This is a genomic window from Pedobacter sp. KBW06, from assembly GCF_003852525.1.
Lineage (GTDB): Bacteria > Bacteroidota > Bacteroidia > Sphingobacteriales > Sphingobacteriaceae > Pedobacter.
In genome coordinates, this window is the sequence record NZ_QAJL01000002.1 from 180,409 (window position 1) to 238,079 (window position 57,671).

Here is a 57,671-nt window from a genome sequence, read left to right on the forward strand (position 1 = left end):
ATAACGGGGATTTTTGTTTATGAGCTGCTTATTCTAATAAGCTCTCTGGTTGTTTCCTTCTTTCCAGTTTACAAAAGCTTTGATCACAACTTTGTTTCCACCCGGGGTTGGGTAATTTCCTGAAAAATACCAGTCACCGGTATGATCCGGACAAGCCACATGTAAATTATCTAAAGTCTGGTAGATCACCTCTACTTCTGCATTAATGTTTGCAGGAGTAATGATTTTGGTAATCTGAGCAGAGATCTCTTCCTGAGTAAAAGGTCTGTAAATGTCCTTCACGTGATTTACAATCTGTTCTTTAGGCAACAACAGGGAAGCTTTACATTTCTGGTAAACCTCTTCAATGATGTGCTCCATTCCGCGTTCCTTTAACAACTGAATGGCGGCTTCAAAAGCAACAAACTGTCCCATTTTAGACATATCAATACCATAGCAATCCGGATAACGGATCTGAGGAGCAGAAGAAACGATAATGATCTTCTTAGGATGTAACCTGTCGATGATCTTAATGATACTTTGCTTTAAAGTTGTTCCCCTTACAATAGAATCATCTATCGCCACTAAGGTATCTGTATTGTTCTTGATGATGCCATAAGTCGTGTCATAAACATGCGCTACCATATCCTGCCTGTCGGCATCCTGGGTAATGAATGTTCTTAATTTCACATCTTTAATGGCCAGCTTTTCTACCCTTGGGTTCATAGAAAGCAATTCATCCAGTTCCTGATCGTTCAGTTCTTCTTTACGGTTCAGCAAGGTATCTTTTTGAACCCCTCTGATATAACTGTGTAATCCTTCTACCATTCCGTAGAAAGATACTTCAGCAGTATTCGGGATAAAAGAGAATACAGTATTTTTCAGGTCTGCACTTACGGCTTTCAGGATCTGATCGCACAGCAAGGCGCCTAGTTGTTTTCTTTCTTTATAAATATCAGCATCACTTCCTCTGGAGAAGTAAATACGTTCAAATGAGCAAGCTCTTTTTTCCTGAGGATCTCTGAATACTTCCTGAGTAACTTTACCGCTTTTCTTAACGATTAAAGCATGTCCTGGTTCGATTTCTTTAACATCTTTAAATGGAATGTTGAAAGCAGTCTGAATCGCCGGTCTTTCTGAAGCAGCCACTACAATTTCATCATCAGCATAGTAAAATGCCGGACGTATTCCCGAAGGATCACGAAGGACGAAAGCATCACCATTACCAACAATTCCTGAAATCGCATATCCGCCATCCCAGTTTTTCGCAGAGCGACGCAAAATTTTAGCGATGTCTAAACCTTCAGAGATTTTATGGGTAATTTCTACATTATCCAGTCCTTCTTTCTTGTAAGCATCAAAAAGTTCCTGATTTTCATCGTCAAGGAAATGACCAATTTTTTCAAGAACGGTAACCGTATCCGCTTTTTCTTTTGGATGTTGTCCAAGCTCATACAATTGCTCCAGCAACTCTTCTACATTCGTCATGTTGAAGTTACCTGCAATCACAAGATTACGGGTCATCCAGTTGTTCTGACGCAAAAATGGGTGGCAGTTTTCAATGCTGTTCTGACCATGGGTACCATATCGAAGGTGGCCTAGTAAAACTTCCCCGATAAAACTAACATTAGATTTCAACCATTCGGCATCCTGCATTAATTCAGGTGTTTCATTCTGAATGTCTACAAATTTACTTTGTACATATCCAAAAATATCTGCAACTGCATTTTGTGCCATAGACCTGTACCTGCTGATGTAGCGGTGTCCTGGTTTAACATCAAGTTTAATGGTTGCAATACCGGCTCCATCTTGTCCGCGGTTGTGTTGCTTTTCCATTAAAAGATAAAGCTTATTCAGTCCCCAGAGTGCTGTACCGTATTTTTCCTGGTAGTATGAGAGAGGTTTTAAAAGGCGGATAAAGGCAATTCCGCATTCATGCTTGATCGAGTCGCTCATTCGTGTGTGGTTTGAGCCGCAAATTTACCGTTAATAATAATTAGAACCTAGAAAGAAATAGAATCTTTCATTAAGATTATAATCAAATGTTCAAACATCATTTAAACCGTTTAGCAGCATAAAAACCGATAATTTCCAATAAAAAAAACCGCACATCTGGATGAGCGGTTTCTTGCAGAAAGGATTTTTGTTCCCTCCTTAACGATGGCTTAGTGTCTTTTATAGTTTGGCAATTACGAAATCATTCAGATTTAATTTGGAAACATCATTTCTAACCAGATTATGTTCTGCTGATGAACCGCTCAATTTCAAATCTGACTGGTCTTTCATGTCGGTATAAAGGCTTCCTACTTTTGCATTTACATTTGCTTTAGCATCATCTTTTAAAAAGATCTGAAGAACGGCAAGGTCAAAATTACCACGGGTTTTTACCTCGGCTGTATTGGCAGCATCAATTCTTTGCAGGTCTTTTACAGAAATATAGATTGTTGCAGGGCTTTGCGCAGTAGAGTTGATGTACAAGGTATATCCTTTTTGTTGAACGGTAGTATTTGCAGTCAGCTCATCATTCGTAGTGATGCTTTCTGAATTAGACTGTACCAATACTACTTTAGCATTTCCGGTTACCACTACTTTATTGAACTTTACGTTAGCAGATGCGCTTACAGGTGTGGTGTCTTTAGCGAAAGTAGTGAAGGCTGAAGAAGTTAAAACGATAGCAGTTAAGGCGGAAGCGAATAAGGTTTTGATCGAAGTTTTCATGACTTTATATTTTAAGTTTTTTAATTATTTAATTGTTGTTTTGTAGATAAGACGCCATCTCAGGGAAAACGTTTCAGCGTTTTCTGGCGCATTAGACCATGCCGGGGTAGCAGTCGACCAACTGCCATTACTATTCGACCAACAGACAAAAAAATAATAGAGAAAAAAAAAGCCCCTGACAGGGGCTGGAAGTATTAGACTTGAAGATGCATCTGTTCAGATTCGATTTCCTCTCCAAAGAAGATGGAAGCATGCTGATCAAAGACCTGCCGGTCACCGGAGGTATAAAAATATTTTTCGCCCTTCTGCGCAATTTTTGCCGCGATCTCTGGATGTTTCTTTAAATAGGTATCCAGGCTATCGGCTACAATCTCGGCCTGGCCCAATAGCTCAATACCCTGAGGAAGTATCGCTTTGAGCTTTGGAATAAGTAATGGGTAATGGGTACACGCCAACAGAATACAATCAATATCGGCATCCTTTTCCAGCAGTTCTTTCAGGTATTTGTCTACAAAATAATCGGCCCCGGGATTCAGGTGCTCATTATTTTCAATCAGCGGTACCCACATCGGACAGCTTTGCTGCAACACCTTTAATTCAGGAAAAAACTTAGCAATCTCCATAGGGTAAGACAGGGAGTTCACCGTTCCCCTGGTGCCCATTACACCAATGGTTTTGTTCCTGCTAAAATCGCCTACTACTTCTGCAGTAGGTCTGATTACGCCCAGTACCCGATGGTTCGGATACTTTAGCGGAAGCACCTTCTGCTGGATGCTGCGTAAAGCTTTTGCAGACGCCGTATTGCAGGCAAGAATCACCAGGGGGCAACCCTGGGCAAAAAGCCATTCTACACAGTCCAGTGTATACTGATAAATGGTTTCGTAAGAATGATCTCCATAGGGAGAGCGGGCGTTATCACCCAGATAGATATAATTGTATTGAGGTAACTTTTCAGCAATGGATTTAAACACGGTTAAACCACCATAACCAGAATCAAAAACGCCAATAGATTGTGTAATATTCATTATAAAAAAAACGGGATTGAGTTTTATCACCCAATCCCGCAATTTAAATATTTTAATTCTAATTATTTCTTAGGAGCTGCAGTTGCAGTGATACCCAATTTAGTTTTAACAGCTGCAGTGATATCATCACCACCATCCCAATAAACCAAAGCCTGGTTTGCAGTATCAAATACATAAGCGAAACCTTTTTCTTTAGAAACGGCTTTGATTGCTGCATCAGCTTTCACCTGGATAGGGTTAAATAATTCAGCATTTTTAGCTTCCATTTCCTGTTGAGCTTTAGCTCTTGCATCTTCAATACGTTTTTGAAGATCTTGCAAGTCAGCACCCATAGCTTGTAACTCTTTACCTACAGTTTCTTTGTTTGCTTCACTCAACGACTTTTGTTTATCTTCTGCTGCTTTCAGTTTAACCTGGTACTCAGAGATCATTTTCTCAACATCAGCTTGTTTGGTTTTTCCAAAAGCTTCCAATGCTGTTCTTGCTGCTTTAACTTCCGGCATTGCTTCAATGATCACTGCTGAATTTAAATGTGCGAATTTTTGTTGTGCATTTGCAATGTTGGCAGTAAACAATAACCCCGCTGCTACAAAAAATGCGTTAATTGACTTTCTCATTTCTATTTATCTTAATAATTGTTTTTACTTATTTGTGTGTTATTTTAAAGTTGAGCCTGGTTTAAATCCAAGTAGCCTGATGACATCGTTACTTACGTCATAGTTACTGCTGGCATAAATCATCATCGTCGACTCGCTGCTTTTATCAAAGATGAAATCAAACAGTTTAGCTTTAGCAACCTCACTAATGGTCTTGGTTACTTTTTCCTGAATCGGGCTCAATAGTTTAGTACGCGATTTGAAAAGCTCTCCATCGGGTCCAAAGATATTCCGTTGAAAATCTTTCGCCGCTTTCTCTTTTTCTATGATGTCATTTTCTCTTCTTTTACGCATGTCTGCAGTTAACAAAACCTGATCAGCCTGATAGGCTTTATACATTTTGTCGATCTCTACAAAGTTTTGATCTACCTGTCCCTGCCATTGATTAGATAAGGCAGTCAGCTGAGTTAAAGCGGATTTATATTCCGGAAGGTGTTTCAAGATATATTCGGTATCCACATATGCGAATTTCTGAGCAAAGGCTCCCATGCAGGTAAAACTCAGGAAGCATATTAAAAGATATTTTTTCATTCGTCTGTTTTTATTAGTTAAATCCACCTAACTGCTGTGCAATACTGAAAGTAAAGTTCTGCTTTCCGCCATTCTCAACTCCAGGAATCTTATCAAAAGGAATCGCATAATCAATTCCCAATAATCCAAATATCGGTAAAAATATCTTTGCACCAAAACCTGCAGAGCGTCTAACGTTAAAAGGATTGTATTCAGAGAACTTGTTCCAGGTATTACCACCCTCTGCAAAAGCCACAAGGAAGGCTGTAGCCGACTGACTTGCAATAACCGGATATCTTAATTCCAACATATATTTCGTGAAAATCGGACTTCCTGATTGTTGTGCAATCCTTACGTTCGAACCATTAGGAATCACCGCACTGTTGGAGTAACCACGCATGGCAATCAGTTCAGATCCCTGAAGGAAATCAAACCCTTGCATACCGTCACCACCCAATTTGAAACGCTCAAATGCCGGATCTCCTACTGCTTTGTTATATGATCCAAGGAAACCAAACTGTGCCTGTGCTTTCACAACAAACTTACCGGCTAACCTGTGGAACCATTGAGATTCAAATTTCCATTTGTGGTATTCTGTGAATTTATAGAATTCTTTGTCTGATGCGGTAGCATAGTTCAACTTATTCAACAAGGAATATGGTGGCGTTGCCTGAATCGTAAATTTAAAGAAGGAACCTCCTGTAGGGAAGATTGGGGAATCTCTTGAATCCCTGCTTAACTCCTGTGCTAAACTGATGTTGTAAGAAGTACCTGTGCTGAACTTATATCCGGAGTAGTTATTCAGAACATATTGCTGGAAACTCAAAGCATGGCTCAACTGGAAATAGTTATCCGGGAAGTTTAACTTTCTACCCAAACTTACCGTTACCCCGTTTAAACGGATTCTTTGTTGTTGTCCGCGGCTGTCATTTTCTTTTAGTCCGTTAGACTGTAATGAGGTAAATGCACTCACTCCAAAACTAACCGGTTTTTTACCACCTAACCATGGCTCAGAGAAAGAGAAACTATAAGACTGGTAATATTTACCGTTTGTCTGTCCACGTAAGCTCAGCTTCTGTCCGTCACCTTTTGGCAATGGTTTATAAGCGCTTCCGTTAAACAGGTTTTTCAAAGAGAAGTTATTGAAAGTAAGACCTAAAGTACCAATGATGTTACCACCACCAAAACCACCTGACAATTCGATCTGATCTGAAGGTTTTTCTTCTACGGCATATTCAATATCCACAGTTCCATCTGCCGGATTCGGTTTAGGCGTAGGTACTGTTTTAGACTCGTCAAAGTTGCCCATTTGTCCGATCTCACGAACGGTACGGATTAATAGATCTTTAGAGAATTTATCTCCCGGTTTAGTACGTACATCACGCAATACAACTCTGTCATTTGTGATGGTATTTCCTTTAACTGTAATCCTGTTATTGGTATACTGAGGTCCCTCATAGATACGTACTTCCACATCAACTGTGTCGCTGTAGATTTTAGTCTGAACAGGATCTACGTTAAAAGTTAAATAACCGTCGTTCAGGTATAGACTGGAAACGTCATCACTGTTAGGACTGCCTCTTAATTTCTTTTCCAGTTTCTCCTCGCTGAATACTTCTCCTTTTTCAAGGCCTAGGATTCTTCCAAGGTCTTTTCCTGCATACTTTGCATTACCTGCAAAGGTGATATTTCCGAAATAATATTTAGGTCCTTCAAACAGGTCCAGCTTAATGCCTACTGCTTTATCGCTATACTGATATACACTGTCTTTCAGAATTACCGCATCACGGTAACCTTTATCCTGCATTTTGGCAATCAGTGTTTTTTTATCTTCTTCGTATTTCTCTTTATTGAATTTACCTGAACCAAATATTTTGTAGAATGCCTGTTGTTTGGTCTTTTTCAAAAACTTACGCAGTTTCGCATCAGAAAATGCCTGATTTCCGGTAAAGTTAATTTCATGAACTTTAACCTTACGGCCTTTTTCTACATTAACTTCCAGGATAACATGGTTTTCCTGATTGGGATCAACTTTGGTTTTATACGTTACCGCAGTAAAGAAATATCCCTTTTCCAATAAATACTTTTTGATGGTACTTGTGGTAGTATTGTACAGGTTATCATTGATGATCGTCTTGGTCGCTTTTGCATTCAGCTTCTCCAAAATATCTGTTCTTTGAGATTTACTNNCCCCTGAATATCAAAAGAGCTCAAACGCGGACGTTCCACCACTTCAATATCGAAGAAAACGGAATCGCCGTCAATTTTAACAATATCCAACTGAACATCATCAAATAAACCTTGTTCCCAAAGAATTTTAATGGCATTGGCAGTAGCCTCTCCAGGAAGAACAATACGCTCTCCTTTAATCAGTTTTGAAAGGGTAATGATAACATCTTTATCTAAAAACTTCGCTCCCGTAAGCGTCACATCTGCGATGGTATACTCTTTGGGGTTAAAATAATCCAGATCCAGGCCATTAACTTTTAATGTAGGAGTTGCAGGATTGGACTGAGGACGGATCTGTGCCATTGTTGGTAAACCAATCAATAACAACAATATGAGTTGATATATTCTTTTCATTTAAATCTAAAAATCGATGCTAAGTTAATTTAAACACATGTTAAAAAGTGTTAAAAGTAAAATTAGTTCAACTGTTCACTAATTTTACCGAAGCGGCGTTCGCGCTTTTGGTAGTCTACAATTGCTTCAAAAAGGTCTTCCCTTCTAAAGTCAGGCCACAAAGTATCGGTAAAATACAGTTCGGTATAAGCCATCTGCCACAATAGAAAATTGCTGATCCTATGTTCCCCGCTCGTCCTGATCATGAGTTCAGGATCTGGAATATCGGTAGTTGTCAGCTGGGCTGAAAAAGTATTTTCATTGATTTCATCAATATTAATTTCCTGGTCTTTAACTTTTTGAGCCAGTTTCTTTGCCGCTTCGATGATTTCCCATTTCGCACTATAACTCAAAGCAAGTGTGAGGGTACAACGCGTATTTTTTGCGGTGTTATCCATAGCACTTTTCAGGTCGTCAATACATTTTTGTGGAAGGGAAGAGATGTCCCCGATGGCGTTAAGTCTGATGTTATTCTTATTAAGCGTTGCGGTTTCCTGATTAATGGTTGAGATCAGCAGCTCCATTAAAGCATTCACTTCTTCTATGGGCCTATTCCAGTTTTCGGTAGAAAAAGCATATACAGTCAGGTATTTGATACCTATATCTGCGCAGCCTTCTACAATATCTTTTACAGATAACACCCCGCTTTCATGGCCAAAGTGCCTGAATTTGCCTTGATTTTTTGCCCATCTCCCATTTCCATCCATGATGATTGCGATGTGCTCAGGCAGGCGTGTAACGTCAATTTGTTCTTTAAATCCCATTTATAATTGCAAATATGCTTAAAATGTATAACATTTTTGGGACACAAAGGTATAAGATATGCCAATACCTACAAACATATAGGTATCTCTTTTTCTAAAATCGCCTCTTTGGGTCCCTGAAAGAGTTCTTGGGGGAGTGCCTGATACTAAGGGACCTCTGTTAGGATCTGAAAGCGTTAACCCTCTGTTTCCATCAGCAGGCGGATGATCAATACCTGGATATTTTCCACTTACATCATCCAGATAATCTGTGAATGCCGTTCGGTAACCAATTTGAGAAAACAGTCCCCAGTTTTCTTTTAACCTGGTTTTAAAACCGATCCCATAAGGAACCGTCAATGCGTAGTTTTTATAAGGTTCTGTCTGCCCTTCCGTCCTGTAAAATCTCAGGTTATACTCCTGGTCGCCCAACTCGGCTACATGCGGATAATATCCTTTAGGACTAAAGAAAACCCCTCCAATTCCTGTAAATATATAAGGAGTAAACCTTTTCGTTCCTCCACCGGCAAAATATTCTAAGAAGTTAAAATCAACCTGCAGGCTGATTTCATTCAGAGAAGTCTTAAAATTAAGACCTCTGTCTCTAAATTGAGCGTTATCAGAACTCAGGTCATTTGCTTTGATTTTACCGAAATTGTAATGGATACCAAGAGCCCAGTAAGGATCAAAATTCATCTTTACATAAGCTCCGGCAGACATTCCGCTAATTTTCAAAGGTTTTGTCTGGTTAAGGTCCCCCATATATCCTGCCCCTCCACCGACCAGGCCGAGCTCCATTGTTTGAGCAGCAGCGTTAAATCCAATGAAAGAGATCGCAAAAAAACAGAAAAGCCTTGTTCCGTATCGCATCTTAATAATTGCGGGTATCAATACCCCAAAGTAGTTTATTTCTTAACGTGGTCAGGTAACTTTCATTGTTCAGCCTGATCAGATTTACATGAAAGGCAGCTTTATTTAAGGTCAGTTTTACAGAGCGGTCTACCGTTTCTGTTCTTGAATCGCAGGAAACCAGGAATTTTGCACTTCTGGCTTCTACTTCAAATGTAAGTGAAACATCATCAGGAATAATGACAGGCCTTACATTCAGGTTATGTGGTGCAATTGGGGTGATCACAAAATTTTGCGAACTTGGATAGATGATTGGGCCACCGCAGCTTAAAGAATAGGCTGTTGAACCTGTAGGTGTGGCAATGATCAAACCATCCGCCCAGTAAGAATTCACAAATTCATTGTTCATATAGGCATGAATAATCATCATCGCTGATTTATCCCTTCTATGAATAGTGATGTCATTTAAGGCGAAGTTTTCCTCACCAAACAGATCAAATTTCGATTCCAGACTCAGTAAAGTCCGCTTATCCAGAGAGTACTCTTTATTGTGGAGTGCTTTGATCGCGATTCTGATCTCATCTTTATTGATACTCGCCAAAAATCCCAGTCGGCCGAAGTTAATTCCGATCACCGGAATCCCCGAATCGCGGATCAGCGACAGTGTATCGAGTAATGTTCCGTCCCCGCCCAGGCTAATCAGAACGTCCGCCTGACCGACCAATTCGGTATGATTACTAAAAATAATAATGCCCTCAGGCAGCTTGATTTTATCTTTTATGAAGTCTAGGTAATCTTTGGAAACAAGAATGGGCGCTTTTGATTCGCCCAGAACATTGAATACTTCCTGTACATATGGTAAAACGCTATTATTGAACTCTCTACCGTAAATTGCAGTTCTCATTTATGGGTTTTATACGTTTAAATAATTCATGAATGAATTATATCTGTCTTCGGTACCATTATCTGAAATGGTGCTGTTAAACACAGCTTTTACCTGGTAATTATACCGCTCAAAAGAGGAGATAATTCCCGACAATTCAGTTTTATTGATTTTTAGAGTGACTTCCAATTTTGTAGAATCGGGAAAAGACTGCACATAAGAAGAAAGGATCTGCGCATTATCGGCTTCCACAATCTGCGCCATGTGAGAAAGGGAATTGTTACGGTTGCTGATTTCCAGCACGATAATCCCTCCCGGTTCTTTTACCGCATAAATATCGGCAGTATAATCTAACAGGTTATTTATAGAAATTAGTCCTAAATAGTTTTTTTTATAATCCAGAACAGGAACTACCGATAAGTGTAGCTGATGAAAGAGTCTGATGATGTCGTAAATGTGCGCATCTTCATAAACAAAAGGGTTTAAAATAGACAAAGGCAAACTGCCGATTGCCTGTTCTGTATCCCTCACCTCAATCAACTCTTCCTCTGCCAGCAGTCCCAGAAACTGGGTCTCATTTACAATGGGTAAATGGTATAGCTTGAACTCAGTCATCCTCTCCAAAGCTTTCTGAACCGAGTCAGAGGTCTTTAGCGGGGGAATTGAATTAGATATGAGTTCAGATGCAAACATTATTTAAGTAATATTCTATTTAAAAATTTCTCCAGGTATTCATTAAATAATTCCGGACGCTCCATCATCGGTGCATGTCCGCATTTATCTACCCAATTCAATTCTGAATTAGGCAGTAGTTCGTGAAATTCTTCCGCAACCTCAGGAGGGGTTACCTTATCCTGTTTCCCCCAGATTAAAGAAACGGGGATCGTAATCCTGGACAAGTCTTTCGACATGTTGTGGCGGATAGCCGACTTGGCTAAGGCCAGAATCCGGATTACCCTGGAACGGTCATTCACACTTTTATAAACTTCATCTACCAACTCCTTGGTAGCAACTGCAGGGTCATAGAAAGTAAACTCTACCTTTTCCCTAATATAATCATAACTTTCTCTTCTTGGAAATGATCCGCCAAAAGCATTTTCATATAAGCCGGAGCTTCCTGTTAGTACCAGTGCTTTTACATTTTCCTGATGGGAAGTTGTAAATACAAGACCTACATGTCCGCCCAATGAATTGCCAATTAAAACAACCTGACTAAGTTTCTTATGTTTTAAAAATCTGTTAACATATTTTGATAAGCTCTTTACACCTAAAGTAAGTATAGGGAGCTCATAAATTGGTAAAATAGGTACCATAACATGGTAATTGCCTTTAAAATGATCAATTACCGGTTCCCAATTACTCAACTCTCCCATTAAACCATGAAGTAATACCAGGGGTTCTCCTTTTCCAGCCTCAATATATTTAAACCCGTCTTCGTCTATTACTTCGTATTTCATATTTTGTGTTAAGTAAGGTAATGCTACTAAGTTAGTAGAGTAAATTAAATTTAATGTAATTTAAAACATTAATTTTTCGAAAAAAGGTTTAAACACATAAATTTTCAAGCATATTTTATGCCAATTGCGCTTTCACGATCTCGGCGATCAGTTTTCCATCTGCTTTGCCCGCAAGTTCCTTATTTGCAAGGCCTATTACTTTACCCATTTCTTTCACTGAAGCAGCACCGGAATCTTTGATGATCTGAGCAATGATGCTTTCAATTTCTGCCTGCTCCAATTGCTTAGGCATAAAGCGGCTGATCACTTCGATTTCTTCTTCTTCAATGATGCTCAGGTCTTCACGACCTTGTTGCTTATAGATATCAGCAGATTCGCGACGTTGTTTTACCAGCTTTTGTAAGATCTTTGATTCCACTTCTTCTGTGATCTCTTCGCCTGATCCTTTTTCTGTTTTAGCCAGCAATAAAGCTGCCTTAATCGCTCTTAAACCTCGTAATTGCGCCTGATCTTTAGCCAGCATCGCTTTTTTAATCTCCTGATCTATTGTAGTTGATATCATATCTGTTTCGATTAATATTTTAATTTCTTTTAATGATGGCACCCGTAGCCTGAGCAGTAGGCATAATGAGCATGTCGTTGATGTTTACATGTGCGGGCCTGCTGACGGCGAACCAGATCGCCTCCGCAATATCATTGGCAACCAGTGGTTCCAAGCCATCATACACCTTCTTCGCCCGACCTTCATCTCCTTTAAAACGAACTTTAGAAAACTCTGTTTCTACCATCCCGGGATTGATGGCCGTTACTTTTATTCCATGAGGTAACAAATCTATGCGCATGCCTTTATTCAGGGCATCAACTGCATGTTTTGTCGCACAGTAAACATTTCCGTTAGGATATACTTCCTGTCCGGCGATAGAACCGATATTAATGATATGACCTGACTTTTGGCTGATCATCCAGTTCGAAACGATCTTAGTCACATAAAGCAATCCTTTAACATTGGTATCAATCATGGTATCCCAATCAGAAATACTTCCTTTATCAATAGGATCTAAGCCCTGACTTAGCCCGGCATTATTGATTAACACATCCACCTGTTTCCATTGCGCAGGTAAAGTTTCCAATGCATAAGATAAATCGTCGTGAATTCTTACATCGGCAACAAGGGTTTTTGTTTCAATGGCATATTCATCTTCCAGGCGTTTCGCCACCTCTTTCAATAAATTTTCTCTTCTTGCCACTAAAATTAAGTGATAGCCCTGTGCAGCAAATAAGTCTGCGCAGGCTTCTCCGATTCCTGAAGTTGCTCCTGTAATTAATGCAGTTTTCATCCGTGTATATTTATTTTTTATCGGTTACGAAACCATTATCAAACGGTGGTTTCATTGGTACTATGATTATTTTTTTTAGATGGGGTATTGTCTTAACAAAACTAAAACTTTTTTCTCAGCCACATCATTCAAAAAATAAACTGAATGTCACATGTCGCAACATGAGCTTATCAATCGGAGTGGAAAACACATTCAGCGCTTCGTTTTTCTTCACACTATCAAAAGAATAAGACAATTTGATCTCGGGTGACATCTTGAAATATTCAAAGTACAGGTCCATCCCTAGTCCTGCTTCATAAGAAAAGAAGTTACGACGGTTATTCACAAACTTCTCCATTGGATCAAGTACGGCATTGTTATCGGACTTTTTCTTGGAAGAAATATCTGCAGTATACTTAACCCCTCCCATCATATAGGCCCGGAAATTGTTTCTTCTGTTGGACTTGATCTTCAAACTCAAGGGAAAATCTACAAATGTCGTCTCCAGTTTTTTCTGCACATCTATAGGTGTTTGCCCTAAACCAGTCCCAGGTGGTTCTTCAAAACGGTAATTTAGAATCCTATCATTAAAAACCAATATCGGCGTTAAGCGGACATCTACATTATCGTGGATCTTCTGATTGATCACAAAGCCGATTCCAAACCCTGCAGATGGCTTTGAAGAAATAGAACTAAACCCTTTGGGAACATCACTATTAAGCTTCCATTCATCGACATCAACATCCTTCCAATCCAATTTCTTCAAAATCTTATATTCCGAAGAAACATATTGAAAAGTAAATCCAAAATGGAGGTTATTGTCATCGATCCCGCCACCCCAGTTCTGAGCCTTTACTGTCGTAACAGTTAGCAGGCACATTAAAGGAAGGAGCAGTTTCATGTTCATATAGATGATTGAGCGATTTCGCCCGTAATGTTAAATTTTATTTTGTTCCGGTATAAATCGCACAGATGCCAAAGGTCAACCTGATGTCTTTTGCGTTTTTAAAACCAACCTTTGTCAGCATCGCATTAAACGTATCTCCATCAGGAAACGCGGCAACCGACTCTGGTAAATAAGTATAGGCACTGGCATCTTTAGAGAATGCTCTTCCAAAGAACGGAGTCACATAATTAAAGTAAAAATTATACCCTTGTTTAACAGGGAATTTCCTTGGTTTTGAAAACTCAAGAATGACGATTTTACCACCTGGCTTAAGCACACGGTACATATCTTTGATTCCTTTTTCCAGGTTTTCGTAATTCCTGACTCCAAAGGCCACCGTTACGGCATCAAAATGATTGTCGTCGAAATGTAAACCTTCTGAATCGCCCATTTGAACAGAGAAAACAGGGTGTAAATTCCGCTCATTGATCTTTTTACGGGCCACTTCCAGCATTCCTTCAGAAATATCTACCCCGATTACTTTCTCAGGATTAAGAATTTTGATCGCCTCAAAAGCAAAATCTCCGGTTCCTGTTGCGACATCAAGCATCAAACGCGGTTTGATGGACTTGAGCTCAGCAATTGCCCTTTTACGCCATAGAATATCAATTCCGAGCGACATAAAGTGATTTAAAAAATCATAAGTTCCTGATATCTTATCAAACATTGAGGCTACTTGTTCCTTTTTAGGAGCCGTTGCAGAGTGGGAGGTGGAGATCTTTTCGTTCATAGTAAGGCGCAAAGATAAGTATTGTTGAAAACTAATTTTCTACCTTTGTCAAATGATTATAAAATCAGCAACATTTATTTGTAGTAATACAAAGGTTTCAGCTTTGCCTGTAGCCAATATGCCCGAATATGCATTCATCGGACGTTCCAACGTTGGAAAATCCTCTTTAATTAATATGCTGGTGAATCAGCATGGTTTAGCAAAAACATCTCAAAGACCGGGAAAAACCCAGTTGATCAATCATTTTCTCATCAACGAAAAATGGTACATTGTAGATTTACCCGGATATGGATATGCGAAAGTTTCTAAAAACAGCAGAGAAAACTGGGAGAAATTCATCCGCAACTACATCACAAAAAGAGAAAGCTTACAATGTGTTTTTGTCCTGATAGATAGCCGCTTAGAACCTCAAAAAATAGATCTTGAGTTTTGCTGCTGGATGGGAGAAATTCAGATTCCTTTCGTGTTGGCTTTCACAAAAGCAGATAAGCAGTCTACAGCAAAAACAAATCAAAACGTCGCTGCCTTCAAAAAAGCATTGGGCGGATGGTTTGAAGAGATTCCTCCATGCTTTGTAACTTCCTCAGAAAAAAATGTAGGAAGAGATGAAATCCTGAATTTTGTAGATCAGACAAACCTTGATTTTGCCATGCCTATTTTAACACCGGATACAGATTTTTAATATCCCTTTCATGAAGAAGTATTTTTCACTGGTGCTGTTTGCCCATTCCATCTTTGCACTTCCTTTCGCAATGATTGGCTTTTTCCTGGGGGTAACCACAACCGATAATCCTTTCAACTGGATGTTATTGGTGGCTGTCCTCTTGTGTATGGTCTTTGCCCGCAATGCTGCAATGGCATTTAACAGATATCTGGACAGAAATATTGATGCAAAGAATCCACGTACTCAAATGCGCGACATTCCGGCAGGAAAGGTTTCTGCAAACGAAGCCCTGATCTTTGTCATCATTAACTGCGTTCTATTTGTTGCGACTACTGCATTTATCAACACACTTTGTTTTTATTTGTCGCCTGTTGCCTTATTTGTGGTTTTATTCTATAGTTACACCAAAAGGTTTACGGCTTTGTGCCACCTCGTACTCGGCCTTGGTCTGTCTCTGGCTCCCATTGGTGCGTATATTGCCGTAACCGGAGCATTCAGTATCGTTCCTGTATTGTATTCCTTTGCCGTATTGTTTTGGGTGAGTGGTTTTGACATCATCTATGCCCTGCAGGATGAAGATTTTGACCGGGAAGAGAAGTTACACTCCATCCCCGCAGCTTTAGGAATTAAAAATGCATTGAGACTTTCTGTGGTATTACATGTTTTCTCCGCACTATGTGTGATTCTTCCGATTTTCTTTACGCCACATAATTTCAGTTGGTTCTACTATATAGGCGTCGCATTTTTCTGCTTTATGTTGATTTATCAGCATTTACTGGTAAAACCAAACGACATCAGTAAAGTAAACAAGGCCTTTGCAACAACCAATGGATTTGCTTCTGTGGTGTTTGCAGTCTGCTTTCTCGCAGATGTACTTTTCAGAACAATATTACATTAATATATCATCTAAGGAGGACATTTTCAACTNNAGTTGAAAATGTCCTCCTTATAGTTCCAATGGAAAACTATCGCTTTTTCCGGCATTAAAATCAATTGTGTTTTCCGATTGCTGACGACCTTGCCGTTCCTTATATTTGCTTTATCTTAATTTTTAAAAACCTATGATCAATCTCAATATACCTGTAAAACAAAGAGCTTATATCCCCCAAAACCTGGAAATGAAATGGGACAACCTGGAGCCTATTCTTAATGAATTACTCGCACGTCCCATAGCAGATGTTTCCGGTCTGGAGCAATGGCTGAAAGACAAGAGCGAGCTTGAAGCAGCACTTGAGGAGGATTTTGCATGGAGATACATCAAAATGAGCTGCGATACGGCAAATGAAGAACTGCTGCAATCTTTTCAATATTTCGCAACAGAGATTGAACCAAAGATCTCTCCTATTGCCAACCAGCTGAATCAAAAATTCAACGACAGTCCTTTTATTGATGAACTGGATCAGGATAAATATTTCGTTTACATCAGGGCCATCAGAAAAGCAATAGAAATCTATCGGGAAGAAAATGTAGAGCTATTGACCAGATTGCAAGTCACTCAGCAGAAATATCAGGGTGTTACAGGTGCGATGAGTGTAGAGATCGGCGGGCAGGAATATACCCTGGAACAAGCGGCAAATTTCATAAAAGATACCGACAGAAGTGTCAGACAACAGGCATGGGAAACCATTCAACAGCGTCGTTTGGTAGACAAAGACGATCTAAACATACTCTTTGATGAACTTCTTACCATGCGTCACCAGGTTGCTTTAAATGCAGGCTTTGAGAATTACAGAGATTATATGTTCCAGGCATTGGGCAGATTTGATTATACCCCTCAGGATTGTTATCATTTCCATGAAGCTATTGAAAAACAAGTCGTTCCAATCTTAAAGGAACAGGCACAAAAACGTGCAGACGCTTTAGGGATTGAAGTCCTTAAACCCTGGGATATGGAGGTGAGTACGACCGGAAAAGCTGCTTTAAAACCGTTCAAAAATGGTGCAGAACTAATCGATAAGAGTATTGAATGCTTTAATGCTATTGATCCGAAACTTGGGCAAATGCTAGCGACGATGAAGGCAAACAACCTGTTTGATGTGGAAAGCAGGAAAGGTAAAGCACCTGGTGGGTACAACTACCCGCTTGCAGAAACCGGAGCGCCTTTTATTTTCATGAACTCAGCCAATTCCCTGAGAGATTTAACGACGATGGTTCATGAAGGTGGTCATGCGATCCATACCTTCCTTACGGCTCATCTGGAACTGAACGATTTCAAACACTGTCCTTCAGAGGTTGCAGAACTTGCTTCAATGAGCATGGAGCTCATCTCTATGGACAACTGGAACATCTATTTTGACAATGAAGAAGATCTCCTTCGTGCAAAAAGAGAACAATTACAAGACGTCCTGAAAACCCTTCCATGGGTAGCAGTAATCGACCAGTTTCAACATTGGATCTATACCAACCCAAGTCATAACGCGGCCGATAGAGAAGAAACATTCAAGCAAATATACACCCGTTTCGGTGCCGGATTCTCTAATTGGGAAGGACAGGAAGCCGAATTTGGCAACCTTTGGCAAAAACAACTTCATCTTTTTGAAGTTCCTTTTTATTATATAGAATATGCGATCGCACAATTGGGTGCCATTGCAATCTGGAAAAACTACAAAGAGAATCCACAAAAGGCTATGGAACAATACCTGGCGGCACTTTCTCTGGGGTACACGAAACCTATCAATGAAATTTATGAGACTGCAGGAATTAAATTTGACTTCAGTTTAAGCTATATTGAAGAGTTGGCCTCCTTTGTAAAAGACGAATTACAGAAATTAGGTTAATAGTTTAGAAGTAAATTTATAAGTTTGAATAATACAAACTAAACTAACCAATATTCTATGTTTGAAAAACTCTTCAGAAAGAAATCTATTACCAAAATATTAGAAGATGCAGAAAAAGGCTATGGAGAACATGGAACTTCTTTACATAAAACACTAGGGGTAAGAGACCTTACCGCTTTTGGAATTGCAGCAATTATTGGCGCAGGAATTTTCAGTACCATTGGAAAAGCCAGTGCCGATGGTGGCCCCGCAGTTATATTTTTATTCATTTTTACTGCTGTTGCCTGTAGCTTTGCGGCATTTGCCTACGCAGAATTTGCATCAATGGTTCCGGTTTCGGGTAGTGCTTACACCTATTCCTATGTAGCATTCGGAGAATTGGTGGCCTGGATTATTGGATGGTCACTCATTATGGAGTATTCCATTGGAAATATTACAGTGGCCATTTCCTGGTCGGATTATTTTACGGGGCTCCTCTCTTCCATACATATTCCCGCACTGGGTATTAAAGGCATTCATGTACCCGATTGGGCAACTATGGATTACCTTTCTGCTTACAATGGACACAAACATGCGGAAGCACTGGTGAATGCAGGAAAAAGCTTTGCCAATCTTGATGATGCCACCAGAATTGCCAATAATGCCTGGATTACGGCTCCAAAAATCGGAGGTTTTCATATTGTAGCCGACTTACCTGCATTAGGTATCATCATCTTTATTACCTGGCTGATCTATAGAGGAATGAAAGAATCCAGAAATGCGAGTAATGCCATGGTAGTTGTAAAGCTTGCCGTGATCTTGCTGGTGCTGGCCGTAGGTATTTTCTATGTAGATACTGCAAACTGGAATCCTTTTGCACCTAATGGTGTTTCAGGAGTTCTAAAAGGAGTTTCAGCGGTGTTCTTTGCTTACATCGGATTTGATGCCATCTCCACTACTGCAGAAGAGTGCAAGAACCCGCAACGCGATCTTCCTAGAGGGATGATGTGGGCAATTATTATCTGTACAATACTATATGTAGCCATAGCGCTGGTACTTACCGGCATCGTAAATTATAGCCTTTTAGCCGTAGGAGATCCCCTTGCATTTGTGTTCGACCACATCAATCTTAAGCTGATGAGTGGGATCATTGCGGTGAGTGCCGTATTTGCAATGGCAAGTGTACTGTTGGTTTTCCAAATGGGGCAACCTAGAATCTGGATGAGCATGAGCCGCGATGGCTTACTTCCAAAATCCTTTTCTAAAATCCATCCCAAATACCAAACTCCCTCCTTTGCAACTATAGTGGTTGGTTTTGTTGTAGCCATCCCTTCCTTATTTATGAACCTCACCATCGTAACTGATCTTTGTTCTATAGGAACATTGTTCGCCTTCGTATTGGTATGTGCAGGAGTATTGGTATTACAAAACAAGCCAAACATTCAAAGAGGGAAGTTCAAAACCCCCTATGTCAATTCAAAATACATTGTTCCCGTCGTTTTTATAGCAATGCTGATTTTTGGCTTCACGGAGTATAAAAAGGAAACAAATGCTTTTATCTTCAATACGCCAAGGGTATATGAACCGGTACATTTTATTACTTCACTTAACGCTTCAGAACTGGAGTTGGTTAAAGGGGAAATCAAAAACTCTTCAGTAAAAATAAATGCCGCGGAAAACCAGGATGCTACAGCTTACCTTAACGGCTTATCCGGAGATCAGTACCAAAGCTTTATGGACCAATCGAAGGTCAACATAGAGAAAAAATACGAATCAGGATGGGGTTTATTTAAGCATAAAATCCCAATGTGGATTTTCCTCATCATCTGTCTTGTGATTATTTATTATTGCATCACCAAAAACCTATCTCTGATTCCGGTGCTTGGGTTAATCAGCTGTTTATACATGATGTGTGAACTGGGTATTTCCAACTGGATTGGTTTTGGTATCTGGCTGATTATAGGTCTTGTGGTATACTTCCTTTATGGTTACAAACACAGTAAATTAGGGAAACAAAGTAGTCCTGCGGTATAATTTTTAGACTCGACCTTATAGCTAAGCCTCTGAATATAAATTCAGAGGCTTTTTTGATTTAAATCACCAATCCAAGAGTTTATTCTAAAGCCAATTGGTTCGATATTCCTTGCATACAAACAGATAACTGAAACGTGTCCAGGACCTACCAAAGACGTACCAGGAACGTCTTTTGATACAAATAGACGTACCTGGTACGTTCATGATACGTTCCAGGTACGTTCCAGTTAACTGTTGTAGTCGAACGAGAACCGAACATGGATCGAAAGGAGACAATACCAATCCTGACACCCGGACGGGTTAATTTCAATATATCGGTTTGATATACAGAAATAAAGATTTTTCAATGTAAATTCGAGAATATTTCTCGATATATTATTTTTTTAGAAAATATTTTTATACATTAGACTTATTAGAAATAATAAGATTAAAACGATGTTCTACAAAATCGACAATATGAGATTGAACATCCCTGAATTGCCCTCCTATAATTATCCCTATAATTGTCTGGTTAGACGACCAGCAATAAAGGCTCCTCCCCGGAGCCTTTTTTATTTGATCAGAATTCGGATAAAGCCACAAGCCCTTAACATTGCTAAAGAGAAAGCTCCGAAACAGAAATAACATTAAAATTCTTTTGATTTTGTAAATAAACCAGGAGATGAAGTCCTTTAGGGTCGAGCCCTTCGGGAATATCCAAACTTATACTCCCGGAAGGATCCAATGCCGGCGCGGAATAAAAGCTACGGACCACGTTCAGGTGTTCCAGTAACTTCCCTTTATTTTCACCCGCAGCTATCTGAACCGATTCCTGTCCCTGTAAAAGGGCAACCGATATCAGATTTCCCTGGTATGTTTGATCCAGGGTATAATCCAAAAGTAAATGTCTATCCTTTATACCTATTTTATACTGTGTCTGCTGCAGCTTGACCTTCCTTTTAAGGGCAGTGTTGATTGCCCCATGTATTTTTTCTCCATCCGAACCAACAAAGGATTCTCTACCATTGACAATTGCCTGCGGAGTATAAATCTGACCCATAAAAAACGCACTATATTGATATTGGCGCCGGGTAAATTCAGCACTGCTAAATTTATCTGTCCAACCTAATTTATTCCAATAATCCACATGAAAAGCCAATACATAAACTGGTCTGCCCTGATATTCCTGATGAACCTCTTTTAATAGCTTTTCCGCAGCCGGACAACTGGAACATCCTTCGGAGGTAAACAATTCGACAACAGCAAAACCAGTATCGGAGACCATCCTTTTTTGTGCTGCCTTTTCCGGACCTCCATTGACCACAGCCCAGGTGATCAAAGAGGTTAGTAACCACAAATGTTTCATATGATTATCTTTATGACATTTTTTTGGTGCCGTAGATTTCCTTTACTCCTATTGACACCGGTAAAGCTATAAAAAAGACGAGAATGGCCCAGCTCTTTGCAATTCCACTGAGTGTATAATCCTGAGCGCCGATCCTCGTTAGCGGCACTACACAAAGATTCATCACCATCCAGATAAAAGAGCCGTACAGCAAACTGCTAGCGACAATATTCCTGCGAAGCAGAGTTAAATGAGGATAGATAAAAAAATAAAATATCGTAAACGCAAAAGCATTAAAATAATGGAAACTTATCCCTAAAATGACTGTTCCTGCTCCACCATGAAAGGCTTCCGGCCCGAGAACTGCGCTGGAGATATATTTAAATACAATTGTCGCATTGCCTTTTGCAGATAAAAAAATAGCCGCCAGGCCGTCCAGTGTCCCCGCGATCAACCCTAGGCAGAAGACTTTAAAAAAAATCCCGGAAGATTTATCCTTGGAATAATTTTGTCGTGTAATATAGGTTTCCATAATCAAGTTTGGTTAGTTTTCTAATGTTCAGTAAAGTCCTGAATTCTCAGACATAAATCCAAAGTTCATCAACAGACAACACCTGTTAGAATACACATTACCATATTACCACCCTGAACGTGTTTTAATACGCCAGTACACCAGATCCAACTATTGATACCTCCCGGAATGCCATTGATATTATTTTCATTTATTTGGCATAAAAATCCCGAACTTCCGATAGTGAAGCACAAAATTTACCGACATCTCTTATTCTGGTGTACTTATAGTATCCAGGGAACGTTATTGGAATACGCCTGGATACATGATTTATTTCCACCAGAACGCGGAACCTATGTCGTCACACTTGCTATTTTGTTTAATCTCCTCCTGGTTTCCGTTAAAATGCCCTTTTCTTATTATGTGATGCAGTTTCCCATTAATAACCTTCTGGTCCAGAAAACTGCCACTTTCAAAATCCTCATTCAGATATTGCTGGCCCTGGTTGTTGCGATCTTTTTTTACCGTGTTGCAAACGTTTTTGTGATCAGTCCTTTACTCAAACCTGAAAAAATAGTAAGCATAACAGATGTATTTAATCCTTCAGGTCTGTTTATCGCCCTGCTGGACATTGGTTACATCTGTGGCATTGCAGTAGCCTTAAAGCTCTTTCGAATGCAGGCCTCAAAACTAAAAACAGAGAAGTTTCTGATCAAAGACAAATTAGAGACGGAATTGAAATTCCTAAAAAATCAGATCAACCCACATTTTCTGTTTAATACGCTGAACAACATTTACGGCCTGGCGAGAAAAAAATCAGATCAGGCTCCGGAGGTAGTCCTCAGGTTATCTAAACTACTAAGGTTTATGCTTTATGAATCGCATAGGGAATCCATTACCATTGCTGAAGAGATCCGGATCCTCGAAGACTACCTGGAACTGGAAAAAATCCGATATGATAATCGTTTGAAAGTCTTTTTTGAAAAAGAGATCGACAACAGTACTCAAATGATTACCCCACTCATTCTGCTCCCTTTTATAGAAAATGCATTTAAACATGGACTAAATGAGACTACCGGCGACAACCGTATTGAAATCAGAATCAGGTTAAAAAACGGGACTCTTTATTTTCAGACGAACAATACACAGGATTATAACGGCGAAAATATAGTAACTGAAAAAATTGGATTAAGTAATGTGCGCCGGCAGCTTGAATTGATGTATAAGGAATTCTCTCTACAGCTGGATAACCTTCCGGAAATTTTCAATGTTTCTTTAAAAATCAACCTGAACAGTCATGGAACCTTATAAATGCATCATTATCGAAGATGAACCCTTAGCTGCCGAAATCCTGCAGGATTATATTGCAGATGTTCCTTTTTTGAAATTAAAAAACACCTATGCAGATGCGATCAGTGCTTTGGACGATCTCGGTGCCAATGATATTGATGTTATTTTTCTGGACATTAATCTGCCGAAACTTAAAGGATTGGACTTTATACAAACCTTAAAACATCCTCCCCATATCATCATTACAACTGCTTATCATGAATATGCTTTGCAGGGATATGAGTTCAATATTGTAGATTACCTCCTAAAACCAATTGAATTCAGCAGATTTTTAAAAGCAGTGAATAAGCTAAATCAACTGAATTCCAGCAAACCAACAGCCGCAGCAGTAGTTACACCATCCGGTAAAGACTATATGTTTATCAATGCCAATAAAAAACGTATAAAGATTTACTTCAAGGACATCCTTTATATAGAAAGCCTGAAAGAATATGTCCGGATTTATACCAGGGACCAGGAGATCATTACCAAATTTCAGCTCGGACAGATAGAAACGCATCTTCCCAAAGCCGATTTTTTAAGGATCCATCGCTCCTTTCTGGTAGCAAAAGAAAAAATTGATGCCTATACGGGTACAGAAATTGAAATTCAGAACAAGCAACTTCCAATAGGAAGGAGTTATAAAGATATGGTTAATGAGTTCTTAAGTATGATTTAACAACTCATTAACCTGATATATAAGATTTAATTAAACCCACCCAGTTGTTGGGCAATGCTGAAGGAAAACGTTTTTTGCCCGTTATTCGGAAGTCCCTGGATTTTGTCAAAAGGAACAGCATAATCGATCCCCAGCAATCCAAATATTGGAAGAAATACCCTTGCGCCAATCCCAACAGAGCGCCTAACATTGAATGGATTGAATTCAGAAAACTTATTCCAGGTATTTCCTCCCTCTGCAAATGCCACAAGGAATGCAGTAGCAGAAGGACTGGCAATCACAGGATACCTGAGCTCTAACATGTATTTCGTAAAAATAGGGCTTCCTGATCTTTGTGCATTATCTACATTCGAGCCCCTGGGAATAACAGCACTGTTTTCATAACCACGCATAGCGATCAGTTCTGACCCCTGAAGGAAATCAAGGCCCTGCATCCCATCACCTCCCAGTTTGAACCGCTCAAATGCCGGATCCCCTACCGCTTTGTTATAGGATCCAAGAAAACCAAACTGTGCCTGCGCCTTTAGTACCAGCTTACCAGCCAGTTGGTGAAACCATTGAGATTCAAATTTCCATTTATGGTATTCCGTGAATTTATAAAATTGCTTGTCCGAAGCCGTAGCATAGTTCAATTTATTAAGTAAAGAATATGGCGGGGTTGCCTGAATCGTAAATTTAAAGAAGGAACCTCCTGTAGGAAAAACCGGATGGTTACGGGAATCCCTGCTCAACTCCTGTGATAAATTAATGTTATAAGCCGTACCCGTGCTAAATTTATATCCGGAATAATTATTCAGGATATATTGCTGAAAACTTAAGGCATGTGTTAACTGAAAATAGTTATCCGGGAAGTTTAACTTTCTGCCCAAACTTACCGTTATCCCGTTTAAACGGATCCTACCAGTTGCAGTATTGGGTACAGAGCTATAAACCGACTGCATGGAAGTAAAACCACTGAGTCCGAAGCTTACAGGTTTTTTACCGCCTAACCATGGTTCAGAGAAAGAAAAGCTGTATGACTGGTAATATTTGCCATTCGTCTGTCCACGTAAACTTAGTTTTTGTCCATCCCCTCTGGGTAATGGCTGAAAACCACTTCCGTTTAACAGGTTTTTCAAAGAAAAGTTATTGAAAGTAAGTCCTAAAGTACCGATGATATTACCACCGCCAAAGCCACCCGACAATTCGACCTGATCTGAAGGTTTTTCTTCTACGGCATATTCAATATCGACTGTTGCTTCCGCTGCATTTGGTTTGGTAATCGGCATTGTTTTAGACTCGTCAAAGTTCCCCATCTGCCCGATCTCTCGCAAAGTACGAACCACCTGTTCCTTAGAGAACTTTTCACCCGGTTTGGTACGTACTTCACGCAATACGACCTTATCACTTGTAATGGTATTCCCTTTCACCGTAATCCTGTTATTGGTATACTGAGGACCTTCATAAATGCGTACTTCCACATCAACCGTATCCCCATAGACTTTCGTCTGAACAGGATCTACGTGAAAAGTCAAATAACCATCGTTCAGGTACAAACTGGAAACGTCATCACTGTTAGGACTAGCCCTTAATCCCCGCTCTAATCTCGCTTCGCTAAACACCTCTCCTTTTTCAAGACCAAGGACTTGCTCCAGCTGTTTCCTGGTATATTTCGCGTTACCAACCCAGGTGATATTTCCGAAACGATATTTAGGCCCTTCAAACAGGTCCAGCCTAATACCCACTGCTTTATCGCTATACTGATAGACACTATCTTTCAGAATTGCCGCATCACGGTAACCTTTATCCTGCAATTTAGCAATCAATGTTTGCTTATCTTCTTCGTATTTCTCTTTATTAAATTTACCCGAACCAAAGATTTTATAGAATGCCTGCTGCTTGGTCTTTTTCAAAAACTTACGCAGTTTCGCGTCAGAAAAGACCTGACTTCCGGTAAAGTTAATTTCATGGACTTTAACCTTGCGGCCTTTTTCTACATCAACTTCGAGAATCATATGATTTTCCTGATTGGGATCAATCTTGGCTTTATAAGTTACCGCAGCAAAGAAGTATCCCTTTTCTAATAAATACTTTTTGATGGTACTTGTGGTAGTATTGTACAGGTTATCATTGATGATCGTCTTGGTCGCTTTTGCATTCAGCTTCTCCAAAATATCTGTTCTTTGAGATTTACTAAGCCCCTGAATATCAAAAGAGCTCAAACGCGGACGTTCCACCACTTCAATATCAAAGAAAACAGAATCGCCTTCAATCTTAACAATATCCAATTGGACATCATCAAATAAACCTTGTTCCCAAAGGATTTTAATGGCATTGGCAGTAGCCTCTCCAGGAAGAACAATACGTGTTCCCTTAACCAGTTTTGAAAGGGTAATGATGACATCTTTATCTAAAAATTTCGCCCCTGTAAGCGTCACATCTGCTATAGTGTACGTTGTGGGATTAAAATAATCCAGATCCAGGCCATTAACTTTTAATGTAGGAGTCGGAGGATTGGACTGGGGACGGATCTGTGCCATTGTCGGCAAGCCAATCAATAACAGGAATAACAATGGATAGGTATTTTTCATTTACGGTCTTAAAAACGATCGCAAACTAGATTTATCATATGTTAAAATAATTTAAAGTATGTTAAATAACCCTAAAAAACGTTAAGGAATGTTAAGAGATCATTTTAACTCATTGCCAAAGGATAAATAGCTTTTTTCCATAAAAAACACACGAAAATAGCTCCTACGGAACTTAACTTTCAGATTTAAGGTCTAAAGTAACAAGGATTCAAACATGCTATTTTTCCTTAAAGTAAACTCACAAAAAAATCTTAAAATCACAAAAGGGCTCCTTTCCGGAGCCCTTTACATTCAATTTTAATAACTTAAAATGATCTTAAACCGGAAGTCTGGTCAATTCGATATCATCAGGTGTCACAAAGATCAATGGAACTTTTTCTACATCCACATAACTGGAATCCAGACCAAAACTTCTCTCCTCAGAAAGACTGAAACGTTTCAGAATAAAGTAGTAATCCATTACACTTCGCTCATAAAAGCTCAGTTTCGAGAACTTAGACAAATGCTTTTCTAAAAGCACAAATCTAAAATCTCCTGCAATTTTATGTTTATTAAGTGAAGTATACTGACTGGTAATATCGACTTCTCCATTCTTTACCAGGTCTTCAATTACTTTTCTATACAACAGGTTTACACTCTGCTCTACCCGGAATCCCAATTTAAAGTCGATCCGGATCAGCTTGCCTGGAATCAGGAATTCTACTTTGTATTCTCTAGTATAGGGCTCATCCACTACATCAACATGAACCAGCCAGTAGATGTCTGCCCGTTTGGGCTCCTTTTGAATAATAGAGTAAATAATTTTTGATTCAATCTCTGTTTTAAAGTTTGCACTTGTCAGATAAACCAGCTGAGAAGAGTATTTCGGAACGGATTCATCTACACTCAGTTCAGAAATGATCTGGTAGTAGTCTTCTATCTCGACATATTTAACAAATCTGTTTTTGATTTTTCTGGCAACATACCAACTCCACATTACCGTAAACAGCGCTGAACCGATCAATACGGTCATCCAGCCACCATGGAAGAATTTCGCAAGATTACCGATAAGGAAGGTCGATTCAATGACACCATAAATGGCTATAAATATCAGAATCACATATAACGGTACTTTTTTACGTTTCATATAGGCCGCCACCAATATCGTGGTCGACAGGAAGGTCAGGTTGATGGCCAATCCATAAGCCCCCTCCATTGCTCCCGATTTTTTGAAAATCAACACTATTGCCACACACCCAATCCAAAGTAACCAGTTGATAGAAGGTACATAGATCTGCCCTTTTTGATTACTTGGATAATTAATCCGAACCTTTGGCCATAGGTTTAACCTCACTGCTTCGGAAATCAGGGTAAATGACCCAGTGATCATCGCCTGGCTGGCAATAACCGCCGCTAATGTTGCCAGGGCAACCATAAACAGCAAATAAGCAGGGGGCACAATTTCAAAGAATGGGTTTAATTCTACTTCATAATGGGGTCTGTGTAATACCCAAACTCCTTGTCCAAGATAATTCAGAATCAACATCGTCTTTACAAAAACCCAGCTCACCCTGATGTTGTTCTTTCCGCAATGGCCCATATCGGAATACAAAGCTTCCGCCCCGGTAGTACATAAAAAAACACCACCCAAAATGAGTAATGCTGCAGGGTTATTGATTAATAAAGTAATGGCATAGTAAGGATTTAATGCTTTTAAGATGCTGAAATCCTGAACAACAAACAGAATTCCAAGTACCCCCAAAGCAGTGAACCATAAAAACATCACCGGACCAAAAAGTTTCCCAACGAGGTTCGTTCCAAACTGCTGTATGATAAACAAAATCGATATGATAATGATAACGATAGGGATGACTGGAACATCAGGGAACTTTAATTGTAAACCCTCGATTGCTGTAGTCACCGTAATACTGGGGGTAATGATCCCATCGGCGAGCATCGCGCAGCCCCCTATAACAGCGGGAATGACGAGCCATTTGGCGTTCTTTCGGACCAGAGAGTATAGCGAAAAAATCCCTCCTTCCCCTTTATTATCCGCTTTAAGTGTAATGACCACGTATTTAATGGTCGTCTGTAAGGTTAGTGTCCAGATGATACAGGAAATTGCGCCAAGCACTAACTCCGGGGTAACCGCCTGTCCGGCTCCCTTTACTACTGTAAAAATTGCCTTTAATGTATAGAGTGGTGAAGTACCAATATCCCCGTAAACAATCCCAAGACTAATGAGTAACCCTCCGGCACTGAGCGCATTTAAATTTTTTTGATTTGACACTTTCTTCTAATTATGCGGTAAAATTACAGTAAATAAACAAATTTACAATCCCATAAAATGCAGGAGGCTCTCCTTTTTCTATAAAATGCCAAATGTAAGGAACGACGTAAGTTGTTAAATATTGTTAAATATTTAATAAGTAAACAAAATCATTGATTTTTTTGTTTTATTATTTATATTTTTGGCATCATCCAAACATGAATAGAAAACTACGAATAGCGCTGCTCTTAAACATTTTTTGCATTTTATGCATGAGTGTCTTCTGTAGCCTTAATGTTTTCGCTCAGCGTTCAGATAGTACCATCTCCAATGTAAGGGCAAAAAAGATTTACAAAACACCTCAGATTAAGGCTAATATTCCTACCTATAAGCCGAGATCTACTTTTGGATACATTCCATACAATGATGTTGCCAATACAAAGAGCGCTTCCAATATCAAGCAGGATAAAATCCTTACTGTACTAAAAGTATATCCAAACCCGGTAAGTGACCAGATCAATCTGATCCTGAGATTAGACCGGGAATCGAATCTTTCGGTAAAAATAATGGACCTTCTGGGCAATGAAGTGGTAACCCTTTCCAATGAACGGATTCCCTCAGGTGAACAAACAAAAAGTTATACGATCCCTAACCGCTTAAACAGTGGTATTTATTTCCTAAAGATCGTTTCCGGATCTGAAACTGTTGTAAAACGCATATCCGTTCTATAATTCCCCCTATTCTTTAGTATTTTTGGCCTTGAGGAAACTTTCGGGATTTTATCTTGTTAGCTACATAATTATTAAACACAAATCTGAAGATGAAGATAATTGCCATTGGCCGCAACTATGCAGCGCATGCCAAAGAATTAAACAATCCCATTCCGGGAAGCCCGGTTATATTTCTTAAACCGGATACTGCCGCGTTAAAAGACAACAAACCTTTTTATATCCCTGATTTTTCATCAGACATTCATTACGAACTGGAAGTGGTGCTTAAAATCTGTAAGGAAGGAAAACACATTTCAGAAAAGTTCGCCCCCAACTATTATGAAGAACTGGGACTTGGGATCGATTTTACAGCAAGAGACATTCAGGCCATCCATAAAGAAAAAGGATTGCCCTGGGAACTGGCTAAAGCATTTGACCAAAGCGCAGCCTTTAGCAACTTTATCCCAAAAACAGAAATTGAAGACATTTATAACCTCCCATTTGAACTTAAAATTAATGGGGTATCCAGACAAAGTGGAAATACGAAAAATATGATCTTTTCTTATGAACACATCATATCCTTTGTCTCCAGATACATCACCTTAAAAAAAGGAGACCTTATCTTTACAGGAACCCCGGAAGGTGTTGGCCAGGTTCATCAGGGCGATAAACTGGAAGCCTGGATGGCCGGACAGCAATTACTTAATTTCGATATAAAATAGCTTCAATGATTAAAGCAAAATCCCTCCTGCTTTCGCTGGTATTCCTGACCGGCTTTGCGCAGGCGCAACAAATTTTCAGCAATAACAAATACCCCCTGGTGGATTTCAGATCTCCCCTGGACATTGTCCCTCCGGCACTGGCAGGTTCATTCGGAGAACTCAGACCAAACCATTTCCATTCCGGAATGGACTACCGGACCAATCAACGTGAAGGATACCCGGTATATGCGATTGCAGACGGCTATATCTCCCGCCTGAGGGTACAGAACAGCGGCTTCGGACTTGCATTGTACATCAACCATCCAAATGGTTACACTTCAGTATATGGCCATTTACAGCGCTTTAATCCAAAAATAGCAACACAGGTAAAGAACATACAATATCAAAAGAAGTCTTACGAAATAGATGAATTCCCCAACTCTATACAAATTCCGGTACGCAAAGGAGAGGTAATCGCATATACAGGAAACACAGGGAGTTCAGGAGGTCCGCATTTACACTTTGAAATAAGAGATACCAAGACAGAAGCGACCATCAACCCTCAATTGTTTGGCTTTGAGATTCCGGATAATATTCCTCCGGTGATCTATTCGATGTATGTATACCGACTGAATAAAAAAACCTTCAATGAATTTACGCCCAAGCAATATTTTCAGGTGATTGGTGGAGCAGGCAATTATAAGCTAAATAAAGTAAACACCATCAACCTCAGCGGAGAAGTGGGTTTTGGAATCATCGCAACCGATAAACACAATGGTGCTTCAGGCACCAATGGTGTCTATTCTATTGAACTGGAACTGGATGGTAAGACGGTCTTCACTTCCTCTTTAGAGAAATTTAAATTTGAAAACAGTAAAGCCATAAATTCTCATATTGATTATCCGACGTTTATCAATACCAGAAAAAGCATTCAAAAAAGCTTCGTGGACCCTGGAAATCCATTAACAATTTATAGCAATCTGGTCAATAACGGGAGAATTGACTTCTCAGATGGAAAGCTTCACGAATTAAAATACATCGTTACGGATTCAAAAGGCAATAAGAGTATACTTCCTTTTAATGTTCAGGCAGACAGCAAATCGACCATCAGTACTCCGGAGCAGAACCCTGGAACACTCTACTCTTATGCCAATCAAAATGAATTCAACAATGGAGAGGTAAAAGTGATTTTCCCTAAAGGAACACTGTATAATGACCTGAATTTCCAATATAAAACGTTACCAAAACCCGCTGGAAATGCTTACTCTGCTGTTCATCAGATCCAGAATAGCCTGACTCCGCTTCATACGGGATTTGAAATCTGGATTAAAGCAGATAGCAGCTTGAGTAAATATAAAGAAAAGGCATTGATCGTGAATACAGGAAGGTCTTCCCAGGGTGGCTACTTCGAGAATGGATATGTAAAAGCAAAGCCCCGGAACTTTGGCGCCTTCTTTATCGCCATAGACACCCTCCCTCCTACACTCACACCAATCAATATCAGCGACGGAAAAAATATGGCAGGGATCAGCAAAATGTCCTTTAAATTAAGGGATAACTTATCCGGCATTAAAAGTTTCAATGGCTTTATTGACGGCAAGTGGATCCTAATGGAGTTTGATACCAAGTCGGCCAGCTTATGGCATACCTTTGATGACAGGACCGCTCCGGGAAAACATACCCTGGAAGTAATTGTTACTGATATGAAAGACAACAACAGAAACTATTCAATCACGTTTTATAGATAACATTATGAGTGAATTAAAAGAAGGTCAGGCAGCTCCTGACTTTACCGCAGCAGACCAGAATGGAAATACCGTTTCTTTAAATCAATTTAAAGGCAAAAAAGTAGTCCTTTATTTCTATCCAAAAGATGATACCCCGGGATGTACTGCCGAAGCCTGCGACTTCCGAGACAATTACCAGGGTTTAACCGCAAAGGGAATTGTGGTATTGGGCGTAAGTGTAGACGACGAAAAATCTCATCAGAAATTTGCGACAAAGCACAGTCTTCCTTTTACCCTTATAGCAGATACAGACAAAAAGATTGTGGAAGCTTATGGCGTTTGGGGAGAAAAGAACATGTATGGTAAGAAATACATGGGAACAAACAGAAAAACATTCCTGATTGATGAGGAAGGAAACATCTCACATATCATCAGCAAGGTAGATACAAAAAACTCAACAGCACAGGTACTGGAGCTGTTAAAATAAACAAGAACATGACGACGGTGATTGATAAAGCCGTCGTCATAATTCTTTATAGCCCCCCGGCTGTACTGCCTACCAGCATTTCTATTTTTTGATATAGTTCTGTAGAATCAAAAGGTTTGGAAATATAATCGTTCATTCCAATATCAGCACATTTTTCTAATTCTCCTTTTATCGTATGGGCAGTCATGGCTACAATAGGGATATCGCCTTTATTTCCATCCATCTTTCTAATGATCCGTGTCGCTTCATAACCATCCAACTCTGGCATTTGCAAGTCCATTAGGATGATGTCAAAATCTCCGTTTCGATATTCCTCCAGGGCAATCCTGCCATTCTCTGCAACAGTGGTCTCATACCCTCTCTTATCCAGTAATTTGATCACCAAAAGTTGATTAATCGGATTGTCTTCTACCACCAGAATCCGGACACCTTTTCCTGTTTCCAGAACAGTTTCGGGCGGTCTCGCCAACAGGTGCTGTGTTTCTTTACTAACCTCATCACTTACTTTCCCGAAAGCTAACCTAAAATAAAAATCCGAGCCACCTCCAACAATACTCTCCAGAAATATCTTTCCACCCTGCAATTCTACCAATCGCTTTACAATACTCAAGCCCAGTCCTGTTCCGGCATACCTCCGGGAAGTATCATTGGTGACCTGCTCAAAGAAATCAAATACTTTTTGATGTTTATCCGCAGGAATTCCTATTCCGGTATCCTTTACCCGAAATTCAATGATCACGTTTTCTTCCAGATTTTCAACGAGCTGCAAAGAAATCCTGATCTCTCCCTGCTCGGTAAATTTTATCGCATTGGAGGTAAGGTTCAAAAGGATTTGCCCTAAACGTACCGCATCTCCACTGAGTACCATTGGCAGGTCCTCAGGAATCGCATAACTAAAATTCAGTTCTTTAAGCTTTGCTGCAGGTTCCATTAAACGATATATGGAACGCACGGTATCCCTGAGCTCAAATGGCTGATTAACGAAATTGATATCGCCCGACTCTAACCTGGAAAAATCAAGAATATCATTAAGTATAGCCATAAGCTGGTCGGCAGACTTAATGATCATTTGAAGGGATTCCCGGTGGTCTTCATCCACCAGAGATTCTTCCAGTAATTTTGCAAATCCCAAAACCCCATTCATCGGGGTCCGGATCTCATGACTAATATTTACCAGAAAAATTTGCTTGGCCTTCTCTGAAGCTTCTCTCTTTTCCCGCTCCCGAACGATCTTCTGCTCTGCTAACTTCAGGGAATTGCCTTGACGGTGAAGAGCTTCCTTTAACTCCTGATAAGAAGGGATTACCGCTTCAGGACTGACCTCAGGATGGTCAAAATAACTTTTAATACGTTTTACTAAAATAAAACATAAAATCAGAACCGCTCCTCCTGCAAATAAGGACAAACCAAACATTAACGGACTTCTATCGGAAAACAGTAATGTTCCGTAACCAATGAGCATAGAGAGGACAATAAGCAATATCAACAGATATAACTTCCCTGAAATAGTAGTACTATTCAGCCTCTTTGTTAAGGTGGAAATGAGCATATAAAAACGTTAAAGCGTGAGCGCCTCCCTATCCGATATATCTAAAATACTGTTTTACACCTGACTTTGTTTTTAAAATGGCCGTTCATTTTGTTCAGTATTAAACAGATAGCCTGATTCAGAACAAAAAAGAGATAGAAATAAAAAGGGGAAGCTTTTTGGCTTCCCCTTTTTATTTAAGATTTAGTTCGGATCTTATGCCCGCGAGCGGCAAAAAACCAGATGTATAAATAACAAGGCAAAACGCTGACAAAAAACGCCAGCTGAAAATGCATATGCGCGTAATCCTTCAGATAACCATAGATCAGTGGCCAGATCGCTCCACCGGCAATCCCCATAATCATGATTGCAGATCCTGTTTTTGTAAATTTACCCAGGTCTTTAATTCCCAGAGGGAAGATCGCCGGCCACATCAGTGAATTTGCCAGACCTAATAAACCCACAAATACAACAGAAGTATAACCTGTGGTCAGATAAGCTGCAGTGATGAAAATCACCCCTAGAATAGCACAAATCTTTAAAGCCGCCTGTTGGGTAATATACTTAGGAATCACAATAATTCCGATCACATAACCAACCAACATACTGGCCAGCGTTAGTGTAGTAAAGTATTTACTGATATCAGCACTAATCCCAAGAGATTTGCCATAAACTCCGATAATATCGCCTGCCATTACTTCTGCAGCTACATAAACAAAGATACAGAAGGCACCAAGGAACAAATGTGGAAACTGGAAAATAGAGGTTTTGGTTACACGAACCTCGTCATCTGCCAGGACCTCTTCCTTATCTACATCCACTTCCGGAAGGTTTGAATATTTGATAAACAAAGCAAAAGCAGAGAAAACGATTGCCAATACAATATATGGTGTATGAACACGACCTAACACTTCTTGTAGTAAAGCTTCGCGTTCCAACACAGTAGTCGCTGCATCAGCAATCTTTGTTTCAATAGCGGAAGCATTTTTAAGGAAAATAGTTCCCATGATAATCGGTACAATCAGACCTGCAAACTTATTACACAGTCCCATAATACTGATCCGTTTCGCCGCACTTTCTATTGGACCAATGATACTGATATATGGATTAGAGGCAGTCTGTAATAAGGATAACGCCGCACCCTGAATGAAAATACCAGTCAGAAATAAACCAAAGCTTCTGGTATTCGCTGCCGGAATAAAGATCAGCGAGCCGAATGCCAAAATAAGTAAACCTATAATAATACCATTCTTAAAACCGAGCTTTCTTAAAATCCAGGAAGAAGGAAGTGCAAGGAAGAAATAGGCAATATAAGAGGCAAATGTTACCAGAAAAGCTTCGAAATCGGTTTTAAGACCGCAAGCTAATTTCAGAAAGGGGATTAAGGTACTATTGGCCCAGGTTACAAAGCCAAAAATGAAGAACAAAGCCCCAATGGTTACAATGGGAGAAATTACTGATTTTTGTGTTTGGTTTGTCATGATTTGGTTTAAGTATTTTTAGTTTTCAATTTTGCGGTGTTTGGTTAGTTTTTTTATGAAAATCGAAGATATCAGTTCCTAAAAATATAGAATTCTACGGAATATCACGCTTATTTTGCAAAAAGCGTAGCAAAATAAACAAATATCCCCTACCTTTTGGCCTGATACCAAACTTTACCTTAAGATGTTAGGTCCAAAGTATTTTTAATTACATTTGTCATATTAATCAATAACCCCAATTAATGAAACATACAATCAATGAATTAGAAGATATCGCTTCTCAAGTAAGAAGAGATATTGTTAGAATGGTGCACGGTTGCCAGTCAGGCCACCCGGGAGGATCATTAGGATGTGCAGATTTCATGACTGCCTTGTATTTTGATGTCATGAACTACTCTACTGATTTTAAAATGGACGGAATAGGAGAAGACTTATTTTTCCTTTCTAACGGACACATTTCACCGGTTTTCTATAGTGTACTTGCCAGAGCGGGTTACTTTGAGGTTAGCGAACTTGCCACCTTCAGAAAATTGAATTCAAGATTACAGGGACATCCAACTACTCATGAGCACCTTCCGGGAATCAGAATTGCTTCCGGATCTTTAGGTCAGGGCATGTCTGTAGCAATTGGGGCTGCACAAGCTAAAAAATTAAATAAAGATAAATCCATTGTATATTCCTTACATGGAGATGGTGAATTACAGGAAGGGCAGAATTGGGAAGCCATCATGTATGCACCTTTTAATAAAGTAGACAACCTGATTTCTACCATTGACTATAATGGTCAGCAGATTGACGGCCCTACAGAAAAAGTACTTTCATTGGAAAGTCTGCAGGCTAAATTTGAAGCTTTCGGATGGCATGTAATTACCTCTAATGGTAATGATATGGACGATATCGTTAAAGCATTACACTATGCTAAATCTTTAACCGGTAAAGGCAAACCAATTTTAAACTTAATGAGTACAATCATGGGTAATGGTGTAGATTTCATGATGGGATCTCACAAATGGCATGGTGTTGCTCCAAATGATGAGCAGCTTGCAACAGCCTTAGCACAATTAAACACGACCCTAAAAGACTACTAAGACCATGAAAAAGTACACATATACTGAAAAGAAAGATACCCGTTCCGGTTTCGGAGCAGGATTACTTGAAGCCGGAAAAAAGAATCCCGAAGTGGTTGCACTTTGTGCCGACTTAGTGGGATCTTTGAAAATGGATGCCTTTATTAAAGAATTTCCAGAGCGCTTTTTTCAAATCGGCATCGCCGAAGCAAACATGATAGGCATCGCTGCAGGTCTGACCATCGGAGGAAAAATTCCTTTCACAGGAACTTTCGCTAACTTCTCCACAGGAAGAGTTTATGATCAGATCAGACAATCCGTTGCTTATTCCAACAAAAATGTAAAGATCTGTGCTTCACACGCCGGATTAACCTTAGGTGAAGATGGGGCAACTCACCAGATCCTGGAAGATATAGGTTTGATGAAAATGCTTCCGGGCATGACCGTAATCAATACCTGCGATTACAACCAAACCAAGGCAGCAACCATTGCCATTGCAGAATTTGAAGGCCCTGTTTACTTACGTTTCGGACGCCCTGTAATTCCTGTATTTACTGATCCTGATCAAAAATTTGAAATTGGTAAAGCATGGATGGTAAATGAAGGTACTGATGTAACCATCGTCGCCACCGGACACATGGTATGGAAAGCAATCGAAGCCGGAGAGAAATTAGCCGAAATGGGCATTGATGCAGAAATTATCAATATCCACACCATTAAACCTCTGGACGAAGAAGCCATCCTGAAATCTATCAAAAAAACAGGTTGTGTGGTTACTGCCGAAGAGCACAATAAATTCGGTGGTCTGGGAGAAAGTGTTGCAAGATTGCTTTCTACAGAACTTCCATCACCTCAGGAATTTGTTGCGGTAAATGACAGCTTCGGAGAAAGTGGAACACCTGATCAATTGATGACAAAATATGGTTTAGATACCATTAACATCATCGAAGCAGTTCAGAAAGTAATGAAAAGAGCAAATAAGTAAGCATCCTAACGGTTCCGGACTATCCGGAACCAACAGGTAAAAGACAATAAATGAAGCAGGTTGAAGATTCAGAAATCTTAGAGAAATTTTCCAGCGAAAAAACTCGGCATGAGGGCTTTAACCTGCTTCTTAGTAAATATCAGCAAAAGATCTATTGGCACATCCGCCGTTTAGTCATCGACCACGACGACACCGACGACCTGGTTCAGGAAACCTTTGTTAAAGTCTGGAAAAACCTGGATAAGTTTCGCAGCGATTCCAAATTGTATACCTGGGTTTACCGAATCGCCACCAATGAATCAATTACCTTTTTAAATAAAAAGAAACAACGGAACAATACCCCGCTGGATGAAGTCTCCGAAGAACTCGCAGAAACCCTTGTCGCCTCCTCCTATTTCAACGGAGATAAAATTCAGATGAAATTACAGCAAGCCTTGCTGACTTTACCTGAAAAACAACGCCTGATCTTTAATATGAAATACTTTGACGACCTCAAATATGAAGAAATATCTGAGATCACAGGAACGAGCGTAGGGGCCCTAAAAGCCTCTTTTCACATTGCAGTAAAGAAAGTTGAGGTTTTTATGCTAAATGAAGACATTACCTTTTAAACCTTTTGCCCCGGATTGTATCAATATAGTAGTAATGGAAAATGATTTAGAAAATAGCGATTGGAAAAACGAAGCCCCCTACCTGGCCGGGCTTGGTATGAAATCTCCTTTTACTGTTCCTGAAGGCTATTTCGAACAACTTCCTGAGCATATTCATCAGGCCATATATCTGGAAAATCTTAAAGCAGAGCTTTCGGAAGATGGTTTTAAAGTTCCGGAAAATTATTTCGATGAGCTCAGTGCAGGAATCGAAGCTAAGCTTGCCGCCGGGCGATTAAAAGAACTGGTACCGAATGAAGGTTTTGCCCTTCCCGGAGATTATTTTAACCAGTTGCAGGCTAAGATTTCAGAAAAAACGAAGATTAAGGAAACTAAAATTGTTCGTTTATGGCATTCTAAGTTATTAAAGTATGCTTCTGCAGCTTGTTTCGTATTGATCAGCGCGACAGCAATTTACCTTTACCCAGGCAGTTCAGCCCGTCGGGCAGCCTCCGCTGAACTGGCGAATGAACAAATGCTTTACGATATCGACGAAAATACCATTATAGAACATATTCAATCTAATAGTCTGAAAGCGGAAAGCCCTGCTGTAGCAGACGCCGACTTAGAAAACTACATTCTCAGCAATTATAGCCAGAATGATATTGCTTCAGATTTATAATTATTACCAAGATGAAAAACAGAGTCATTGCCGCCTTTCTTTTGATGTTACCATTCTTTGTTTCCGCACAAAGAGGAGAAAGATCTCCGGAAATAGAAGCGTTCAGAATTAGCTATTTAACTCAAAAAATGGACCTTTCTGAAGATGAAGCCAAGATCTTCTGGCCAATATTTAACGAATTTCAGAAAGAACAGACCGCTTTAAATAAAGAAAGAAATCAGAACATGATCAGTTTCAGAAAAATCCCCGAAATTGACAACCTTTCCGATACAGAAGTGCAAACCCTGATCATGAATGAGCTGAATTTCAAACAAAGAAACCTGGCCATTGAAAAGAAATATTATTACAAGTTAAAATCCAATTTGCCCATCAAAGTAATCGGTAAATACTACCGCGCGCAGGAAACTTTCAAAAGAGAACTGCTTTCCAGATACAAAAAAGGAGGACCTGAGCGAAATTAATTTGTATTTTTGTGCATGCTTACACAACGTCAATTATTTCTTCAACATAACGCCCAAACCACACTAGAGCCCCTTCTTTTAGAATTCACCAAAGCCAGCGGCATGTATCTTTATGATACAACAGGAAAAAAGCACCTTGATCTGATTGCGGGTATTGGTGTAAGCAATATTGGCCATTGTCATCCGGCCGTAGTCAATGCAGTGAAAGAACAGGTAGAAACGTATATGCACATTATGGTGTATGGCGAATTTGTTCAAAGTCCACAAGTGAATTTTGCCAAAGCACTGGCAGATGTGCTCCCTGAAAACCTGAACTGTACCTATTTCGTCAACTCCGGAGCTGAAGCAGTAGAAGGTGCAATGAAACTGGCAAAAAGGTATACCGGAAGATCAGAAATTATTTCCTGCCATCACTCTTATCATGGAAGTACACAAGGTGCACTTAGCTTAATGGGCAACGAAGAGTTCAAACAGGCCTACAGACCCCTCCTTCCTGACATTACTTTCATCAATTATGCCAGTTTACCAGATCTGGATCAAATCACAGACCGAACTGCGGCAGTCTTTATAGAAACAGTACAGGGTGAAGCAGGGATCAGAATTGCAGATAAAGCCTATTTTGAAGCCCTTAGAAACAAATGTACAGCGACAGGCACCTTATTGGTCCTCGACGAGATTCAATGCGGTTTCGGACGTACAGGAAAGCTTTTCGGCTTTGAGCACTACGGAATTGCCCCTGATATTCTGCTCCTGGCCAAAGGAATTGGCGGTGGTATGCCGATTGGCGCCTTTATCAGCTCTACAGCAATCATGATGGCTTTGGCTACGAACCCGATATTAGGTCACCTGACTACTTTTGGTGGTCATCCGGTGAGTTGTGCAGCAGGACTCGCTACCCTTCAAACGATCCTTAATGACAACATCATTGCCGGAGTAGAAGAAAAAGGAGAATTGTTTAAGAAACTACTGGTTCATCCTGCCATTAAAGAAGTACGGGGAAAAGGTCTGATGATGGCGATAGAATTTGAAAACTTCGAGATCAATAAAAAGATCATCGATGCCTGTATTGCAGATGGCGTAATCAGCGACTGGTTTTTGCATTGCAGCAATTCAATGCGCGTAGCACCACCATTGATCATCACCACAGAAGAAATTCATGATGCCTGCGAGATCATTCTAAGAAATGTAATCGCAATAGCCGGGAATTAAATCCCTTAGCTCATTTTTTGCCTTTTAATCAGATAAGCTTGTAAAACAGGATGAAAGCCGGCAGCAATGTCGGCATCAATCATGTCAATCTTATATTGACTGCATTTCAGATCAATGGCTTTTCGATAATTTCTCATCCGGGAAAGATAATCCTCTTTTACATTTGAAGCATGTGCTTTAATGACTGCCCCTGTTTCCATATCGACAAATTCATAAGGACGGTTTTCAAATTGAAAATCGACCTCTTTAGACTTATCAGTTACGTTAAAAATGATCACCTCGTGTTTATTGAATTTCAGATGTTGAAGTGCAGAAAATAGGGCTTCAATATGGTCTGCTCCATGGTGTGTATTCAACATATCACTAAAGATCACGACCAGTGACCGCTTGTGAATCAACTCCGCAATCTGGTGTAAAGCCTGGGCAACATCGGTTTTTACATTCATCGGCTCCGAAACCATCAGCCCCTCCAAATGACTAAACAGATACTTCTGATGTGTAGTTGTTGATTTGGCAGGTGTATTCAATAATAAATGATCGGTAAACAAACTTAGCCCGAAAGCATCTCTTTGTCTTTTGAGCAGATAAATGAGCGCAGCAACAGCCTGCACGGAAAAATTGAGCTTATGATATTCTTTAGCGGGGAAATACATAGAAGAAGAAACATCAACAATAAACTGACACCTCAAATTGGTTTCTTCCTCGTATCGCTTACTAAACAGTTTATCGGTCCTGGCAAAAAGCTTCCAGTCGATATTCTTTACACTATCTCCGACATTGTATAAACGGTGTTCCGCAAACTCCACAGAAAACCCATGAAAGGGACTTTTATGGAGCCCGGTAATAAAACCTTCAACAACTTGTCTGGCTAATAATTCCAGGTTGCCATTGAAATGGAGTGTTTGTTCATCAATCGCTGACTGCATAGCGTAAATATAAAAAAAGCGTTCATAAACTATGAACGCTTTTTTGAATCCGTATATATGGAGTTGATTATGATAATTGCTTATCTAATTTTTGTGCCAATACTGATTTTGGAACTGCACCAACCTGTTTGTCTACTACTTCTCCGTTCTTGAAGAATAATAAAGCCGGGATGTTGCGGATACCGAATTGAGTCGAAATTTGAGGGTTGTTATCCACATTCACTTTACCTACGATTGCTTTTCCATCGTATTCTTTTGAGATCTCGTCTACGATTGGTCCTACCATGCGACATGGACCACACCATTCTGCCCAAAAATCAACCAAAACGGGTTTATCTGATTTTAATACAACTTCCTCGAAGTTTGCATCTGTAATTTCCAAAGCCATAATTCTTATTTTTATTTTATTAGTTTTTTTATCTTCTACTTGCCTGAATACTTAGGCGTTGCCTTTATACCCAAACCAGGGTACAAAGATATAATCAATTGTAATGCCATCAGCCTGACAATGCCAAAATGACATTAGTTCAACTTAGGATTAACGTTTAAGGCAGTTAATTGCTCTAAAAAGTTATTGTTAGGATTAATCTTCAGTGATTTCGAGGGCAATTTAACATTTACATTTTGTTCCCGGTCATAAACATCAAATAATAACTGACAATTCTGATGATCCGTATTCGCTTTGTTCTCTTCCAGAATCGCATGGATCTTACTCATAAAATCATCCGTAATCTTTTCTATAGGTACCTGAATGGTTACACTCTTCGCCAGCTTATCGCGCAGTTCGGATAAAAGGCTGATCGATGTGATCTTAAACTCCCAGTCGCCCTCTTTTCTGAAACGCTCACCAACCCTTCCACGAATCTGAAGGAAATATCCATCCGTAAGAAATTGTTTAAACTTGATGAAATCATCACCAAACAATGCAAGCTCACAGGTATCGTCGTAATCTTCAAAGACAATCGTTCCGAAAGGCTTTCCGGTTTTAGTCATCCTTTGCGCGGCAATAACCACCAATCCACCAACCACCAGCTCCCGGTTTTTGATTCCCTCAAATTCAGCAAGTACCTCCTCATTAGAATCCCCGGTCCTGATTTTATTTACCAGCGACAAGTGTTTCACTTTATGCTGACAGAATTCTTTCAGTTCCAGTTTATAATTATCCAGCGGGTGACCACTCAAAAAGATCCCAATCGCATCCTTCTCGAATTTCAACCTGTCTATCAGGCTCCACTCCGGAGCAACAGGCAAGCTTGGCTCGTAAATCATGTCTGCAACAGAACCTCCAAATAAGGACGACTGGGCAGAAGATTCATTGTTTTGAAAATCATTGGCAAACTTGATCATCTTTTCGATGCCGTTCATCTTATCATTGATCCCCACAAAGAAATATTGCGCCCTGTGGTATCCAAATCCATCAAAAGCACCGCTATAGACAAAACTCTCGTAAGCTTTCTTATTTACCGTACGCGTATTTGAACGTTTGGCGAAATCATATACACTTCTGTACTGACCACTTTCGTTGCGTTCCAGAATGATGCTCTCTACGGCTTTTTCTCCCACACCTTTGATCCCCGATAATCCAAAACGAACCTGTCCGCTAATGTTTACGGAAAACTTCGTTCCAGACTCATTTACGTCCGGACCAAGTACAGAAACCCCCATTTGCTTACACTCTTCCATAAAGAATGCCACCTGTTTAATGTCACTCATGTTGTTGGAAAGTACCGCCGCCATATATTCAGCAGGATAATGTGCTTTTAAATAGGCAGTCTGATAGGCAATCCAGGCGTAACAGGTAGAGTGGGATTTGTTGAAGGCATAAGATGCAAATGCTTCCCAATCTTTCCAGATTTTCTCCAGAACGGTAGCATCATGTCCCTTTTCCGCAGCCTGAGCCACAAATTTAGGTTTCATCTTATCCAAAACATCTTTTTGTTTCTTACCCATTGCCTTACGCAAAACGTCGGCCTCACCTTTCGTAAATCCGGCAAGTTTCTGGGACAAGAGCATCACCTGCTCCTGATATACGGTAATCCCGTAGGTTTCTTTTAAATATTCTTCACAGGCATCAAGGTCATACTTGATCTCTTCCTCTCCGTTCTTTCTGCGAACAAAGCTGGGAATATATTCCAATGGTCCCGGACGGTACAAAGCGTTCATGGCAATTAAATCCCCGAATACGGTGGGCTTCAATTCCTTCATGTATTTCTGCATCCCGTTCGACTCATACTGGAAGATACCGATGGTTTCCCCGCGCTGAAAGAGCTCATAAGTCTTTGCATCGTCAATTGGGAAATTATCCGGATCAAGGTCAATATTATGCCGGAACTTCACGAGCTTCACGGTATCCTTAATCAGGGTTAATGTTTTTAACCCCAAAAAGTCCATTTTCAATAAACCGGCACTTTCTACCACAGAGTTGTCAAACTGCGTAACGTAAAGATCGGAATCCTTTGCTGTAGCTACGGGTACGAAATTCGTAATGTCGCTAGGCGTGATGATTACCCCGCAGGCATGGATTCCCGTATTTCTTAGGGAACCTTCCAGAATCTGAGCCTGTTCAAGGGTCTTGGCACCAAGGTCATTGGCATTTGCCAGTCCCTTTAGTTCTAAAACCTTCTCATATTCATCTGCCCGAAGCGCCCCTTTCAGGCTCTTCTCGTCCAGCGTAAAGATCTTGGCCAGCTTCATGTTTGGAATCAACTTGGCAATCTTCTCCGCCTCGTATAAAGGAAGGTCAAGTACCCTTGCTGTATCTTTTACCGACGACTTTGCTGCCATCGTACCATAGGTGATGATCTGTGCCACCTGGTTGGCTCCGTATTTATTAATTACGTAGTCCATTACCCTTCCACGGCCCTCATCATCAAAATCGATATCAATATCGGGCATGGAAACCCTGTCCGGATTCAGGAAACGCTCAAATAGCAAATCGTATTTGATGGGGTCAATATTCGTAATCCCAAGACAATAAGCTACTGCAGATCCTGCAGCAGATCCCCTGCCCGGCCCCACAGAAACATCCAGCTCCCTTGCTTTCGCAATAAAATCCTGAACAATCAAAAAGTATCCGGGATATCCGGTCTTCTCAATGGTCTGTAACTCAAAATCCAAACGTTCTGTAATCGATTCGGTAATTTCACCGTATCTTTTTTTCGCCCCTACATAAGTCAGGTGACGTAAAAATTTATTTTCTCCCCGCTTACCGCCGTCTTCCTCATCTTCCTTTACCAGGAATTCTTCAGAAATATCGAACTTAGGTAAAAGTACTTCCCGTGCAAGTTTGTAAATCTCAATCTTATCGATTACGGATTGAATGTTGAGAATCGCTTCCGGTACATCAGCAAATAGGTTTTTCATCTCCTCAGGAGTTTTGAAATAATACTCCTGGTTCGGCAAGCCGAAACGGTATCCCCTGCCTCGCCCTATCGGTGTAGCTTGTTTCTCCCCCTCCTTTACACACAATAAAATATCATGTGCATTCGCATCTTTTTTGTTGATGTAATAGGTATTGTTGGTAGCAATCAACTTCACATCGTGCTTTTTTGCCAGGGCGATCAGGGAGATATTGACAATATCTTCATCTTCCTGACTGTGGCGCATTAACTCCATGTAAAAGTCTTCACCAAATTGAGATTTCCACCACAATAAAGCTTCTTCAGCTTGTTTTTCACCAAGGTTTAGCAATTTACTGGAGATCTCTCCATATAAGTTACCAGAAAGTACAATGATGTCATCTTTATACTGTTCTATAACTGCCTTATCAATCCTTGGAATATAATAGAATCCTTTTGTGTAGGCTATTGACGACATCTTTGCCAGGTTATGATAACCAGCCTTATTCTTGGCCAATAACACGACCTGATAGCCGTCGTCTTTTCTTTTCTTATCCTCGTGGTTCTCACAAACAAAAAATTCACAGCCTACAATAGGTTTAATGATCACCTCATCCGGCGTTTCCCCTTTTTCAACTGCAGCCTGATTTCTTGCTTCCACACCTTTGTTGTGGTTCAGAATCTGAGCCACAAAATGAAATGCCCCCATCATGTTGGCATGGTCAGTCATTGCTACCGCAGGCATTTTATATGCTGCTGTAGCTTTGATCAGCGAAGGGATGTTAATGGTAGATTGCAGTACCGAAAACTGCGTATGGTTGTGTAAGTGAACATAAGTAGCTGACGCGAGCTCCAGCTTGTTCTCTTCCAGTGTTTTTTTAGAAACTTTAGGCCCTTCTGCTTTTAATAACCGCTTTCTGATTTCATCAGAAGCCGCTTTTAAATTCAGGTGATTTAACCCAACGCGCTGGATTACTCCGGGATTACGTTCTTTATAAGACTGTATGTAGGCTACGTTAGCTTGAAGCTGATCGAGTGTAAATACCTCCAGTTTTATCAATTGAAGAAAGCAGCGCGTGGTCGCTTCCACATCGGCAGTCGCATTGTGCGCTTCTGCAAAGGGCTCTCCAAAAAGATATTGGTGTAATTCTGTTAATGTAGGTAATTTAAATTTACCGCCACGTCCGCCCGGCAAACGCAAAAGCTCTGCCGTGGTTTCTGTACAGGTATCCAAAACCGGCATCTGGCTCATCGGGCTTTCTACGCCAAGACGATGAAACTCACAGCCCATAATGTTCACGTCGAAACCGATATTCTGACCAACAACAAATTTAGACTTCGCCAGGGCAACATTGAACTTCTCCAGTACCTCCGACAAAGGAATTCCCTGTTCTTCTGCAAGCTCTGTAGAAATCCCGTGAATCCGCTCCGCATCATAAGGAATATTGAAACCATCAGGTCTGACTAAATAATCCTGGTGTTCGATAAGATTTCCAAACTCATCATGTAACTGCCATGCAATCTGGATACATCTCGGCCAATTATCCGTGTCGGTAATAGGCGCATTCCAATTGCGTGGCAACCCCGTCGTTTCGGTATCAAAAATCAAATACATAGCTAGGTAATTAGAAAATCGTCTTTTTAGAAATCAATATGATTGATCAAAAATACGGATTTTTTCAGTTCTCCATCTAATAGCAACAGATAATTTTACACAGAATGAACCTCAGGAATCGGTAGTGATGACTTGTGTTCCTGTGAAACTAATTTTGAAGTATCATAACCCTTTTTACGACAGCGCTCTATGATTTCTGCCAGCAATTCCTGGGGTAGGTTCGGTTTTCTGGCCATGATAAAAAGGTATTTAAATTTTGGGTGTCCAACCACCACATAAGAATAATCCCCGGCAAGTTCTATCACCCAATAATCCGCCTTTATAGGCCAGATAAACTGGGCTTTGAACCTCGCATTCCTGCTCCCCCGGATCACAAAAAGTTTAGAGCGGAAATATTTCTGCTTGTCCTGCCCCAGCACTTTATATCCTGTAAAAACAGCATAGTAACCATCGGGATGGATGACATAGGTCTCCACCGTTTGGCGCCAGTGCTTGTCCATGAAAGTAGGTATGGAATACAAAGAATACCACTTTCCGGCATACGACATAATATCAACTTTTTCTACCGGTACATTATCCATAACAGGGTCCATCATTTTACGACTATTAAGCAAATGTAAATTCTTTATCATAAAACCAGCAAGGTTGAAGAAAGTTTTAAAAAGCGTTTTTTAAACTGACCTAAATTTCTAACTTCGGCTTGAGACATTCCCCAACATGGTTTGCTTCATATATTAATTGTATCCTAAATTTATAGTCATAGATCAGCATTTAAAACAATAGATTTAAACCAGGAGGAAAACCTTTAAAATAAAATTAGATTCATTATGAAAATAACGGTTGTAGGTGCCGGCGCAGTAGGCGCCACTTGTGCAGATAATATTGCCAGAAAAGAATTAGCAGAAGAGCTCGTTTTATTAGACATCAAAGAAGGTTTTGCAGAAGGCAAAGCAATTGACATGATGCAAACCGCCACTTTATTAGGCTTTGATACAAAAATTACCGGTGTAACCAACGATTACAGCAAAACAGCAGGCTCTACAGTGGCTGTGATTACTTCCGGACTTCCGCGCAAACCGGGGATGACCCGCGAAGAACTGATCGGAATTAATGCCGGAATCGTAAAAGGTGTAGCAGAAAACATTTTAAAATATTCTCCCGATGCCATCATTATAGTGATCAGTAACCCAATGGACACGATGACTTACCTGGCATTAAAATCCCTTGGATTACCTAAAAACAGAATCATCGGAATGGGTGGAACATTAGACAGTGCCCGTTTCAAATATTATTTAAGTGTTGCTTTAAACTGCAATTCAAATGATTTGCAGGGTTTTGTAATCGGAGGCCATGGAGATACTACCATGATCCCTTTAACTCGCTACGCCACTTACCAGAGCTTGCCAGTGTCTGATCTGCTGGATAAAGCAACCTTAGATAAAGTTGCAGCAGATACCATGGTTGGTGGAGCTACATTAACGGGCCTTCTTGGAACCTCTGCCTGGTATGCACCGGGTGCTGCAGGAGCTGCGTTAGTAGAAAGCATTGTCCGTGATGAGAAAAAATTATTTACCTGCTGCGTATCCCTTGATGGAGAATACGGTCAGAATGACATCTGTCTGGGTGTTCCCGTAATCGTTGGACGTAACGGATGGGAAAAAATAATAGATTACAAATTAAATGAAGAAGAACAAGCTTCATTTAATAAAAGCGCCGATGCCGTACGCGCCATGAACAGCGTATTGCAGGAGATGAAATTAGTTTAAATTAATGAGAACCATTTCTGTTCCTTTAACCTTAATAAATTTACAAGATGATGGTTTCCACCTTTTGGTGGAAATTGTCATTTTTGGGAAGAAATCTTTTGCAGTACTCGATACAGGTGCTTCCAGGTCAGTATTCGATATGACATTAATCAAAGCAAATATTTCTGAACTGGAACATAGTGAAGAAACACACGCCACTACCCTCTTTGCTACATCAACCACTCTCCAGGCCACGATCCCTAAATTAAAAATCGGCAGGTTAGTCATCAATGATTACGATACCGTCGCACTTGATTTAGATACTGTTAACCAGGCGTACGAACAAATGGGCCATCCAAAAGTAATTGGTATCATTGGAAGCGACATACTGCTGAAGTACTATGCCAATATCAACTACAGAAAATTAAGGCTATTTCTTTACGCGGATTAATTATTTAAAAGGACCTTTACCCCAAGATGTACTTCCCGGACAAGGTCCTTTACAGCTTTTCTAATTAATAATTACGGTATGTGTCCCATCAGGATTCACAACGATGGAGGTAGCTCCATTATTAATTACCGTAGAATGGGTTCCATCAGCATTCACAATCAGACCGGTAGCACCATTATCAATCCACGTAGAATGAGTTCCGTCAGCATTCACTATCGTACTGACATTGCCGGTTTTCATCACTGTGGAATGTAAGCCTTTCGAATTAACAAACAAGGCATTTTCCCCATTTTTGATGAGCGTAGTATGCGTTCCAATAGCGTCTACGAGCGTAGTAATGTTCCCTACCTCCAGCTTACTGATAATTGTCACTGCTCTGTTTAACGGGATAAGGAAGCCTGGCAAACAGCCATTCGCTTTTTGTTGCTGTGCTTTCAATCCATAACAGACCGGAAAAACCAGCAGGAATAAAATTAATCTTTTCATAATCAATCATTTGTGTGTAATACAATATACACCATCAAAAAATTAAAGACAAAAAAAAGGAGCGATTTTTCAATCGCTCCTTTTTGCAAGTTAACACGCTTTAACTAAGCGTCAATCTTAGCATATTTTGCATTTCTTTCGATGAAATCCCTTCTTGGACCAACCTCATCACCCATTAGCATGGAGAAAGTATGGTCACATTCCGCTGCATTTTCAATCGTTGCCTGTAATAACGTACGTGTTGAAGGGTTAAGGGTAGTATCCCATAACTGCTCTGCGTTCATCTCTCCAAGACCTTTATAGCGTTGAATATGTACACTCTCTTCTTTACCAGCACCTTTCAAACGTTGCACTGCTGCATCACGTTGTTGGTCATTCCAGCAATATTCAAAATCTTTTCCTTTTTTAACCTGATACAAAGGTGGCGCAGCGATATACACGTAACCAGCTTCGATTAAGGATTTCATATATCTGAAGAAGAAAGTAAGAATCAAGGTCGTGATGTGAGATCCATCGATATCCGCATCCGTCATGATCACTACTTTATGGTAACGAAGCTTTGTTAGATTTAAAGCTTTATCATCTTCCGGTGTTCCAATACTTACGCCCAATGCAGTAAACATATTCTTGATCTCGTCGTTCTCGTAGATCTTATGCTCCATCGCTTTTTCCACATTCAGGATCTTACCTTTTAAAGGAAGGATCGCCTGGAAATTACGGTCCCTGCCTTGTTTGGCAGTTCCACCTGCGGAGTCTCCCTCCACCAGGTATATCTCACATTTTTCCGGATCACTGTCAGAACAATCGGCAAGCTTACCTGGAAGGCCTGAACCACCCATTACACTCTTACGTTGAACCATCTCACGGGCCTTACGGGCTGCAGCACGCGCTGTAGCAGCAAGGATCACTTTATTTACGATCAGCTTCGCTTCTCTTGGATATTCTTCCAGGTAGTTACTTAACGCCTCACCAACGGCCACATCAACTGCACCCATTACCTCAGAGTTACCCAACTTTGTTTTTGTCTGACCTTCAAACTGAGGCTCCTGAACTTTAACAGAAACTACAGCCGTTAAGCCTTCTCTAAAGTCATCACCGGTGATCTCAAATTTTACATTTTTAAGCAATCCCGATTTATCAGCATAAGCTTTTAATGTTCTGGTTAAACCTCTTCTGAAACCTGCAATATGCGTACCTCCCTCATGGGTATTGATGTTATTCACATAAGAGTGTACATTTTCAGCATAGCTGTCGTTGTATTGTAAAGCAAGCTCTACAGGAATTCCGTTTTTAATTCCTTCTACATAAATCGGCTCCGCAATTAGTGAAGGACGACCTCCATCTAAAAACTGAACAAATTCTTTTAATCCACCTTCTGAATGGAAAAGCTCAGAAATCGGATTTCCCTGATCATCAAGCTCACGCTCATCAGTAAGGGTTAATTTAATTCCTTTATTCAGGAAGGACAGCTCTCTAAGCCTGCTGGCCAAAGTATCATAACGGTACTCCGTTGTTTGGGTAAAGATTTCCGGATCCGGAGTAAAGGTAATTACCGTTCCTCTTTTGTCCGTTTCTCCCACAACTTTAACATCGTACTGAGGCTTCCCTTTTTCGTAATCCTGCTCCCATAATTGCCCGTCACGGTGAACCTGCGCTTTTAAATGTGTAGATAATGCGTTTACGCAACTTACCCCCACACCATGCAAACCACCGGAAACTTTATAAGTGTCCTTATCAAATTTACCACCAGCGTGTAATACCGTCATTACAATTTCCAGAGCTGACTTTTGCTCCTTCTGCATAATTCCCGTAGGAATACCACGCCCGTTATCTTCAACCCTGATCGAGTTGTCTTTAAGAATATTTACATATATCGTGTCGGCATGACCTGCCAACGCCTCATCTATAGAGTTATCTACTACTTCGTAAACTAAATGATGTAATCCTTTTACTCCGGTGTCTCCTATATACATCGAAGGGCGCTTACGCACCGCTTCTAAACCTTCTAATACCTGTATATTATCTGCCGAATAATTTGACTTTGGATCCTTTTCTTCGCTCATATTTTTAATAAAACAATTAGACTCAAAGATAACCATTTTAGGCCAATTAACCGCAAATGTGGATAACTATCTACCCATAAAAGGCCCAAAAAACACGCTAAAAATCACAGTTCTTTAGGATACTAAATTTGAAATTTTATATTTGTTGAAATTTATCCGCCAAAAATGGAAGGGGCATCCTAAAAAACAGGTCTTAAACCGGCTGGAAGGATGATGGGAACCAAAAATTAAAATAAAATATCAATTATAATCATTAGATGAAAAGATCAACATTAAAACTTGGCAGCATTGCTACTGCAGTCGCACTAGTTTCCGTAATGGCTTCTTGCCAAAACAAAGAAAACACCACTGCACCTGCTACAAAATCTGAGTCGGCTACAGTGACTAGCGCAGAGAAAATCGTCTATGTGAATTCTGATTCCCTGCTAACAAAATATCAGTATTTCAAAGACTTAAAAACGAAACTTGATGCGAAGTCAAAAACTGCTCAAACAGATCTTGCTTCTAAACAACAGGCATTCCAGCGTGAAGTATCACAATATCAGCAGCAACAAAATACCCTGCCTGCTGATCAACGTGCTTCTACAGAAGAAAGACTTGCCCGTAAACAACAGGAATTACAAGCTTATTCACAAAATGCAGGTGCTGCCCTTCAGAATGAACAAGCTTCAGAAAATGAAAAATTATATGATAAAGTTGCACAATACCTGAAAACTTATGCCAAAGGAAAAGGTTTCAAAATGGTATTGACTTATTCTAAAGGAAACAGTGCAATCCTTTTTGCTGATGAGTCTTTAGATGTAACAAGCGAAGTAATTGTAGGATTAAACGAAGCCTATAAAGCAGACAAAAAATAGTTCTTCCTGCTAAGAATTTAAATGCCCTGGTCATTCGGGGCATTTTTTTTGCGCTATAAAACCAGGATTATGCTACAAAAGCATAGCAACAACGAACAAAACCATCATTATGCCAGTTAAAGAAAACAATCCACACGAAAAATTCATGAAACTCGCCATCGCTCTATCTGAAAAGAATGTCACCGGAGGTCTTGGTGGCCCTTTTGGAGCAGTAGTCGTAAAAGACGGCAAAATTATAGCCAAAAGTGGCAATAAGGTAACCACAACAAATGATCCGACGGCCCATGCAGAAGTTTCTGCGATTCGTTTGGCCTGTAAAAAACTAAAGACATTTGACCTCAGCGGATGTGTAGTTTATACCAGTTGTGAGCCATGCCCGATGTGTCTCAGTGCCATTTATTGGGCAAGGATCGAAACGATCTACTATGCCAACACCAAAGTAGACGCGGCAAACATTGGCTTCGATGATAAATTCATTTACGATGAAATTGAAAAGCCAATGGCAAAACGTACCTTACCTATCCACCAGATGATGAGAAAAGAAGCACAACAGGCTTTCCAGCTCTGGGAGCAATCCTCCATGAAAATAGACTATTAAAAATGGACAAGTATCAGGAAAACATCAGGATAGAACTGGAATTCTGGAAACGGGAAATGATGGAGAAACCATCCTTTCTGAACAAGATGACAAACAATATCCAGAAGAAAATCAACAGTTACATTCCTGAGAAAGTCCATACCGCAATTACAGTGACCATTAAGAAAATGGTCCAGGCCGTGCTTTATGGTTCCACCTACACCACTTCAATCCTGCCTGCAGTAGAAATAAGTCTCCTGCACAGGGAAGCCCTGGTAAAACAAAAAATTGACAACTATTGTAAAACCGGAGCTGCAGAAGGGGGAATTACCGGTGCCGGTGGATTCCTGATGAGCATGGCTGATTTTCCGGTATTGATCGGCATAAAGATGAAAATGCTCTTTGAAATTGCGACGATTTATGGCTTCGACGTTAAAGACTATAAGGAACGTCTATACATCCTGTACATCTTCCAGCTCGCATTTTCCAGTCAGCATGGACGCACGAAAATCTTTATGCATATGGAAAACTGGGATCAGAAACGCCATATCCTCCCCGAAAATTCAGAAAACTTCGATTGGAAAACCTTTCAGCAGGAATACAGAGATTACATTGACCTCGCCAAAATGGCACAGCTTCTTCCGGTTGTTGGCGCCGCAGTAGGTGCTGTTGCCAATTATCAGCTGATAAAAAAACTAGGCAAAACTGCAATACAGGCTTATCGGATGAGAATCATCGGTCAATCCTGATTTATTCCTCTTCCTTAAAAAGATCGTCAGTAAGGGCATCGGTCTCCCGGCGGTCTTTCTTTGTTGGCCTCCCTGTTCCACGATCTCTTTTCAGTGCAGGAGCATGGAACATGCTTTTAAATCCATAAGTCTCTTCTTCAGGAGTAATGTCTTTATATTTCGTCACTGCAATTTTCGCCTCTACCCTATTGTATAAAAGCTCAACCACTTCGATCACCTTCTTCTCAATTCCTTTGGATACCTGGTACACATCCCCAGGCTTTACTACTGCTGAAGCTTTCAGATTCTGACCATTCAACTTAATCCGACCGGCCTTACAAGCCTCTGTCGCCAGGCTCCTGGTCTTAAATAATCTGATCGCCCATAAGTACTTATCTATCCGTAATTTTTCCTGCTCTGCCATAAAAAATCAAAAATACATTATAGAAAACAATGGTCTATACATAAAATTGATTTATTTTGTCAAAAAATAACTTACAACATGATAGCACAATTAAAAAAGTTAGTAGAAGCCGCTTGGGAAGACAGAACTTTATTAGAATATAGTGAATATTGCGAAGCAATAGAAACGGTGATTATGCAGTTAGATAAAGGTGAAATGCGCGTTGCTGAACCGGTACTTAACTCATGGGGAGTGAATGAGTGGATCAAAAAGGCAGTAATCCTTTATTTTCCAATCAGAGAAATGAAAGAAATTGAAGTTGGTCCTTTTGTATTTCATGATAAAATGAAATTAAAAACCAATTATAAAGAATTAGGCGTAAGGGTTGTTCCTCATGGTATCGCACGTTATGGCGCTTATCTCGCTAAAGGTGTAATCATGATGCCTTCTTATGTAAACATAGGTGCTTATGTAGACGAAGGTACAATGGTGGATACCTGGGCTACTGTAGGTTCATGTGCACAAATCGGTAAACATGTTCACCTAAGTGGTGGTGTAGGTATTGGTGGCGTTCTGGAACCAATTCAGGCGGCCCCGGTAATCATCGAAGACAACTGTTTCCTTGGTTCAAGAGCGATCGTTGTAGAAGGGGTACGTGTAGAAAGAGAAGCTGTTCTTGGTGCAAACGTGGTATTAACAGCATCTACTAAAATCATTGATGTAACCGGAAGCAGTCCGGTAGAATACAAAGGAATCGTTCCTGCGCGTTCGGTGGTAATTCCAGGTAGCTATGCGAAGAAATTCCCGGCGGGAGAATTCCAGGTTCCATGTGCACTGATCATCGGTCAGCGTAAAGAATCTACAGATAAAAAGACTTCCCTTAATGATGCATTAAGAGAAAACAATGTAGCGGTATAATATAATGAAGATTGGTTTTGACGGAAAAAGAGCAACAAACAACTTAACAGGACTGGGAAATTACAGCAGATCATTAATTGCCCAGCTCGCTGAATTTTTCCCTCAAAACCAATACTTTGTATACAGCCCAAAAATAAAAGAACACGCACAGATCAGGCATTTCTTAGCAGCCAAAGGCATTGAGTCCAGGCTTCCTGATCAACCCGGATTATTCTGGAGAACTTCCGGAATAAAAAAACAGCTGCTAAAAGACAATATCGACCTGTTTCATGGCTTGAGTCATGAAATTCCGCTCAAGATCCAAAATTCCGGCATCCCGGCTATTGTCACCATCCATGACCTGATCTTTTTAAAGTTCCCAAAGTATTTCGGGAGGATCGACAGGTTCATCTATAAACTGAAAGCCCGTTACGCCTGCAGGCATGCCGACAAGATCGTCGCCATCAGTGAATGTACAAAAAGAGACATTATCGAATTTTTCCATACTGATCCTGACAAGATTGAGGTCATTTATCAAAGCTGCGACGATAGCTTCAAATCTCCTTCATCAGCGCAAACAAAACAGGAAGTACGGATTAAACATAATTTACCGCACAAATACATCCTGAATGTAGGAACAATAGAAACCAGAAAAAACCTGTTAACCCTCATCAAAGCATTACCACAGATCCATCCGGATTATCAGTTGGTCGTGGTAGGAAAACAGACCGCCTACGCGGATTCCGTTCATCAGGAGATCGCGAACCTGGGTCTAAAAGACAGGGTTTATTTTCTTCAGAATGTTCCCTTTGATGAACTGCCTTCCATTTACCAGATGGCCGGCTCATTTGTATATCCATCCCTTTATGAAGGTTTTGGCATCCCAATCATTGAAGCGCTTTATTCCGGAGTTCCGGTAATCGCTGCGACGGGTTCCTGCCTGGAGGAAGCGGGTGGCGAAAATAGCCTCTATGTCTCTCCATTTAACCATGCCGCCCTATCAGCAGCCATCAACAAAGTATTGAATGATCCTGCCCTTGCCGGACAAATGAAAACAAAGGGATTGGAATATGTTCAGAAATTTAATACCCGGGTCATCGCCGGAGCACTGATGAAAGTTTACACCCAGGTGCTTTCCAGTCACCAGAAATAACAGTTTTATGCTTAGAACAGAAATTGAAAAGGCCCTTAATGTTTTAAAAGATGGAGGGGTTATCCTTTATCCGACGGATACCGTATGGGGATTAGGTTGCGATGCGACCAACGAGGCTGCAGCAGCCAAAATAAATGCGATTAAAGAACGTAGTGCAGATAAGAGTTTCATTATCCTCCTGGATAACGATTCCAAGCTGCAAAGTTATGTAACAGAAATTCCGGATGTGGCTTACGATCTGATCGAGTATGCAGAACATCCACTTACCATCATCTTTTCAGGTGCAAAAAACCTGGCCAAAAATGTCATCAATGAAGATGGCAGTGTAGGCATCAGAATTGTGAAACATGATTTCTGTCAACAGCTCATCCAAAGGTTCAGAAAGCCGATTACTTCTACCTCTGCCAATAAATCAGGATCACCTTCTCCGCTGATATTCGATGAGATTGATGAAGAAATTAAAGCTGCTGTAGATTACGTAGTCGATTGGGAACAAGAGCTTCAAAGTCCTAAAAAACCTTCTACCATAATGAAATTAGCACCGGGAGGGCAATTTTCCTTTATTAGAAAGTAAGTTTTATTACTTTTGTAACTCATTAATGGAAAAACATTTACAACAGTCAGTATTTAAAGTCCTTGCCGATATAGCTCAAACACATCAGATTGAAGCATACGTGATAGGTGGATATGTGCGCGATATTTTCTTAGAAAGACCTTCCAAAGACATTGATATTGTGGTATTGGGGAATGGTATAGAATTCGCGGAACTTGCAGGTAAAGTACTAAAAACCAAGGTTGCAGTATTCAAAAACTTTGGCACTGCCATGTTAAAAACCAAAGATCTGGAGATCGAGTTTGTGGGCGCAAGAAAGGAATCTTACCGCTCAGACTCCCGGAAACCAATTGTAGAAAACGGCACCATCAAAGATGACCAGCTGAGAAGGGATTTCACCATCAACGCCCTGGCCATCTCCCTGAATAAAGAAAATTACGGACAGCTGGTAGACCCCTTCGGAGGTACCACTGACCTGGAAAATAAACTCATCAAAACACCTCTTGATCCTGAAATCACCTTTTCAGATGATCCTTTAAGAATGATGAGGGCCATTCGCTTTGCCACCCAACTGGGTTTCAGCATCGACGAAAGTGCCATCAATGCCATTAAGAAGCAGAAAGAAAGAATTTCCATTGTTTCCAAAGAGCGCGTTACCGATGAGCTCAACAAGATCATTCTTTCAAAAATCCCTTCCATTGGCTTTAAATATCTGTTTGATACCGGTCTTTTACACCTCATCTTTCCACAAATGGCCAACCTCTACGGGGTGGACTTTATCAATGGAAAAGGACATAAGGACAATTTTTATCACACTTTACAGGTACTGGACAATATTTGTCTCGCTACAGACGATCTTTGGCTCCGTTGGGCGGCCATTCTTCATGACATTGCCAAACCGCCAACAAAACGTTTTGAAGAAGGACATGGCTGGACCTTTCATGGACATGAAGATAAAGGAGCACGCATGGTGCCCCAGATCTTTAACCAGTTGAAACTTCCACTGAACGAGAAAATGAAACTCGTGCAAAAGCTGGTACAACTTCACCTTCGCCCGATTGTACTGGCACAGGAAGTAGTTACAGACTCGGCAGTAAGAAGGCTTTTGTTTGATGCAGGAGAAGACATCGAAAGCCTCATGATGCTCTGCAACGCAGATGTAACGACCAAAAACGAGTACAAAGTAAAAAAATACCGCAATAACTTTGAACTGGTAAAACAGAAACTCAAAGATGTAGAGGAACGTGATAAAATCAGAAACTGGCAACCTCCAATTACCGGAAATGACATCATGGAAGTATTCGGTCTGGCTGCAGGAAAAGAAGTAGGGCTGATTAAGAATGCCATCCGGGAAGCAATTCTCGAAGGTGAAATCAAAAATACCTACGAAGAAGCGTTACAGTTCATGCTCGAGAAAGCAAAGGAATTTGGCCTTCTGCCTGTAAAGCAGTAATACAGCCCGAAGACAGGAACACAAATTATAGATAATATTTTTTAATTTTATAGCTAGAAAAAAAGCTCAGATGGCAATTTATAGATTTAGAATAAGTTTTGAAGATTTCGATGAAGTAGTTAGGGAAATCGATATAAAATCAAACCAGACATTTGAAGATTTACATCGTGCGGTACATCGCTCAACAGGATATTCTGCTGAAAAATCTTCTTCCTTTTATGTGAGTACCGATCACTGGATCAAAGGAGA

Annotated in this window: 54 protein-coding genes (1 of these 54 running past the window's edge); 26 read left to right on the plus strand and 28 right to left on the minus strand. The window is 40.2% G+C overall.

Annotated elements, in window-relative coordinates:
• Positions 1 to 33 precede the first annotated feature (33 nt).
• The 15 genes from DBR43_RS10880 to ubiE all read right to left on the minus strand — a co-directional run bounded on the left by DBR43_RS10880 (position 34) and on the right by ubiE (position 14,434).
• Positions 34 to 1,935, minus strand: a complete 1,902-nt coding sequence (locus DBR43_RS10880) for a class II glutamine amidotransferase (protein ID WP_124580795.1) — start codon at positions 1,933 to 1,935, stop codon at positions 34 to 36.
• A gap of 219 nt (positions 1,936 to 2,154) precedes the next feature.
• Entirely contained in the window at positions 2,155 to 2,697 is a 543-nt protein-coding gene (locus DBR43_RS10885) for a GIN domain-containing protein (protein WP_124580797.1), read from the minus strand.
• Between the two features lie 194 nt (positions 2,698 to 2,891).
• On the minus strand, positions 2,892 to 3,722 hold the full coding sequence (gene murI / locus DBR43_RS10890) for a glutamate racemase (protein ID WP_124580799.1): 831 nt from the start codon (positions 3,720 to 3,722) through the stop codon (positions 2,892 to 2,894).
• A gap of 62 nt (positions 3,723 to 3,784) precedes the next feature.
• Positions 3,785 to 4,339: an OmpH family outer membrane protein gene (locus tag DBR43_RS10895; RefSeq protein WP_124580800.1), complete on the minus strand. Its 555-nt coding sequence runs from the start codon at positions 4,337 to 4,339 to the stop codon at positions 3,785 to 3,787.
• A gap of 39 nt (positions 4,340 to 4,378) precedes the next feature.
• Positions 4,379 to 4,909: an OmpH family outer membrane protein gene (locus DBR43_RS10900; RefSeq protein ID WP_124580802.1), complete on the minus strand. Its 531-nt coding sequence runs from the start codon at positions 4,907 to 4,909 to the stop codon at positions 4,379 to 4,381.
• Between the two features lie 13 nt (positions 4,910 to 4,922).
• Positions 4,923 to 7,052 (minus strand): outer membrane protein assembly factor, encoded by a 2,130-nt coding sequence (locus tag DBR43_RS10905; RefSeq protein WP_410522652.1) that lies wholly within the window; start codon positions 7,050 to 7,052, stop codon positions 4,923 to 4,925.
• A 481-nt stretch (positions 7,053 to 7,533) separates the two neighbouring features.
• The gene (locus DBR43_RS10910) at positions 7,534 to 8,274 is read right to left on the minus strand and encodes an isoprenyl transferase (protein ID WP_124580804.1); all 741 of its coding nucleotides are present in this window, start codon (positions 8,272 to 8,274) and stop codon (positions 7,534 to 7,536) included.
• Positions 8,275 to 8,292: 18 nt separating this feature from the next.
• The gene (locus DBR43_RS10915; protein ID WP_124580805.1) at positions 8,293 to 9,123 is read right to left on the minus strand and encodes a DUF6089 family protein; all 831 of its coding nucleotides are present in this window, start codon (positions 9,121 to 9,123) and stop codon (positions 8,293 to 8,295) included.
• Position 9,124: 1 nt separating this feature from the next.
• Positions 9,125 to 10,006: an NAD kinase gene (locus DBR43_RS10920; protein ID WP_124580807.1), complete on the minus strand. Its 882-nt coding sequence runs from the start codon at positions 10,004 to 10,006 to the stop codon at positions 9,125 to 9,127.
• A gap of 9 nt (positions 10,007 to 10,015) precedes the next feature.
• A complete protein-coding gene (locus DBR43_RS10925) occupies positions 10,016 to 10,678 on the minus strand; it encodes a CBS domain-containing protein (protein ID WP_124580809.1) in 663 nt (220 codons plus the stop codon).
• Positions 10,678 to 11,442: an alpha/beta fold hydrolase gene (locus DBR43_RS10930; RefSeq protein ID WP_124580811.1), complete on the minus strand. Its 765-nt coding sequence runs from the start codon at positions 11,440 to 11,442 to the stop codon at positions 10,678 to 10,680. Before DBR43_RS10930 ends, DBR43_RS10925 begins: the two co-directional genes overlap by 1 nt.
• A 115-nt stretch (positions 11,443 to 11,557) precedes the next feature.
• Positions 11,558 to 12,004, minus strand: coding sequence for a GatB/YqeY domain-containing protein (locus DBR43_RS10935; RefSeq protein ID WP_124580813.1), 447 nt, complete (start codon positions 12,002 to 12,004; stop codon positions 11,558 to 11,560).
• Positions 12,005 to 12,023: 19 nt separating this feature from the next.
• The gene (locus DBR43_RS10940; protein WP_124580815.1) at positions 12,024 to 12,779 is read right to left on the minus strand and encodes an SDR family NAD(P)-dependent oxidoreductase; all 756 of its coding nucleotides are present in this window, start codon (positions 12,777 to 12,779) and stop codon (positions 12,024 to 12,026) included.
• Positions 12,780 to 12,903: 124 nt separating this feature from the next.
• The gene (locus DBR43_RS10945) at positions 12,904 to 13,665 is read right to left on the minus strand and encodes an outer membrane beta-barrel protein (RefSeq protein ID WP_199757026.1); all 762 of its coding nucleotides are present in this window, start codon (positions 13,663 to 13,665) and stop codon (positions 12,904 to 12,906) included.
• A gap of 37 nt (positions 13,666 to 13,702) precedes the next feature.
• Complete coding sequence (ubiE, locus tag DBR43_RS10950) at positions 13,703 to 14,434, minus strand: bifunctional demethylmenaquinone methyltransferase/2-methoxy-6-polyprenyl-1,4-benzoquinol methylase UbiE (protein ID WP_074612272.1); 732 nt, start codon at positions 14,432 to 14,434, stop codon at positions 13,703 to 13,705.
• Between the two features lie 52 nt (positions 14,435 to 14,486).
• Here ubiE and yihA point away from each other — a divergent pair, with 52 nt between their 5' ends.
• The 4 genes from yihA to DBR43_RS10970 all read left to right on the plus strand — a co-directional run bounded on the left by yihA (position 14,487) and on the right by DBR43_RS10970 (position 19,888).
• Positions 14,487 to 15,116 carry a ribosome biogenesis GTP-binding protein YihA/YsxC gene (gene yihA, locus DBR43_RS10955; protein WP_124580817.1) on the plus strand — a complete coding sequence of 210 codons (630 nt, stop codon included), beginning with the start codon at positions 14,487 to 14,489 and terminating at the stop codon, positions 15,114 to 15,116.
• 10 nt (positions 15,117 to 15,126) lie between these two features.
• On the plus strand, positions 15,127 to 15,996 hold the full coding sequence (locus DBR43_RS10960; protein ID WP_124580819.1) for a UbiA-like polyprenyltransferase: 870 nt from the start codon (positions 15,127 to 15,129) through the stop codon (positions 15,994 to 15,996).
• A gap of 163 nt (positions 15,997 to 16,159) precedes the next feature.
• Positions 16,160 to 17,875 carry a M3 family oligoendopeptidase gene (locus tag DBR43_RS10965; RefSeq protein ID WP_124580821.1) on the plus strand — a complete coding sequence of 572 codons (1,716 nt, stop codon included), beginning with the start codon at positions 16,160 to 16,162 and terminating at the stop codon, positions 17,873 to 17,875.
• 57 nt (positions 17,876 to 17,932) lie between these two features.
• A complete protein-coding gene (locus tag DBR43_RS10970) occupies positions 17,933 to 19,888 on the plus strand; it encodes an amino acid permease (RefSeq protein WP_124580823.1) in 1,956 nt (651 codons plus the stop codon).
• A 595-nt stretch (positions 19,889 to 20,483) separates the two neighbouring features.
• On the opposite strand, the gene DBR43_RS10975 is transcribed toward DBR43_RS10970, so the two are convergent.
• Entirely contained in the window at positions 20,484 to 21,233 is a 750-nt protein-coding gene (locus DBR43_RS10975; RefSeq protein WP_124580826.1) for a DUF1223 domain-containing protein, read from the minus strand.
• A gap of 10 nt (positions 21,234 to 21,243) precedes the next feature.
• Positions 21,244 to 21,744 carry a hypothetical protein gene (locus DBR43_RS10980; RefSeq protein WP_124580828.1) on the minus strand — a complete coding sequence of 167 codons (501 nt, stop codon included), beginning with the start codon at positions 21,742 to 21,744 and terminating at the stop codon, positions 21,244 to 21,246.
• A 222-nt stretch (positions 21,745 to 21,966) separates the two neighbouring features.
• Between DBR43_RS10980 and DBR43_RS10985 the strand changes: the two genes are divergently transcribed.
• On the plus strand, positions 21,967 to 23,034 hold the full coding sequence (locus tag DBR43_RS10985) for a sensor histidine kinase (RefSeq protein WP_158622482.1): 1,068 nt from the start codon (positions 21,967 to 21,969) through the stop codon (positions 23,032 to 23,034).
• Positions 23,021 to 23,731 (plus strand): LytR/AlgR family response regulator transcription factor, encoded by a 711-nt coding sequence (locus DBR43_RS10990; RefSeq protein WP_124580832.1) that lies wholly within the window; start codon positions 23,021 to 23,023, stop codon positions 23,729 to 23,731. Before DBR43_RS10985 ends, DBR43_RS10990 begins: the two co-directional genes overlap by 14 nt.
• Positions 23,732 to 23,757: 26 nt before the next feature.
• On the opposite strand, the gene bamA is transcribed toward DBR43_RS10990, so the two are convergent.
• Entirely contained in the window at positions 23,758 to 26,301 is a 2,544-nt protein-coding gene (bamA, locus tag DBR43_RS10995; protein WP_233602941.1) for an outer membrane protein assembly factor BamA, read from the minus strand.
• A 316-nt stretch (positions 26,302 to 26,617) separates the two neighbouring features.
• On the minus strand, positions 26,618 to 28,570 hold the full coding sequence (locus DBR43_RS11000) for a KUP/HAK/KT family potassium transporter (RefSeq protein ID WP_124580834.1): 1,953 nt from the start codon (positions 28,568 to 28,570) through the stop codon (positions 26,618 to 26,620).
• 251 nt (positions 28,571 to 28,821) lie between these two features.
• Between DBR43_RS11000 and DBR43_RS11005 the strand changes: the two genes are divergently transcribed.
• The 4 genes from DBR43_RS11005 (at position 28,822) to bcp (ending at position 32,174) form a co-directional block, all read left to right on the plus strand.
• Positions 28,822 to 29,280, plus strand: a complete 459-nt coding sequence (locus DBR43_RS11005; RefSeq protein WP_124580836.1) for a T9SS type A sorting domain-containing protein — start codon at positions 28,822 to 28,824, stop codon at positions 29,278 to 29,280.
• 89 nt (positions 29,281 to 29,369) lie between these two features.
• Positions 29,370 to 29,981, plus strand: coding sequence for a fumarylacetoacetate hydrolase family protein (locus DBR43_RS11010; RefSeq protein ID WP_124580838.1), 612 nt, complete (start codon positions 29,370 to 29,372; stop codon positions 29,979 to 29,981).
• A 5-nt stretch (positions 29,982 to 29,986) separates the two neighbouring features.
• On the plus strand, positions 29,987 to 31,708 hold the full coding sequence (locus tag DBR43_RS11015) for a M23 family metallopeptidase (protein ID WP_124580840.1): 1,722 nt from the start codon (positions 29,987 to 29,989) through the stop codon (positions 31,706 to 31,708).
• 4 nt (positions 31,709 to 31,712) lie between these two features.
• Positions 31,713 to 32,174 carry a thioredoxin-dependent thiol peroxidase gene (bcp, locus tag DBR43_RS11020; protein ID WP_124580842.1) on the plus strand — a complete coding sequence of 154 codons (462 nt, stop codon included), beginning with the start codon at positions 31,713 to 31,715 and terminating at the stop codon, positions 32,172 to 32,174.
• A 46-nt stretch (positions 32,175 to 32,220) separates the two neighbouring features.
• On the opposite strand, the gene DBR43_RS11025 is transcribed toward bcp, so the two are convergent.
• Together DBR43_RS11025 and DBR43_RS11030 are read right to left on the minus strand one after the other, a co-directional pair.
• Complete coding sequence (locus DBR43_RS11025) at positions 32,221 to 33,723, minus strand: response regulator (protein ID WP_124580844.1); 1,503 nt, start codon at positions 33,721 to 33,723, stop codon at positions 32,221 to 32,223.
• 176 nt (positions 33,724 to 33,899) lie between these two features.
• Positions 33,900 to 35,183 carry a sugar MFS transporter gene (locus tag DBR43_RS11030; RefSeq protein ID WP_124580846.1) on the minus strand — a complete coding sequence of 428 codons (1,284 nt, stop codon included), beginning with the start codon at positions 35,181 to 35,183 and terminating at the stop codon, positions 33,900 to 33,902.
• Between the two features lie 242 nt (positions 35,184 to 35,425).
• Here DBR43_RS11030 and DBR43_RS11035 point away from each other — a divergent pair, with 242 nt between their 5' ends.
• The 6 genes from DBR43_RS11035 to DBR43_RS11060 are packed head-to-tail and all read left to right on the plus strand — an operon-like array spanning position 35,426 to position 40,177.
• Complete coding sequence (locus DBR43_RS11035) at positions 35,426 to 36,271, plus strand: transketolase (RefSeq protein ID WP_069379828.1); 846 nt, start codon at positions 35,426 to 35,428, stop codon at positions 36,269 to 36,271.
• A 4-nt stretch (positions 36,272 to 36,275) separates the two neighbouring features.
• Positions 36,276 to 37,235 (plus strand): transketolase family protein, encoded by a 960-nt coding sequence (locus DBR43_RS11040; RefSeq protein ID WP_073232523.1) that lies wholly within the window; start codon positions 36,276 to 36,278, stop codon positions 37,233 to 37,235.
• A gap of 50 nt (positions 37,236 to 37,285) precedes the next feature.
• Positions 37,286 to 37,846 carry an RNA polymerase sigma factor gene (locus tag DBR43_RS11045; RefSeq protein ID WP_124580849.1) on the plus strand — a complete coding sequence of 187 codons (561 nt, stop codon included), beginning with the start codon at positions 37,286 to 37,288 and terminating at the stop codon, positions 37,844 to 37,846.
• A gap of 34 nt (positions 37,847 to 37,880) precedes the next feature.
• The gene (locus DBR43_RS11050) at positions 37,881 to 38,507 is read left to right on the plus strand and encodes a hypothetical protein (protein WP_124580851.1); all 627 of its coding nucleotides are present in this window, start codon (positions 37,881 to 37,883) and stop codon (positions 38,505 to 38,507) included.
• 11 nt (positions 38,508 to 38,518) lie between these two features.
• Complete coding sequence (locus DBR43_RS11055; protein ID WP_124580853.1) at positions 38,519 to 38,968, plus strand: hypothetical protein; 450 nt, start codon at positions 38,519 to 38,521, stop codon at positions 38,966 to 38,968.
• Between the two features lie 15 nt (positions 38,969 to 38,983).
• A complete protein-coding gene (locus DBR43_RS11060; RefSeq protein WP_124580855.1) occupies positions 38,984 to 40,177 on the plus strand; it encodes an aspartate aminotransferase family protein in 1,194 nt (397 codons plus the stop codon).
• A 5-nt stretch (positions 40,178 to 40,182) separates the two neighbouring features.
• Here the strand turns inward: DBR43_RS11060 and DBR43_RS11065 are convergent, their stop codons facing one another.
• The 4 genes from DBR43_RS11065 to DBR43_RS11080 all read right to left on the minus strand — a co-directional run bounded on the left by DBR43_RS11065 (position 40,183) and on the right by DBR43_RS11080 (position 46,652).
• Complete coding sequence (locus DBR43_RS11065) at positions 40,183 to 41,103, minus strand: DUF58 domain-containing protein (protein WP_124580857.1); 921 nt, start codon at positions 41,101 to 41,103, stop codon at positions 40,183 to 40,185.
• A gap of 67 nt (positions 41,104 to 41,170) precedes the next feature.
• Positions 41,171 to 41,491, minus strand: coding sequence for a thioredoxin (gene trxA / locus DBR43_RS11070; RefSeq protein ID WP_124580859.1), 321 nt, complete (start codon positions 41,489 to 41,491; stop codon positions 41,171 to 41,173).
• Positions 41,492 to 41,625: 134 nt separating this feature from the next.
• A complete protein-coding gene (gene dnaE, locus DBR43_RS11075) occupies positions 41,626 to 46,056 on the minus strand; it encodes a DNA polymerase III subunit alpha (RefSeq protein ID WP_124580861.1) in 4,431 nt (1,476 codons plus the stop codon).
• Between the two features lie 95 nt (positions 46,057 to 46,151).
• Positions 46,152 to 46,652, minus strand: a complete 501-nt coding sequence (locus tag DBR43_RS11080; RefSeq protein WP_233602942.1) for a lipocalin family protein — start codon at positions 46,650 to 46,652, stop codon at positions 46,152 to 46,154.
• Between the two features lie 231 nt (positions 46,653 to 46,883).
• Between DBR43_RS11080 and mdh the strand changes: the two genes are divergently transcribed.
• On the plus strand, positions 46,884 to 47,822 hold the full coding sequence (gene mdh, locus DBR43_RS11085; protein ID WP_124580862.1) for a malate dehydrogenase: 939 nt from the start codon (positions 46,884 to 46,886) through the stop codon (positions 47,820 to 47,822).
• Between the two features lie 4 nt (positions 47,823 to 47,826).
• On the plus strand, positions 47,827 to 48,252 hold the full coding sequence (locus DBR43_RS11090; RefSeq protein WP_124580864.1) for an aspartyl protease family protein: 426 nt from the start codon (positions 47,827 to 47,829) through the stop codon (positions 48,250 to 48,252).
• Positions 48,253 to 48,312: 60 nt separating this feature from the next.
• Here the strand turns inward: DBR43_RS11090 and DBR43_RS11095 are convergent, their stop codons facing one another.
• Together DBR43_RS11095 and gyrB are read right to left on the minus strand one after the other, a co-directional pair.
• Positions 48,313 to 48,738 (minus strand): hypothetical protein, encoded by a 426-nt coding sequence (locus DBR43_RS11095; RefSeq protein WP_124580866.1) that lies wholly within the window; start codon positions 48,736 to 48,738, stop codon positions 48,313 to 48,315.
• A gap of 104 nt (positions 48,739 to 48,842) precedes the next feature.
• A complete protein-coding gene (gyrB, locus tag DBR43_RS11100) occupies positions 48,843 to 50,801 on the minus strand; it encodes a DNA topoisomerase (ATP-hydrolyzing) subunit B (protein ID WP_124580868.1) in 1,959 nt (652 codons plus the stop codon).
• Between the two features lie 257 nt (positions 50,802 to 51,058).
• On the opposite strand from gyrB, the gene DBR43_RS11105 reads away from it, so the two are divergent.
• The 3 genes from DBR43_RS11105 to DBR43_RS11115 all read left to right on the plus strand — a co-directional run bounded on the left by DBR43_RS11105 (position 51,059) and on the right by DBR43_RS11115 (position 52,984).
• Positions 51,059 to 51,658, plus strand: a complete 600-nt coding sequence (locus DBR43_RS11105; protein WP_124580870.1) for an OmpH family outer membrane protein — start codon at positions 51,059 to 51,061, stop codon at positions 51,656 to 51,658.
• Between the two features lie 109 nt (positions 51,659 to 51,767).
• Positions 51,768 to 52,256, plus strand: coding sequence for a nucleoside deaminase (locus tag DBR43_RS11110; RefSeq protein ID WP_199757027.1), 489 nt, complete (start codon positions 51,768 to 51,770; stop codon positions 52,254 to 52,256).
• A 2-nt stretch (positions 52,257 to 52,258) separates the two neighbouring features.
• Positions 52,259 to 52,984, plus strand: coding sequence for an EcsC family protein (locus DBR43_RS11115; RefSeq protein WP_124580872.1), 726 nt, complete (start codon positions 52,259 to 52,261; stop codon positions 52,982 to 52,984).
• Position 52,985: 1 nt separating this feature from the next.
• On the opposite strand, the gene DBR43_RS11120 is transcribed toward DBR43_RS11115, so the two are convergent.
• Complete coding sequence (locus tag DBR43_RS11120; protein ID WP_124580874.1) at positions 52,986 to 53,387, minus strand: RNA-binding S4 domain-containing protein; 402 nt, start codon at positions 53,385 to 53,387, stop codon at positions 52,986 to 52,988.
• Positions 53,388 to 53,465: 78 nt separating this feature from the next.
• Here DBR43_RS11120 and DBR43_RS11125 point away from each other — a divergent pair, with 78 nt between their 5' ends.
• From DBR43_RS11125 to DBR43_RS11145, 5 genes are all read left to right on the plus strand, one after another.
• A complete protein-coding gene (locus DBR43_RS11125; RefSeq protein WP_124580876.1) occupies positions 53,466 to 54,284 on the plus strand; it encodes a 2,3,4,5-tetrahydropyridine-2,6-dicarboxylate N-succinyltransferase in 819 nt (272 codons plus the stop codon).
• Positions 54,285 to 54,288: 4 nt separating this feature from the next.
• On the plus strand, positions 54,289 to 55,416 hold the full coding sequence (locus tag DBR43_RS11130) for a glycosyltransferase family 4 protein (protein WP_124580878.1): 1,128 nt from the start codon (positions 54,289 to 54,291) through the stop codon (positions 55,414 to 55,416).
• 7 nt (positions 55,417 to 55,423) lie between these two features.
• On the plus strand, positions 55,424 to 55,990 hold the full coding sequence (locus DBR43_RS11135) for an L-threonylcarbamoyladenylate synthase (protein ID WP_124580880.1): 567 nt from the start codon (positions 55,424 to 55,426) through the stop codon (positions 55,988 to 55,990).
• Between the two features lie 25 nt (positions 55,991 to 56,015).
• Positions 56,016 to 57,422, plus strand: coding sequence for a CCA tRNA nucleotidyltransferase (locus DBR43_RS11140; RefSeq protein WP_124580882.1), 1,407 nt, complete (start codon positions 56,016 to 56,018; stop codon positions 57,420 to 57,422).
• Positions 57,423 to 57,492: 70 nt separating this feature from the next.
• On the plus strand, positions 57,493 to 57,671 hold the 5' end (the start) of the coding sequence (locus DBR43_RS11145) for an IS1096 element passenger TnpR family protein (RefSeq protein WP_124580884.1). 478 nt of this gene lie beyond the right edge of the window; 179 of the gene's 657 nt are visible here — the first part of the coding sequence; its start codon is at positions 57,493 to 57,495; its stop codon lies off the right edge, out of view.

What these genes read in the sequence shown, in the direction of transcription:
- DBR43_RS10880 (WP_124580795.1), bottom strand. Translation starts at nt 1,935, where the DNA reads ATGAGCGACTCGATCAAGCATGAATGCGGAATTGCCTTTATCCGCCTT.
- DBR43_RS10885 (WP_124580797.1), bottom strand. Translation starts at nt 2,697, where the DNA reads ATGAAAACTTCGATCAAAACCTTATTCGCTTCCGCCTTAACTGCTATC.
- murI (WP_124580799.1), bottom strand. Translation starts at nt 3,722, where the DNA reads ATGAATATTACACAATCTATTGGCGTTTTTGATTCTGGTTATGGTGGT.
- DBR43_RS10895 (WP_124580800.1), bottom strand. Translation starts at nt 4,339, where the DNA reads ATGAGAAAGTCAATTAACGCATTTTTTGTAGCAGCGGGGTTATTGTTT.
- DBR43_RS10900 (WP_124580802.1), bottom strand. Translation starts at nt 4,909, where the DNA reads ATGAAAAAATATCTTTTAATATGCTTCCTGAGTTTTACCTGCATGGGA.
- DBR43_RS10910 (WP_124580804.1), bottom strand. Translation starts at nt 8,274, where the DNA reads ATGGGATTTAAAGAACAAATTGACGTTACACGCCTGCCTGAGCACATC.
- DBR43_RS10915 (WP_124580805.1), bottom strand. Translation starts at nt 9,123, where the DNA reads ATGCGATACGGAACAAGGCTTTTCTGTTTTTTTGCGATCTCTTTCATT.
- DBR43_RS10920 (WP_124580807.1), bottom strand. Translation starts at nt 10,006, where the DNA reads ATGAGAACTGCAATTTACGGTAGAGAGTTCAATAATAGCGTTTTACCA.
- DBR43_RS10925 (WP_124580809.1), bottom strand. Translation starts at nt 10,678, where the DNA reads ATGTTTGCATCTGAACTCATATCTAATTCAATTCCCCCGCTAAAGACC.
- DBR43_RS10930 (WP_124580811.1), bottom strand. Translation starts at nt 11,442, where the DNA reads ATGAAATACGAAGTAATAGACGAAGACGGGTTTAAATATATTGAGGCT.
- DBR43_RS10935 (WP_124580813.1), bottom strand. Translation starts at nt 12,004, where the DNA reads ATGATATCAACTACAATAGATCAGGAGATTAAAAAAGCGATGCTGGCT.
- DBR43_RS10940 (WP_124580815.1), bottom strand. Translation starts at nt 12,779, where the DNA reads ATGAAAACTGCATTAATTACAGGAGCAACTTCAGGAATCGGAGAAGCC.
- DBR43_RS10945 (WP_199757026.1), bottom strand. Translation starts at nt 13,665, where the DNA reads ATGAACATGAAACTGCTCCTTCCTTTAATGTGCCTGCTAACTGTTACG.
- ubiE (WP_074612272.1), bottom strand. Translation starts at nt 14,434, where the DNA reads ATGAACGAAAAGATCTCCACCTCCCACTCTGCAACGGCTCCTAAAAAG.
- yihA (WP_124580817.1), top strand. Translation starts at nt 14,487, where the DNA reads ATGATTATAAAATCAGCAACATTTATTTGTAGTAATACAAAGGTTTCA.
- DBR43_RS10960 (WP_124580819.1), top strand. Translation starts at nt 15,127, where the DNA reads ATGAAGAAGTATTTTTCACTGGTGCTGTTTGCCCATTCCATCTTTGCA.
- DBR43_RS10965 (WP_124580821.1), top strand. Translation starts at nt 16,160, where the DNA reads ATGATCAATCTCAATATACCTGTAAAACAAAGAGCTTATATCCCCCAA.
- DBR43_RS10970 (WP_124580823.1), top strand. Translation starts at nt 17,933, where the DNA reads ATGTTTGAAAAACTCTTCAGAAAGAAATCTATTACCAAAATATTAGAA.
- DBR43_RS10975 (WP_124580826.1), bottom strand. Translation starts at nt 21,233, where the DNA reads ATGAAACATTTGTGGTTACTAACCTCTTTGATCACCTGGGCTGTGGTC.
- DBR43_RS10980 (WP_124580828.1), bottom strand. Translation starts at nt 21,744, where the DNA reads ATGGAAACCTATATTACACGACAAAATTATTCCAAGGATAAATCTTCC.
- DBR43_RS10990 (WP_124580832.1), top strand. Translation starts at nt 23,021, where the DNA reads ATGGAACCTTATAAATGCATCATTATCGAAGATGAACCCTTAGCTGCC.
- bamA (WP_233602941.1), bottom strand. Translation starts at nt 26,301, where the DNA reads ATGAAAAATACCTATCCATTGTTATTCCTGTTATTGATTGGCTTGCCG.
- DBR43_RS11005 (WP_124580836.1), top strand. Translation starts at nt 28,822, where the DNA reads ATGAGTGTCTTCTGTAGCCTTAATGTTTTCGCTCAGCGTTCAGATAGT.
- DBR43_RS11010 (WP_124580838.1), top strand. Translation starts at nt 29,370, where the DNA reads ATGAAGATAATTGCCATTGGCCGCAACTATGCAGCGCATGCCAAAGAA.
- DBR43_RS11015 (WP_124580840.1), top strand. Translation starts at nt 29,987, where the DNA reads ATGATTAAAGCAAAATCCCTCCTGCTTTCGCTGGTATTCCTGACCGGC.
- bcp (WP_124580842.1), top strand. Translation starts at nt 31,713, where the DNA reads ATGAGTGAATTAAAAGAAGGTCAGGCAGCTCCTGACTTTACCGCAGCA.
- DBR43_RS11025 (WP_124580844.1), bottom strand. Translation starts at nt 33,723, where the DNA reads ATGCTCATTTCCACCTTAACAAAGAGGCTGAATAGTACTACTATTTCA.
- DBR43_RS11030 (WP_124580846.1), bottom strand. Translation starts at nt 35,183, where the DNA reads ATGACAAACCAAACACAAAAATCAGTAATTTCTCCCATTGTAACCATT.
- DBR43_RS11035 (WP_069379828.1), top strand. Translation starts at nt 35,426, where the DNA reads ATGAAACATACAATCAATGAATTAGAAGATATCGCTTCTCAAGTAAGA.
- DBR43_RS11040 (WP_073232523.1), top strand. Translation starts at nt 36,276, where the DNA reads ATGAAAAAGTACACATATACTGAAAAGAAAGATACCCGTTCCGGTTTC.
- DBR43_RS11045 (WP_124580849.1), top strand. Translation starts at nt 37,286, where the DNA reads ATGAAGCAGGTTGAAGATTCAGAAATCTTAGAGAAATTTTCCAGCGAA.
- DBR43_RS11050 (WP_124580851.1), top strand. Translation starts at nt 37,881, where the DNA reads ATGGAAAATGATTTAGAAAATAGCGATTGGAAAAACGAAGCCCCCTAC.
- DBR43_RS11055 (WP_124580853.1), top strand. Translation starts at nt 38,519, where the DNA reads ATGAAAAACAGAGTCATTGCCGCCTTTCTTTTGATGTTACCATTCTTT.
- DBR43_RS11060 (WP_124580855.1), top strand. Translation starts at nt 38,984, where the DNA reads ATGCTTACACAACGTCAATTATTTCTTCAACATAACGCCCAAACCACA.
- DBR43_RS11065 (WP_124580857.1), bottom strand. Translation starts at nt 41,103, where the DNA reads ATGCAGTCAGCGATTGATGAACAAACACTCCATTTCAATGGCAACCTG.
- trxA (WP_124580859.1), bottom strand. Translation starts at nt 41,491, where the DNA reads ATGGCTTTGGAAATTACAGATGCAAACTTCGAGGAAGTTGTATTAAAA.
- dnaE (WP_124580861.1), bottom strand. Translation starts at nt 46,056, where the DNA reads ATGTATTTGATTTTTGATACCGAAACGACGGGGTTGCCACGCAATTGG.
- DBR43_RS11080 (WP_233602942.1), bottom strand. Translation starts at nt 46,652, where the DNA reads ATGATGGACCCTGTTATGGATAATGTACCGGTAGAAAAAGTTGATATT.
- mdh (WP_124580862.1), top strand. Translation starts at nt 46,884, where the DNA reads ATGAAAATAACGGTTGTAGGTGCCGGCGCAGTAGGCGCCACTTGTGCA.
- DBR43_RS11090 (WP_124580864.1), top strand. Translation starts at nt 47,827, where the DNA reads ATGAGAACCATTTCTGTTCCTTTAACCTTAATAAATTTACAAGATGAT.
- DBR43_RS11095 (WP_124580866.1), bottom strand. Translation starts at nt 48,738, where the DNA reads ATGAAAAGATTAATTTTATTCCTGCTGGTTTTTCCGGTCTGTTATGGA.
- gyrB (WP_124580868.1), bottom strand. Translation starts at nt 50,801, where the DNA reads ATGAGCGAAGAAAAGGATCCAAAGTCAAATTATTCGGCAGATAATATA.
- DBR43_RS11105 (WP_124580870.1), top strand. Translation starts at nt 51,059, where the DNA reads ATGAAAAGATCAACATTAAAACTTGGCAGCATTGCTACTGCAGTCGCA.
- DBR43_RS11110 (WP_199757027.1), top strand. Translation starts at nt 51,768, where the DNA reads ATGCCAGTTAAAGAAAACAATCCACACGAAAAATTCATGAAACTCGCC.
- DBR43_RS11115 (WP_124580872.1), top strand. Translation starts at nt 52,259, where the DNA reads ATGGACAAGTATCAGGAAAACATCAGGATAGAACTGGAATTCTGGAAA.
- DBR43_RS11120 (WP_124580874.1), bottom strand. Translation starts at nt 53,387, where the DNA reads ATGGCAGAGCAGGAAAAATTACGGATAGATAAGTACTTATGGGCGATC.
- DBR43_RS11125 (WP_124580876.1), top strand. Translation starts at nt 53,466, where the DNA reads ATGATAGCACAATTAAAAAAGTTAGTAGAAGCCGCTTGGGAAGACAGA.
- DBR43_RS11130 (WP_124580878.1), top strand. Translation starts at nt 54,289, where the DNA reads ATGAAGATTGGTTTTGACGGAAAAAGAGCAACAAACAACTTAACAGGA.
- DBR43_RS11135 (WP_124580880.1), top strand. Translation starts at nt 55,424, where the DNA reads ATGCTTAGAACAGAAATTGAAAAGGCCCTTAATGTTTTAAAAGATGGA.
- DBR43_RS11140 (WP_124580882.1), top strand. Translation starts at nt 56,016, where the DNA reads ATGGAAAAACATTTACAACAGTCAGTATTTAAAGTCCTTGCCGATATA.